Origin of the sequence: Anoxybacillus sp. ST70 (assembly GCF_019553625.1) — a bacterium.
In the GTDB taxonomy this organism is placed as follows: Bacteria; Bacillota; Bacilli; order Bacillales; family Anoxybacillaceae; genus Anoxybacillus; species Anoxybacillus gonensis.
Window position 1 is genome coordinate 1 of the sequence record NZ_JAHZOF010000010.1, and the last position, 53992, is coordinate 53992.

Annotated in this window: 67 protein-coding genes, 22 tRNA genes, 2 rRNA genes, 1 pseudogene and 1 riboswitch (1 of these 93 cut by a window edge); of the genes and pseudogenes, 67 read left to right on the forward strand and 25 right to left on the reverse strand. The window is 41.1% G+C overall.

The window, feature by feature from the left end; translation table 11 throughout:
* The 24 genes from K1I43_RS12355 to K1I43_RS12470 all read left to right on the forward strand — a co-directional run.
* Window positions 1-329, forward strand: a 23S ribosomal RNA gene (locus K1I43_RS12355); the annotation flags it as partial.
* 144 nt (window positions 330-473) lie between these two features.
* Window positions 474-590, forward strand: a 5S ribosomal RNA gene (gene rrf, locus K1I43_RS12360).
* Between the two features lie 12 nt (window positions 591-602).
* Window positions 603-678 (forward strand) — tRNA-Val (locus K1I43_RS12365).
* A 27-nt stretch (window positions 679-705) separates the two neighbouring features.
* Window positions 706-782 (forward strand) — tRNA-Met (locus tag K1I43_RS12370).
* Window positions 783-786: 4 nt separating this feature from the next.
* Window positions 787-862 (forward strand) — tRNA-Asp (locus tag K1I43_RS12375).
* A gap of 160 nt (window positions 863-1022) precedes the next feature.
* A tRNA-Phe gene (locus K1I43_RS12380) sits at window positions 1023-1098 on the forward strand.
* Window positions 1099-1109: 11 nt separating this feature from the next.
* Window positions 1110-1185 (forward strand) — tRNA-Thr (locus tag K1I43_RS12385).
* A gap of 11 nt (window positions 1186-1196) precedes the next feature.
* Window positions 1197-1272, forward strand: a tRNA-Lys gene (locus K1I43_RS12390).
* A 4-nt stretch (window positions 1273-1276) separates the two neighbouring features.
* Window positions 1277-1357 (forward strand) — tRNA-Leu (locus K1I43_RS12395).
* 4 nt (window positions 1358-1361) lie between these two features.
* Window positions 1362-1436, forward strand: a tRNA-Gly gene (locus tag K1I43_RS12400).
* A gap of 10 nt (window positions 1437-1446) precedes the next feature.
* Window positions 1447-1532, forward strand: a tRNA-Leu gene (locus K1I43_RS12405).
* A gap of 8 nt (window positions 1533-1540) precedes the next feature.
* Window positions 1541-1617, forward strand: a tRNA-Arg gene (locus K1I43_RS12410).
* Window positions 1618-1620: 3 nt separating this feature from the next.
* Window positions 1621-1697 (forward strand) — tRNA-Pro (locus tag K1I43_RS12415).
* A gap of 7 nt (window positions 1698-1704) precedes the next feature.
* Window positions 1705-1780 (forward strand) — tRNA-Ala (locus tag K1I43_RS12420).
* 16 nt (window positions 1781-1796) lie between these two features.
* Window positions 1797-1870, forward strand: a tRNA-Met gene (locus K1I43_RS12425).
* Window positions 1871-1878: 8 nt separating this feature from the next.
* Window positions 1879-1955 (forward strand) — tRNA-Ile (locus K1I43_RS12430).
* 14 nt (window positions 1956-1969) lie between these two features.
* A tRNA-Ser gene (locus tag K1I43_RS12435) sits at window positions 1970-2062 on the forward strand.
* A 167-nt stretch (window positions 2063-2229) separates the two neighbouring features.
* Window positions 2230-2302 (forward strand) — tRNA-Thr (locus K1I43_RS12440).
* A gap of 8 nt (window positions 2303-2310) precedes the next feature.
* Window positions 2311-2386: transfer RNA gene (locus tag K1I43_RS12445), tRNA-His, on the forward strand.
* 213 nt (window positions 2387-2599) lie between these two features.
* A tRNA-Gly gene (locus K1I43_RS12450) sits at window positions 2600-2670 on the forward strand.
* 5 nt (window positions 2671-2675) lie between these two features.
* Window positions 2676-2749: transfer RNA gene (locus tag K1I43_RS12455), tRNA-Ile, on the forward strand.
* A gap of 164 nt (window positions 2750-2913) precedes the next feature.
* Window positions 2914-2988: transfer RNA gene (locus K1I43_RS12460), tRNA-Asn, on the forward strand.
* A gap of 3 nt (window positions 2989-2991) precedes the next feature.
* Window positions 2992-3083: transfer RNA gene (locus tag K1I43_RS12465), tRNA-Ser, on the forward strand.
* Between the two features lie 11 nt (window positions 3084-3094).
* Window positions 3095-3166 (forward strand) — tRNA-Glu (locus K1I43_RS12470).
* Between the two features lie 41 nt (window positions 3167-3207).
* On the opposite strand, the gene K1I43_RS12475 is transcribed toward K1I43_RS12470, so the two are convergent.
* Window positions 3208-4164: a cation diffusion facilitator family transporter gene (locus K1I43_RS12475; protein ID WP_220382673.1), complete on the reverse strand. Its 957-nt coding sequence runs from the start codon at window positions 4162-4164 to the stop codon at window positions 3208-3210.
* 241 nt (window positions 4165-4405) lie between these two features.
* Between K1I43_RS12475 and glgB the strand changes: the two genes are divergently transcribed.
* The 5 genes from glgB to K1I43_RS12500 are packed head-to-tail and all read left to right on the forward strand — an operon-like array spanning window position 4406 to window position 12307.
* Window positions 4406-6352, forward strand: a complete 1947-nt coding sequence (gene glgB, locus K1I43_RS12480; RefSeq protein ID WP_035063427.1) for a 1,4-alpha-glucan branching enzyme — start codon at window positions 4406-4408, stop codon at window positions 6350-6352.
* Window positions 6300-7472: a glucose-1-phosphate adenylyltransferase gene (locus K1I43_RS12485; RefSeq protein WP_021095523.1), complete on the forward strand. Its 1173-nt coding sequence runs from the start codon at window positions 6300-6302 to the stop codon at window positions 7470-7472. Before glgB ends, K1I43_RS12485 begins: the two co-directional genes overlap by 53 nt.
* Window positions 7460-8482, forward strand: a complete 1023-nt coding sequence (locus K1I43_RS12490) for a GlgC family sugar phosphate nucleotidyltransferase (RefSeq protein WP_021095524.1) — start codon at window positions 7460-7462, stop codon at window positions 8480-8482. Before K1I43_RS12485 ends, K1I43_RS12490 begins: the two co-directional genes overlap by 13 nt.
* Window positions 8479-9933: a glycogen synthase GlgA gene (gene glgA, locus K1I43_RS12495; protein ID WP_021095525.1), complete on the forward strand. Its 1455-nt coding sequence runs from the start codon at window positions 8479-8481 to the stop codon at window positions 9931-9933. Before K1I43_RS12490 ends, glgA begins: the two co-directional genes overlap by 4 nt.
* On the forward strand, window positions 9920-12307 hold the full coding sequence (locus K1I43_RS12500; protein WP_220382674.1) for a glycogen/starch/alpha-glucan phosphorylase: 2388 nt from the start codon (window positions 9920-9922) through the stop codon (window positions 12305-12307). Before glgA ends, K1I43_RS12500 begins: the two co-directional genes overlap by 14 nt.
* A gap of 39 nt (window positions 12308-12346) precedes the next feature.
* Here K1I43_RS12500 and K1I43_RS12505 read toward each other — a convergent pair whose 3' ends face one another.
* Both K1I43_RS12505 and K1I43_RS12510 read right to left on the reverse strand, forming a co-directional pair.
* Window positions 12347-13069: a yteA family sporulation protein gene (locus tag K1I43_RS12505; RefSeq protein WP_009361647.1), complete on the reverse strand. Its 723-nt coding sequence runs from the start codon at window positions 13067-13069 to the stop codon at window positions 12347-12349.
* An 85-nt stretch (window positions 13070-13154) separates the two neighbouring features.
* Window positions 13155-14090 (reverse strand): 1,4-dihydroxy-2-naphthoate polyprenyltransferase, encoded by a 936-nt coding sequence (locus tag K1I43_RS12510; RefSeq protein WP_009361646.1) that lies wholly within the window; start codon window positions 14088-14090, stop codon window positions 13155-13157.
* Between the two features lie 157 nt (window positions 14091-14247).
* Between K1I43_RS12510 and K1I43_RS12515 the strand changes: the two genes are divergently transcribed.
* Genes K1I43_RS12515 through K1I43_RS12535 form a run of 5 tightly spaced genes read left to right on the forward strand, consistent with a single transcriptional unit; the run spans window position 14248 to window position 20455 of the window.
* Window positions 14248-15603, forward strand: a complete 1356-nt coding sequence (locus K1I43_RS12515; RefSeq protein WP_019417289.1) for an isochorismate synthase — start codon at window positions 14248-14250, stop codon at window positions 15601-15603.
* Window positions 15600-17333, forward strand: coding sequence for a 2-succinyl-5-enolpyruvyl-6-hydroxy-3-cyclohexene-1-carboxylic-acid synthase (gene menD / locus K1I43_RS12520; RefSeq protein WP_019417290.1), 1734 nt, complete (start codon window positions 15600-15602; stop codon window positions 17331-17333). The genes K1I43_RS12515 and menD overlap by 4 nt, the downstream gene beginning before the upstream one ends.
* A gap of 2 nt (window positions 17334-17335) precedes the next feature.
* Complete coding sequence (menH, locus tag K1I43_RS12525; RefSeq protein WP_019417291.1) at window positions 17336-18163, forward strand: 2-succinyl-6-hydroxy-2,4-cyclohexadiene-1-carboxylate synthase; 828 nt, start codon at window positions 17336-17338, stop codon at window positions 18161-18163.
* Window positions 18153-18971: a 1,4-dihydroxy-2-naphthoyl-CoA synthase gene (gene menB / locus K1I43_RS12530; RefSeq protein ID WP_009361642.1), complete on the forward strand. Its 819-nt coding sequence runs from the start codon at window positions 18153-18155 to the stop codon at window positions 18969-18971. Before menH ends, menB begins: the two co-directional genes overlap by 11 nt.
* A 56-nt stretch (window positions 18972-19027) precedes the next feature.
* The gene (locus tag K1I43_RS12535) at window positions 19028-20455 is read left to right on the forward strand and encodes an o-succinylbenzoate--CoA ligase (protein ID WP_033383328.1); all 1428 of its coding nucleotides are present in this window, start codon (window positions 19028-19030) and stop codon (window positions 20453-20455) included.
* A gap of 23 nt (window positions 20456-20478) precedes the next feature.
* Here the strand turns inward: K1I43_RS12535 and cydB are convergent, their stop codons facing one another.
* The 3 genes from cydB to K1I43_RS12550 form a co-directional block, all read right to left on the reverse strand.
* Entirely contained in the window at window positions 20479-21507 is a 1029-nt protein-coding gene (gene cydB / locus K1I43_RS12540) for a cytochrome d ubiquinol oxidase subunit II (protein WP_019417293.1), read from the reverse strand.
* Window positions 21497-22846, reverse strand: a complete 1350-nt coding sequence (locus tag K1I43_RS12545; protein WP_026011600.1) for a cytochrome ubiquinol oxidase subunit I — start codon at window positions 22844-22846, stop codon at window positions 21497-21499. Before K1I43_RS12545 ends, cydB begins: the two co-directional genes overlap by 11 nt.
* A gap of 177 nt (window positions 22847-23023) precedes the next feature.
* The gene (locus K1I43_RS12550) at window positions 23024-23179 is read right to left on the reverse strand and encodes a DUF1540 domain-containing protein (protein ID WP_009361637.1); all 156 of its coding nucleotides are present in this window, start codon (window positions 23177-23179) and stop codon (window positions 23024-23026) included.
* A gap of 175 nt (window positions 23180-23354) precedes the next feature.
* Here K1I43_RS12550 and K1I43_RS12555 point away from each other — a divergent pair, with 175 nt between their 5' ends.
* Window positions 23355-23654: a DUF2325 domain-containing protein gene (locus K1I43_RS12555; RefSeq protein WP_006320652.1), complete on the forward strand. Its 300-nt coding sequence runs from the start codon at window positions 23355-23357 to the stop codon at window positions 23652-23654.
* Window positions 23655-23667: 13 nt separating this feature from the next.
* Window positions 23668-24108: a hypothetical protein gene (locus K1I43_RS12560; RefSeq protein WP_019417294.1), complete on the forward strand. Its 441-nt coding sequence runs from the start codon at window positions 23668-23670 to the stop codon at window positions 24106-24108.
* Between the two features lie 32 nt (window positions 24109-24140).
* Here the strand turns inward: K1I43_RS12560 and K1I43_RS12565 are convergent, their stop codons facing one another.
* The 8 genes from K1I43_RS12565 to yidD form a co-directional block, all read right to left on the reverse strand.
* A complete protein-coding gene (locus tag K1I43_RS12565) occupies window positions 24141-25178 on the reverse strand; it encodes a ribonucleotide-diphosphate reductase subunit beta (RefSeq protein WP_009361633.1) in 1038 nt (345 codons plus the stop codon).
* Window positions 25132-25623 carry a flavodoxin domain-containing protein gene (locus tag K1I43_RS12570; protein WP_019417295.1) on the reverse strand — a complete coding sequence of 164 codons (492 nt, stop codon included), beginning with the start codon at window positions 25621-25623 and terminating at the stop codon, window positions 25132-25134. Before K1I43_RS12570 ends, K1I43_RS12565 begins: the two co-directional genes overlap by 47 nt.
* A gap of 11 nt (window positions 25624-25634) precedes the next feature.
* Window positions 25635-27914 carry a ribonucleoside-diphosphate reductase subunit alpha gene (locus tag K1I43_RS12575; RefSeq protein WP_019417296.1) on the reverse strand — a complete coding sequence of 760 codons (2280 nt, stop codon included), beginning with the start codon at window positions 27912-27914 and terminating at the stop codon, window positions 25635-25637.
* Between the two features lie 110 nt (window positions 27915-28024).
* Window positions 28025-28225: riboswitch (cobalamin riboswitch) on the reverse strand.
* Between the two features lie 94 nt (window positions 28226-28319).
* Window positions 28320-29357: a cytochrome d ubiquinol oxidase subunit II gene (locus K1I43_RS12580; protein WP_033383332.1), complete on the reverse strand. Its 1038-nt coding sequence runs from the start codon at window positions 29355-29357 to the stop codon at window positions 28320-28322.
* 14 nt (window positions 29358-29371) lie between these two features.
* Window positions 29372-30724, reverse strand: a complete 1353-nt coding sequence (locus tag K1I43_RS12585) for a cytochrome ubiquinol oxidase subunit I (protein WP_019417298.1) — start codon at window positions 30722-30724, stop codon at window positions 29372-29374.
* 71 nt (window positions 30725-30795) lie between these two features.
* The gene (locus tag K1I43_RS12590) at window positions 30796-31779 is read right to left on the reverse strand and encodes a metal ABC transporter substrate-binding protein (protein WP_019417299.1); all 984 of its coding nucleotides are present in this window, start codon (window positions 31777-31779) and stop codon (window positions 30796-30798) included.
* Window positions 31780-31832: 53 nt separating this feature from the next.
* A complete protein-coding gene (locus K1I43_RS12595; protein WP_019417300.1) occupies window positions 31833-33050 on the reverse strand; it encodes a GTP-binding protein in 1218 nt (405 codons plus the stop codon).
* Between the two features lie 77 nt (window positions 33051-33127).
* Window positions 33128-33352 (reverse strand): membrane protein insertion efficiency factor YidD, encoded by a 225-nt coding sequence (gene yidD / locus K1I43_RS12600; RefSeq protein ID WP_009361626.1) that lies wholly within the window; start codon window positions 33350-33352, stop codon window positions 33128-33130.
* A gap of 128 nt (window positions 33353-33480) precedes the next feature.
* On the opposite strand from yidD, the gene K1I43_RS12605 reads away from it, so the two are divergent.
* Window positions 33481-33954, forward strand: coding sequence for an S-ribosylhomocysteine lyase (locus K1I43_RS12605; RefSeq protein WP_009361625.1), 474 nt, complete (start codon window positions 33481-33483; stop codon window positions 33952-33954).
* Between the two features lie 18 nt (window positions 33955-33972).
* Here K1I43_RS12605 and ytzI read toward each other — a convergent pair whose 3' ends face one another.
* Window positions 33973-34113: a YtzI protein gene (ytzI, locus tag K1I43_RS12610; protein ID WP_081957620.1), complete on the reverse strand. Its 141-nt coding sequence runs from the start codon at window positions 34111-34113 to the stop codon at window positions 33973-33975.
* Window positions 34114-34222: 109 nt separating this feature from the next.
* Here ytzI and K1I43_RS12615 point away from each other — a divergent pair, with 109 nt between their 5' ends.
* From K1I43_RS12615 to ytkD, 3 genes are all read left to right on the forward strand, one after another.
* Entirely contained in the window at window positions 34223-34660 is a 438-nt protein-coding gene (locus K1I43_RS12615; RefSeq protein ID WP_009361623.1) for a Dps family protein, read from the forward strand.
* 130 nt (window positions 34661-34790) lie between these two features.
* The gene (locus K1I43_RS12620; RefSeq protein WP_009361622.1) at window positions 34791-35099 is read left to right on the forward strand and encodes a hypothetical protein; all 309 of its coding nucleotides are present in this window, start codon (window positions 34791-34793) and stop codon (window positions 35097-35099) included.
* A gap of 63 nt (window positions 35100-35162) precedes the next feature.
* Complete coding sequence (gene ytkD, locus K1I43_RS12625; protein WP_019417302.1) at window positions 35163-35636, forward strand: RNA deprotection pyrophosphohydrolase; 474 nt, start codon at window positions 35163-35165, stop codon at window positions 35634-35636.
* Between the two features lie 29 nt (window positions 35637-35665).
* Here ytkD and K1I43_RS12630 read toward each other — a convergent pair whose 3' ends face one another.
* The 5 genes and pseudogenes from K1I43_RS12630 to lexA all read right to left on the reverse strand — a co-directional run bounded on the left by K1I43_RS12630 (window position 35666) and on the right by lexA (window position 40059).
* Window positions 35666-36472, reverse strand: coding sequence for an ABC transporter permease (locus K1I43_RS12630; RefSeq protein ID WP_019417303.1), 807 nt, complete (start codon window positions 36470-36472; stop codon window positions 35666-35668).
* The gene (locus tag K1I43_RS12635) at window positions 36459-37229 is read right to left on the reverse strand and encodes an ABC transporter ATP-binding protein (RefSeq protein ID WP_009361619.1); all 771 of its coding nucleotides are present in this window, start codon (window positions 37227-37229) and stop codon (window positions 36459-36461) included. The genes K1I43_RS12630 and K1I43_RS12635 overlap by 14 nt, the downstream gene beginning before the upstream one ends.
* Window positions 37230-37234: 5 nt before the next feature.
* Window positions 37235-37921: pseudogene (locus tag K1I43_RS12640) on the reverse strand (ABC transporter substrate-binding protein); the annotation flags it as partial.
* A 17-nt stretch (window positions 37922-37938) separates the two neighbouring features.
* Window positions 37939-39330, reverse strand: coding sequence for a recombinase family protein (locus tag K1I43_RS12645; protein ID WP_136260299.1), 1392 nt, complete (start codon window positions 39328-39330; stop codon window positions 37939-37941).
* 108 nt (window positions 39331-39438) lie between these two features.
* A complete protein-coding gene (gene lexA / locus K1I43_RS12650; RefSeq protein ID WP_240688424.1) occupies window positions 39439-40059 on the reverse strand; it encodes a transcriptional repressor LexA in 621 nt (206 codons plus the stop codon).
* A 142-nt stretch (window positions 40060-40201) separates the two neighbouring features.
* On the opposite strand from lexA, the gene K1I43_RS12655 reads away from it, so the two are divergent.
* The 3 genes from K1I43_RS12655 to K1I43_RS12665 are packed head-to-tail and all read left to right on the forward strand — an operon-like array spanning window position 40202 to window position 41377.
* A complete protein-coding gene (locus K1I43_RS12655) occupies window positions 40202-40420 on the forward strand; it encodes a helix-turn-helix transcriptional regulator (RefSeq protein ID WP_136260300.1) in 219 nt (72 codons plus the stop codon).
* Window positions 40421-40432: 12 nt separating this feature from the next.
* Window positions 40433-41188 carry a phage antirepressor KilAC domain-containing protein gene (locus K1I43_RS12660; RefSeq protein WP_136260301.1) on the forward strand — a complete coding sequence of 252 codons (756 nt, stop codon included), beginning with the start codon at window positions 40433-40435 and terminating at the stop codon, window positions 41186-41188.
* Between the two features lie 12 nt (window positions 41189-41200).
* The gene (locus K1I43_RS12665; protein WP_168707724.1) at window positions 41201-41377 is read left to right on the forward strand and encodes a hypothetical protein; all 177 of its coding nucleotides are present in this window, start codon (window positions 41201-41203) and stop codon (window positions 41375-41377) included.
* Here K1I43_RS12665 and K1I43_RS12670 read toward each other — a convergent pair.
* The gene (locus K1I43_RS12670) at window positions 41352-41591 is read right to left on the reverse strand and encodes a hypothetical protein (RefSeq protein ID WP_019417309.1); all 240 of its coding nucleotides are present in this window, start codon (window positions 41589-41591) and stop codon (window positions 41352-41354) included. The two genes, K1I43_RS12665 and K1I43_RS12670, sit on opposite strands and share 26 nt — an antisense overlap.
* Window positions 41592-41667: 76 nt before the next feature.
* On the opposite strand from K1I43_RS12670, the gene K1I43_RS12675 reads away from it, so the two are divergent.
* Window positions 41668-42453 (forward strand): phage antirepressor KilAC domain-containing protein, encoded by a 786-nt coding sequence (locus K1I43_RS12675; protein ID WP_019417310.1) that lies wholly within the window; start codon window positions 41668-41670, stop codon window positions 42451-42453.
* Window positions 42454-42475: 22 nt separating this feature from the next.
* Window positions 42476-42676, forward strand: coding sequence for a hypothetical protein (locus tag K1I43_RS12680; RefSeq protein WP_083842722.1), 201 nt, complete (start codon window positions 42476-42478; stop codon window positions 42674-42676).
* A 392-nt stretch (window positions 42677-43068) separates the two neighbouring features.
* On the opposite strand, the gene K1I43_RS12685 is transcribed toward K1I43_RS12680, so the two are convergent.
* Window positions 43069-43539: a hypothetical protein gene (locus tag K1I43_RS12685; protein WP_019417312.1), complete on the reverse strand. Its 471-nt coding sequence runs from the start codon at window positions 43537-43539 to the stop codon at window positions 43069-43071.
* A 77-nt stretch (window positions 43540-43616) separates the two neighbouring features.
* On the opposite strand from K1I43_RS12685, the gene K1I43_RS12690 reads away from it, so the two are divergent.
* From K1I43_RS12690 to K1I43_RS12710, 5 genes are all read left to right on the forward strand, one after another.
* On the forward strand, window positions 43617-43754 hold the full coding sequence (locus K1I43_RS12690; protein ID WP_019417313.1) for a hypothetical protein: 138 nt from the start codon (window positions 43617-43619) through the stop codon (window positions 43752-43754).
* 474 nt (window positions 43755-44228) lie between these two features.
* Window positions 44229-44486, forward strand: a complete 258-nt coding sequence (locus tag K1I43_RS12695) for a hypothetical protein (protein WP_019417316.1) — start codon at window positions 44229-44231, stop codon at window positions 44484-44486.
* Window positions 44473-44745, forward strand: coding sequence for a hypothetical protein (locus K1I43_RS12700; protein ID WP_019417317.1), 273 nt, complete (start codon window positions 44473-44475; stop codon window positions 44743-44745). Before K1I43_RS12695 ends, K1I43_RS12700 begins: the two co-directional genes overlap by 14 nt.
* A complete protein-coding gene (locus tag K1I43_RS12705; protein WP_136260302.1) occupies window positions 44742-45008 on the forward strand; it encodes a hypothetical protein in 267 nt (88 codons plus the stop codon). Before K1I43_RS12700 ends, K1I43_RS12705 begins: the two co-directional genes overlap by 4 nt.
* 30 nt (window positions 45009-45038) lie before the next feature.
* Window positions 45039-45245: a hypothetical protein gene (locus K1I43_RS12710; RefSeq protein WP_136260303.1), complete on the forward strand. Its 207-nt coding sequence runs from the start codon at window positions 45039-45041 to the stop codon at window positions 45243-45245.
* A gap of 2 nt (window positions 45246-45247) precedes the next feature.
* On the opposite strand, the gene K1I43_RS12715 is transcribed toward K1I43_RS12710, so the two are convergent.
* Window positions 45248-45484, reverse strand: a complete 237-nt coding sequence (locus K1I43_RS12715; protein ID WP_136260304.1) for a hypothetical protein — start codon at window positions 45482-45484, stop codon at window positions 45248-45250.
* A gap of 87 nt (window positions 45485-45571) precedes the next feature.
* Between K1I43_RS12715 and K1I43_RS15715 the strand changes: the two genes are divergently transcribed.
* Window positions 45572-45700, forward strand: a complete 129-nt coding sequence (locus K1I43_RS15715) for a hypothetical protein (RefSeq protein ID WP_255572234.1) — start codon at window positions 45572-45574, stop codon at window positions 45698-45700.
* On the opposite strand, the gene K1I43_RS12720 is transcribed toward K1I43_RS15715, so the two are convergent.
* The gene (locus K1I43_RS12720; protein ID WP_136260305.1) at window positions 45693-45920 is read right to left on the reverse strand and encodes a hypothetical protein; all 228 of its coding nucleotides are present in this window, start codon (window positions 45918-45920) and stop codon (window positions 45693-45695) included. The two genes, K1I43_RS15715 and K1I43_RS12720, sit on opposite strands and share 8 nt — an antisense overlap.
* A gap of 70 nt (window positions 45921-45990) precedes the next feature.
* Here K1I43_RS12720 and K1I43_RS15720 point away from each other — a divergent pair, with 70 nt between their 5' ends.
* Window positions 45991-46125, forward strand: a complete 135-nt coding sequence (locus K1I43_RS15720) for a hypothetical protein (RefSeq protein ID WP_255572235.1) — start codon at window positions 45991-45993, stop codon at window positions 46123-46125.
* On the opposite strand, the gene K1I43_RS12725 is transcribed toward K1I43_RS15720, so the two are convergent.
* The gene (locus tag K1I43_RS12725; protein WP_220382675.1) at window positions 46122-46355 is read right to left on the reverse strand and encodes a hypothetical protein; all 234 of its coding nucleotides are present in this window, start codon (window positions 46353-46355) and stop codon (window positions 46122-46124) included. The genes K1I43_RS15720 and K1I43_RS12725 overlap by 4 nt on opposite strands.
* A 72-nt stretch (window positions 46356-46427) precedes the next feature.
* On the opposite strand from K1I43_RS12725, the gene K1I43_RS12730 reads away from it, so the two are divergent.
* From K1I43_RS12730 to K1I43_RS12800, 15 genes are all read left to right on the forward strand, one after another.
* Window positions 46428-46643, forward strand: a complete 216-nt coding sequence (locus K1I43_RS12730) for a YqaI family protein (RefSeq protein ID WP_136260307.1) — start codon at window positions 46428-46430, stop codon at window positions 46641-46643.
* A 101-nt stretch (window positions 46644-46744) separates the two neighbouring features.
* On the forward strand, window positions 46745-47698 hold the full coding sequence (locus K1I43_RS12735; RefSeq protein WP_370628357.1) for a YqaJ viral recombinase family nuclease: 954 nt from the start codon (window positions 46745-46747) through the stop codon (window positions 47696-47698).
* A gap of 1 nt (window position 47699) precedes the next feature.
* The gene (locus K1I43_RS12740; protein ID WP_019417329.1) at window positions 47700-48323 is read left to right on the forward strand and encodes an NUMOD4 domain-containing protein; all 624 of its coding nucleotides are present in this window, start codon (window positions 47700-47702) and stop codon (window positions 48321-48323) included.
* Window positions 48271-49092: a recombinase RecT gene (locus K1I43_RS12745; protein ID WP_019417330.1), complete on the forward strand. Its 822-nt coding sequence runs from the start codon at window positions 48271-48273 to the stop codon at window positions 49090-49092. Before K1I43_RS12740 ends, K1I43_RS12745 begins: the two co-directional genes overlap by 53 nt.
* On the forward strand, window positions 49082-49252 hold the full coding sequence (locus tag K1I43_RS12750; protein WP_019417331.1) for a hypothetical protein: 171 nt from the start codon (window positions 49082-49084) through the stop codon (window positions 49250-49252). The genes K1I43_RS12745 and K1I43_RS12750 overlap by 11 nt, the downstream gene beginning before the upstream one ends.
* 4 nt (window positions 49253-49256) lie before the next feature.
* Window positions 49257-50048, forward strand: coding sequence for a DnaD domain protein (locus tag K1I43_RS12755; protein WP_136260309.1), 792 nt, complete (start codon window positions 49257-49259; stop codon window positions 50046-50048).
* The gene (locus K1I43_RS12760; RefSeq protein WP_136260316.1) at window positions 49996-50811 is read left to right on the forward strand and encodes an ATP-binding protein; all 816 of its coding nucleotides are present in this window, start codon (window positions 49996-49998) and stop codon (window positions 50809-50811) included. The genes K1I43_RS12755 and K1I43_RS12760 overlap by 53 nt, the downstream gene beginning before the upstream one ends.
* A 6-nt stretch (window positions 50812-50817) precedes the next feature.
* Window positions 50818-51003, forward strand: coding sequence for a hypothetical protein (locus tag K1I43_RS12765; protein ID WP_136260310.1), 186 nt, complete (start codon window positions 50818-50820; stop codon window positions 51001-51003).
* Window positions 51000-51164: a hypothetical protein gene (locus K1I43_RS12770; protein WP_220382676.1), complete on the forward strand. Its 165-nt coding sequence runs from the start codon at window positions 51000-51002 to the stop codon at window positions 51162-51164. Before K1I43_RS12765 ends, K1I43_RS12770 begins: the two co-directional genes overlap by 4 nt.
* Window positions 51165-51355: 191 nt before the next feature.
* Window positions 51356-51556 carry a hypothetical protein gene (locus K1I43_RS12775; RefSeq protein WP_136260311.1) on the forward strand — a complete coding sequence of 67 codons (201 nt, stop codon included), beginning with the start codon at window positions 51356-51358 and terminating at the stop codon, window positions 51554-51556.
* Complete coding sequence (locus tag K1I43_RS12780; RefSeq protein WP_240688425.1) at window positions 51519-51842, forward strand: dUTPase; 324 nt, start codon at window positions 51519-51521, stop codon at window positions 51840-51842. The genes K1I43_RS12775 and K1I43_RS12780 overlap by 38 nt, the downstream gene beginning before the upstream one ends.
* 5 nt (window positions 51843-51847) lie before the next feature.
* Window positions 51848-52255 carry a DUF1064 domain-containing protein gene (locus K1I43_RS12785; RefSeq protein ID WP_240688428.1) on the forward strand — a complete coding sequence of 136 codons (408 nt, stop codon included), beginning with the start codon at window positions 51848-51850 and terminating at the stop codon, window positions 52253-52255.
* Window positions 52252-53007, forward strand: a complete 756-nt coding sequence (locus tag K1I43_RS12790) for a hypothetical protein (protein ID WP_240688426.1) — start codon at window positions 52252-52254, stop codon at window positions 53005-53007. The genes K1I43_RS12785 and K1I43_RS12790 overlap by 4 nt, the downstream gene beginning before the upstream one ends.
* A gap of 582 nt (window positions 53008-53589) precedes the next feature.
* Window positions 53590-53790, forward strand: a complete 201-nt coding sequence (locus K1I43_RS12795; protein WP_026011606.1) for an XtrA/YqaO family protein — start codon at window positions 53590-53592, stop codon at window positions 53788-53790.
* Window positions 53791-53901: 111 nt separating this feature from the next.
* A protein-coding gene (locus K1I43_RS12800; RefSeq protein WP_019417341.1) for a spr1630 family ClpXP-sensitive toxin crosses the window boundary here: on the forward strand, window positions 53902-53992 show its beginning. It continues 671 nt past the right edge of the window; only the first 91 of its 762 coding nucleotides appear in the window; it begins with the start codon at window positions 53902-53904; its stop codon lies beyond the right edge, outside the window.

A 53992-nucleotide genomic window follows, 5' to 3' on the forward strand; every position in this document is an offset into this window, starting at 1 on the left:
ACGCGAGCTGGGTTCAGAACGTCGTGAGACAGTTCGGTCCCTATCCGTCGCGGGCGTAGGAAATTTGAGAGGAGCTGTCCTTAGTACGAGAGGACCGGGATGGACGCACCGCTGGTGTACCAGTTGTTCCGCCAGGAGCACAGCTGGGTAGCTATGTGCGGAAGGGATAAGCGCTGAAAGCATCTAAGCGTGAAGCCCCCCTCAAGATGAGATTTCCCATCGCGTCAAGCGAGTAAGATCCCTTGAAGATGACAAGTTTGATAGGTCCGAGGTGGAAGCGTGGCGACACGTGCAGCTGACGGATACTAATCGATCGAGGACTTAACTAAGCACACAAGAAAAGCGAGAACGTTAGTTCGAAGCTAGTCATCAAGAAAAGCGTAGGCTAACCTGTTATCTAGTTTTGAAGGAATAAAAAAAGCTTGACAATAGAAAATATTCCGTTATAATAACATTTGTCTAAAGCATTATTGCTCGGTGGCGATGGCGGAGAGGTCACACCCGTTCCCATCCCGAACACGGAAGTTAAGCTCTCCAGCGCCGATGGTAGTTGGCGGGACACCGCCTGCGAGAGTAGGACGTTGCCGGGCGAGATTAGTGATGGAGGATTAGCTCAGCTGGGAGAGCACTTGCCTTACAAGCAAGGGGTCGGCGGTTCGATCCCGTCATCCTCCACCATAGATGAATTTGTGTGTATTTTATCATCGCGGGGTGGAGCAGCCAGGTAGCTCGTCGGGCTCATAACCCGAAGGTCGCAGGTTCAAATCCTGCCCCCGCAACCAAAATGGTCCCGTAGTGTAGTGGTTAACATGCCTGCCTGTCACGCAGGAGATCGCGGGTTCGAGTCCCGTCGGGACCGCCACTATATGACTCGGTAGCTCAGTCGGTAGAGCACGACCGAGTAAGCTTCTTTGGGAAACTGCAGCGTCCGCTCGAGCCTCTGCTTGATTAATCATACTGAGAGCGGGACGAAGGACGTGTTGTTTCAAACTCATTAATAAAGGTAAGGGAATTACTTAAACGGCTCGGTAGCTCAGTCGGTAGAGCAAAGGACTGAAAATCCTTGTGTCGGCGGTTCGATTCCGTCCCGAGCCACCATGTTAAATGATGCCGGCTTAGCTCAATTGGTAGAGCAACTGACTTGTAATCAGTAGGTTGCGGGTTCAAGTCCTGCAGCCGGCACCAGCTTGTGTGAAGAGCCATTAGCTCAGCAGGTAGAGCATCTGACTTTTAATCAGAGGGTCGGAGGTTCGAGTCCTCCATGGCTCACCATTATGCGGGTGTGGCGGAATTGGCAGACGCACCAGACTTAGGATCTGGCGCCTCTGGCGTGGGGGTTCAAGTCCCTCCACCCGCATTGTGCGGAAGTAGTTCAGTGGTAGAACACCACCTTGCCAAGGTGGGGGTCGCGGGTTCGAGTCCCGTCTTCCGCTCCAATATGCCTATGCCGGGGTGGCGGAATTGGCAGACGCACAGGACTTAAAATCCTGCGGTAGGTGACTACCGTGCCGGTTCGAGTCCGGCCCTCGGCACTTTACATGCGCCCGTAGCTCAATTGGATAGAGCATCTGACTACGGATCAGAAGGTTAGGGGTTCGAATCCTCTCGGGCGCGCCATGTCGGGAAGTAGCTCAGCTTGGTAGAGCACATGGTTTGGGACCATGGGGTCGCAGGTTCGAATCCTGTCTTCCCGACCAGTAGTAAGGGGCCTTAGCTCAGCTGGGAGAGCGCCTGCTTTGCACGCAGGAGGTCATCGGTTCGATCCCGATAGGCTCCACCATCTATGTTACGATAATGGCGGCGTAGCTCAGCTGGCTAGAGCGTACGGTTCATACCCGTAAGGTCGGGGGTTCGATTCCCTCCGCCGCTACTAGCTTAGGACCTTTAGCTCAGCTGGTTAGAGCAGACGGCTCATAACCGTCCGGTCGTAGGTTCGAGTCCTACAAGGTCCACCATGTTTATATTACACGGAGGAGTACCCAAGTCTGGCTGAAGGGGTCGGTCTTGAAAACCGAGAGGCGTCGAAAGGCGCGCGGGGGTTCGAATCCCTCCTCCTCCGCCATAAAGTGATTTTCTTCTTGTGCCGGCTTAGCTCAATTGGTAGAGACGAGCAAAGCTTCAGCGAATAAGCTACGAGTTGCCTCGACGCATCCATCATCATTGAATGCGCTAGTAGAGGAAGAGGCACAACTGACAAACGATCTAAAAGTTTGATGCACTTCATATTGTGCCGGCTTAGCTCAATTGGTAGAGCAACTGACTTGTAATCAGTAGGTTGCGGGTTCAAGTCCTGCAGCCGGCATCATTGTGGCGGCTATGGCGAAGTGGTTAACGCACCAGATTGTGGCTCTGGCATTCGTGGGTTCGATTCCCACTAGTCGCCCCATAAATTGTATGATAAAGCGTACAAGTAAAAAATAGCTGTGTAATTAATTTATCGTGCGGGTGTAGTTTAGTGGTAAAACCTCAGCCACGAGCGACACATCGTCGAGTAATCGGCGAGTTGCCTCGACGCATCTATCATCATTGAATAAGCGAGTAGAGGAAGAGGCATGACAAAGCGTAGAAGTAAAAAATAGTTATGTGAGTAATTTATTGCGCGGGTGTAGTTTAGTGGTAAAACCTCAGCCTTCCAAGCTGATGTCGTGGGTTCGATTCCCATCACCCGCTTACGTGGGCCTATAGCTCAGCTGGTTAGAGCGCACGCCTGATAAGCGTGAGGTCGGTGGTTCAAGTCCACTTAGGCCCATTATAATCTTTATTCCGCAGTAGCTCAGTGACGAGCAATGCATCATTGAATAAACTGCGAGTTGCCTCGACGCATTTATCATCATTGAGTATGCTAGTAGAGGAAGAGGCAGTAAAGTTAAACTATAATATTGGTTAGGCAGTATGAATCACTTTTATGATTATTCCGCAGTAGCTCAGTGGTAGAGCACTCGGCTGTTAACCGAGCGGTCGTAGGTTCGAATCCTACCTGCGGAGCCATTTGGAGAAGTACCCAAGTGGCTGAAGGGGACGGTTTGCTAAACCGTTAGGTCGCGTTTTGCGGCGCGCGGGTTCAAATCCCGCCTTCTCCGCCATTGCCACACACGGCCCGTTGGTCAAGTGGTTAAGACACCGCCCTTTCACGGCGGTAACACGGGTTCGAATCCCGTACGGGTCACTAGTAAAAAAGGACATCTCATTTATATGAGATGTCCTTTTTTATATTTCTCTCAAATCTACATGCATGTTCTTTTTCTTCTCTAAAAATTTCTTTCCATATTCCCCATGTTGATGAATAGAAGGATGTTCAACTTGAACGGTGACATGGGAGAGGTTGTATCGTTCTTTTAACATTTCATTAATAGCTAAAATAACACAAAATGGTTGAATATGCTCGTGAATAAGAACGTGTGCTGTTAAGGAATAATGATTTGTTGAAATGGACCAAATGTGTAACTCATGTACATCTTCTACCCCTTCAATAGAAAGGATATCAGCACGAATACGCTCGATGTCAAATTCATGTGGCACTGCATCCATTAAAATAAAATACGATTCTCTCACAATTTTTAAGCCGCCTACAAAAATAATGGCACCGATGATGATGCTAATGAGTGGATCAAACATATATAGCCCTGTAAAGTAAATTAAAATCGCTGAGATGATGACACCAATCGAGCTGAGTAAGTCACCAATAAAGTGCCATAAGGCGCTTTTTACATTTAAATTTTCTTCTTCTTTTATGCTGCGACTTAGAACGATTGTTAACACAAGATTAACGACAAATCCGATCGTTGCGATAGTTAGCATGAAGGAAAATTGGATGCTTTCAGGATGAATAAACCGACGAATTCCTTCAATAAAAATTCCAATGGAAATGATGACAAGCGCAAGCCCATTTAAAAATGAAGCGATAATTTCAAACCGTAAATAGCCAAATGTAAATGTTTTATTTGGTGGGCGAGAAGCTAAATAAATGGCAACCATACTTAAGCTTAATGCAATGACGTCAGAGGCCATATGTGCTGAGTCTGACAATAGAGCAAGCGAATTAGACAAAATGCCTCCTACAATTTCAACAATGGTGAAAAAAGTCGTTAATAACAGTGTTATCCAAAGCGCTTTCTTTGATGTTGCTTGTACTTTCATATGCGGTAAATGATGAAAATCATACATATGCATTCCCCTTTATTTAAAATTAATATTAAAAAAAATAAATAATAATTACTATAAACTATTTTATATAATTATCATTTGTTACTCAAGCGACAAATTTATGGACGTTCGTATTGATTTTCATTTAACATGTGATTTGTTGAACATTGTCGAAAAATATCTTAATTTTCTTACAGGAATTTTATATGACTTTGTGTAATATATTCAGTACGGAATTGTTTCCGCACCCATTGAAGAAAGGATGGATGAACATTTGTTGACAATGAGTCCAACCGATTTGCAGATGCATTTATTTCACGAAGGAACGTTTTATCAAAGTTATCACTTGTTTGGCGCACATCTTGTAAAACAAAACGGAATGATCGGAACGCGTTTTTGTGTATGGGCACCAAATGCAAAAGAAGTTCGTCTTGTTGGAACGTTTAATGATTGGAACGGAGAAAAGCACAAGTTAACAAAAATAAACGAACAAGGAGTATGGATGATTGTCGTCCCTGAAAATTTAGAAGGACATTTATACAAATACGAAATAATGACAAGAGATGGACATATCGTTCTGAAAGCAGATCCATATGCTTTTTACGCAGAAGAACGCCCCAATACGGCCTCTATTGTATATGATTTAAAAGGATATAAATGGAATGATCAAGCGTGGCAAAGAAAAAAGAAGCGAAAACCTATTTATGAGCAACCGATGTTTATTTATGAAGTTCATTTTGGTACATGGAAAAAGAAAGACGATGGGAAATTTTATACATATAAGGAAATGGCGGATGAGTTAATTCCTTATGTTGTCGAACATGGATTTACTCACATTGAACTTTTGCCGCTTATTGAGCACCCGCTCGATCGTTCCTGGGGATATCAAGGAACAGGTTATTATGCTGCAACAAGCCGTTATGGAACGCCTCATGATTTAATGTATTTCATTGATCGTTGTCATCAGGAAGGAATTGGAGTCATTTTAGATTGGGTACCGGGACATTTTTGTAAAGATGCACATGGGTTATATATGTTTGATGGTGAGCCGACGTATGAATATATGAATATGCAAGATCGCGAAAATATTGTGTGGGGAACAGCAAATTTCGATTTAGGAAAACCAGAAGTGCATAGCTTTTTAATTTCGAATGCTTTGTTTTGGTTAGAGCATTATCATATTGACGGTTTTCGTGTTGATGCGGTTGCAAATATGCTTTATTGGCCGAATAGCGATGTACTGCATCCAAATCCATATGCCATTTCATTTTTAAAGAAATTAAATGAAGTTGTATTTGCTTTTGATCCGAATGTATTAATGATTGCAGAAGATTCAACAGATTGGCCGAAAGTGACGGCACCTACGTACGATGGTGGGTTAGGATTTAACTACAAATGGAACATGGGATGGATGAACGATGTATTAAGTTATATGGAAACGAGCATGCATGATCGAAAATATATGCATCATAAAATGACATTTTCTTTGTTGTATGCTTACACGGAAAATTTTATTTTACCTTTATCCCATGACGAAGTGGTGCATGGAAAAAAATCGTTATTAAATAAAATGCCAGGCGATTATTGGGATAAATTTGCTCAACTTCGCCTGCTTTATGGATATTTTATGACGCATCCCGGAAAAAAACTGTTGTTTATGGGTGGAGAGTTTGGACAGTTTGATGAATGGAAAGATTTAGAACAACTCGATTGGGTGTTGTTTGATTTTGATATGCATCGAAAAATGGATGACTACGTGAAATCTCTCACTCATTTTTATAAAAAGCAAAGAGCATTATATGAATGTGATCATGATCCAAATGGGTTCGAATGGATTGATGTGAACAACGCTGAACAAAGTATTTTTTCTTTTATTCGACGAGGAAAAAAAGAAGAAGATGCGTTAATTGTCGTTTGCAATTTTACTAATATCGTGTATGAAGATTACAAAATTGGTGTGCCATTGCTTACATCGTATCGAGAAGTATTTAATAGCGATGATGTGATGTACGGTGGTGCGGGACACATAAACAAAAAACCGCTTGTGGCACACGAAGAGCCGTATCACGGAAAGCCGTATCATATTCGAATGACGATTCCGCCGTATGCTATAACAATTTTACGACCAACAAGAAAAAGAGAAGGGAAGGAAAGCCATGGTACGAAAAAAGTGCGTCGCTATGCTACTCGCAGGGGGACAAGGGAGTAGATTAAGTTCGCTAACAAAAAATTTAGCTAAACCAGCTGTTCCGTTTGGAGGAAAATACCGCATTATTGATTTTACATTAAGCAATTGTGCTAATTCTGGCATTGATACTGTTGGGGTGCTCACCCAATATCAGCCGTTAGAGTTAAATACGTATATTGGAATTGGAAGTGCATGGGATTTAGATCGAAAAAATGGGGGGGTAACCGTTCTCCCTCCGTATGCTGAATCATCAGAAATGAAATGGTACAAGGGAACAGCGAATGCCATTTATCAAAATCTAAACTATTTGAAGCAATATGATCCGGAGTATGTCCTCATTCTTTCCGGCGACCATATTTATAAAATGAATTATGCGGATATGCTACAATACCATATCGAAAAAAAGGCGGATGTTACAATTTCTGTTATTGAAGTACCATGGGAAGAAGCGAGCCGTTTTGGAATTATGAACACAAATGACGAGATGGAAATCGTAGAGTTTGAGGAGAAACCAGCTCATCCGAAAAACAATTTAGCGTCTATGGGCATTTATATTTTTAAATGGTCTATTTTGAAAGAGTATTTAGAAATGGACAATCGAAATGACCGTTCAAGCCATGACTTTGGTAAAGATATTATTCCTTTACTGATCGAAGAAAAAAAGCGGCTCATTGCCTATCCATTTAAAGGATATTGGAAAGATGTTGGGACGGTAAAAAGTTTATGGGAAGCAAATATGGATTTACTAGAAGATACCCCAGCATTAAATTTATTTGACCATACATGGCGTATTTATTCTGTGAACCCGAATGAACCACCGCAATATATTGCTCCATACGCACAAGTGAAAGAATCTTTAGTGAATGAAGGATGCATCGTTGAAGGGAATGTGGAGCATTCTGTTTTGTTTCAAGGGGTGTACGTTTCACAAGGTGCGAAAGTAAAAGATTGTGTTGTTATGCCTAATGCAGTGATTGGGAAAAATGTATACATTGAAAAAGCGATTGTTCCTCCGAATGTGGCAATTCCTGATGGAACGTTTATTTGTGCGGATCAATATGAAGGGGAAGTCATTCTTGTGACAGAGGAGATTTTGGGACATTTTTCTGAGAGAGAGGATGAGAAAACGTGGGAAAATTAATGCTTGGGGTCATTGATGCGACGACATATACACCGGAAATGAGTGATTTGACATTTCAGCGTTCTATCGCAGCCGTTCCGTTTGCTGGTCGCTATCGGCTAATTGATTTTGTTTTATCAAATATGGTGAACTCAGGTATTGAAAGTGTCGCCATTTTCCCAAAGTATCAATATCGTTCGTTAATGGACCACCTTGGTTCAGGAAAGAATTGGGATTTGAATCGGAAACGTGATGGATTGTTCTTCTTCCCTTCGCCTGATCTCCCGATTTCTCATATCGGTTCGTTTCAACATTTTCAACAACATATTGACTATTTTTTGCGAAGCACACAAAAGTACGCTCTTATTTGCAACAGTTATACGGTGTGCAATATTGATTATGAGGAAGTATTGCGACGTCATATGGCTAACGGGTGCGATATAACCCGTATACGTTATCGTGGAAAGTCGCTTGATATGTTTATTTTAGAAACATCGTTGTTGCTTGATTTAATCGCCAACCAACAACGAAATCAATATCGAAGTATTGTTGATGTTGTGAATGATGAAGGAAATGGTTTAACCGTATGTGATTATGAATATAACGGGTATGTCGCAGTTATTGATAGCGTCGAACGTTATTTTCACCATAGCTTAGAACTTCTTAAACCAGAAGTGTGGAAGCAGTTGTTTTTAAAAGGAAGACCGATTTATACGAAAGTAAAAGATGAGCCACCGACGAAATATACATCATATGCTTGCGTGCGTAATGCGATGATTGCGAATGGATGTATCATTGAAGGAGAAATTGAACATAGTATTATTTCTAGAGCAGTAAAAATAGGAAAAGGAACTGTTGTCCGCAACAGTATTATTATGCAAAAAAGTCAAATTGGGGATAATTGTCATCTTGAATATGTGATCGTTGATAAAGATGCTCGCATTGGTGATGGAGTGAAATTAATTGGAACACCGAATCAGCCAATCGTCATTCGAAAAGGGACAATACAAGGAGCGCTGATGAAATCGTGAAAGTATTATTTGTCGTATCAGAGTGTGTACCGTTTGTGAAAACAGGTGGTTTAGCTGATGTTGCTGGCGCATTGCCGAAAGAGTTGAAAAAGCTTGGGACGGATGTGCGTGTGATGCTTCCTAAATATGGGGTCATTCCGCAACATATGCGCCGAAAAATGAATAAAATTGCTGAGCTTGTCGTTCGTGTTGGTTGGAGAAGACAATATTGTGGAATTGAACAATTAGAATACGAAGGAATGACATACTATTTCGTCGACAACGAATATTACTTTAAGCGAGATTCGTTATACGGGCATTACGATGACGGTGAGCGTTTTTCATATTTTTGTCGAGCGGTTCTCGATTCTCTGCCTGTCATCGGCTTTCAACCAAATGTCATTCATTGTCATGATTGGCACACAGGGATGATTCCATTTTTGTTGCGTGAAGAATATGCGAAAAATTCATTTTACGCGCAAATGAAAACGGTATTTACCATCCATAATTTGCAGTTTCAAGGCATTTTTCCACGCGAGATTTTAGGGGATTTGCTAAATTTAAGCGACCGTTATTTTTCGATTGAACATTTAGAGTTTTACGGGCATGTTAGTTTCATGAAAGGGGCTCTCGTCTCCGCACATATGATTACGACAGTTAGCCCAACGTATAAAGAAGAAATTCAAACTCCATATTATGGTGAACGGCTTGACGGATTATTGCGCGCGAGAAGTTCGCACTTAGTTGGAATTTTAAATGGAATTGATGATGACATATATAACCCGAAAAAAGATCCGTATATTGCAGTGCCATACGATGTGACGACAATTGCACGAAAAAGTATTAATAAGCGAGCGTTACAACAACATTTTTCATTGCCGTCAGAAGAAGATGTCCCAGTCATTGCCATCGTTTCACGGTTAACGAAACAAAAAGGATTAGATTTAGTAAAATGCGTATTTCACGAAATGATTGCTGAAAATGTGCAAATGATCATCCTTGGAACAGGAGAATGGGAGTTTGAACATTTCTTTCATGAGATGGCGCTGACATATCCAGAACGTGTGCGTGTATATATTGGGTTTTCAGAACAGCTTGCACATCAAATTTATGCTGGAGCAGATATGTTTTTAATGCCGTCTAAATTTGAACCGTGTGGTCTTGGCCAAATGATTGCGATGCGCTATGGAGCTGTACCGATCGTGCGAGAAACGGGTGGATTAAACGATACAGTGCAGTCGTTTAACGAATTTACAAAAGAAGGAACCGGATTTACGTTTAAAAACTTTAATGCACACGACATGTTATATACGATTCAACGTGCCCGTTCATTTTATGAACAAAAAGAAGTATGGGAAATGATAATGAAGCAGGCAATGAGTCGGGATTACAGTTGGGCAAAGTCAGCATTTAAATATAACCAACTATACGACGAACTAATGACTGGGAGTGGCATCTATGTTCACGAATAAGGAAGAGTTTAAACAAACGTTTTTGAAGCGACTAGAAATGATGTACGGAAAACGTTTTTGGGAATCGACTGTTCTCGATCAGTACAATACGTTAGGCCATATGATTCGCGAGTATATTAGTAAACATTGGATTCAGACGAATGAACGATATCGTGCCCAACATAAAAAGCAAGTATATTATTTGTCGATTGAGTTTTTATTAGGACGTTTGCTAGGGAACAATTTAATGAATCTTGGCATACGTGATGTCGTGGAAGAAGGATTGAAAGAGCTAGGCATTGAGTTAGCTCATATTGAAGAAGTGGAAATTGATGCAGGTCTAGGGAATGGGGGGCTTGGGCGTCTCGCTGCTTGTTTTTTAGACTCTCTCGCTTCTCTTGACCTTCCTGGACATGGACAAGGTATCCGTTATAAACACGGTTTGTTTGATCAAAAAATAGTGAATGGTTATCAAGTGGAACTCCCGGAACAATGGTTACGTCATGGTAATGTTTGGGAAGTAAAAAAAGAAGATTTAGCGGTAGAAGTGAATTTTTGGGGGAAAGTAGAATGCTACGAACAAGATGGTCGGTTAGCGTTTCGACATTATGATGTCGAAAAGGTAATGGCTGTTCCTTATGATATGCCTGTCATTGGATATGATACGACGACTGTAAATACGTTACGATTATGGAGTGCCGAGCCTGCAAAATTTCCGCTTCATAAACATGTCATGCAGTATAAGCGAGAAACGGAAGCGATTTCTGAATTTTTATACCCAGACGACACACATGACGAAGGAAAAATTTTAAGACTAAAGCAACAGTATTTTCTCGTTGCTGCAAGCATTGGGAGCATCGTACGCGATTATCGGCAACGGTACGGGCATTTGCAACATTTTCACCGCCACGTGGCCATTCACGTGAATGATACCCACCCTGTGTTAGCCATTCCAGAGCTTATGCGTATTTTGTTAGATGAGGAAGGAATGGGATGGGACGAAGCGTGGCATATTACGACAAACACAATTTCTTATACAAACCATACAACGTTGTCGGAAGCGTTGGAAAAATGGCCAATTTACATTTTTCAACCGCTATTGCCACGAATTTATATGATTGTGCAAGAAATTAATGAACGTTTTTGTCGCGATTTATGGAATCGATATCCTGGTGACTGGAAAAGGATCGAGGAGATGGCCATTATTGCTCACGGGCTTGTTAAAATGGCTCATTTAGCGATTGTAGGAAGCTATAGTGTGAATGGTGTAGCAAAAATACATTCTGAAATTTTAAAGCATCGTGAAATGAAGCTGTTTTATGAATACTTTCCTGAAAAGTTTAATAATAAAACGAATGGCATTACACATCGTCGTTGGTTGTTGAAAGCCAATCCACAGCTTTCTTCTCTTATTACGGAGGCGATCGGAACGGATTGGATAAAACAACCGGAACAGCTGATTCAACTAAAAAAGTATGCAACGGATCGTTCATTTCAAGATGAATTAGCGAAAGTAAAGCATTACCATAAACAACAGTTGGCGACATATATTTATGAAAAAACAGGTGTTGCGGTGGACGATTCATCTATTTTTGATGTACAAGTAAAAAGGTTACATGCGTATAAAAGACAGTTGTTAAATGTGCTGCACATTATGCATTTATATAACCGATTAAAAGAAGATGAGTATTTCGACATGCATCCACGCACGTTTATTTTTGGTGCAAAGGCATCACCGGGATATCATTATGCGAAACGAATCATTAAGCTAATTAATTCGGTTGCACAAAAAGTGAATAGCGATGAGCAAATTAAAGGACGATTAAAAGTCATTTTCCTAGAAAATTATCGTGTTTCATTGGCGGAAAAAATTTTCCCAGCTGCTGATGTAAGTGAACAAATTTCGACTGCTAGTAAAGAGGCATCTGGAACTGGGAATATGAAATTTATGATGAACGGAGCTGTGACGATCGGAACGCTAGATGGAGCAAATATTGAAATTTTAGAGCGGGTTGGTCATGAAAATATGTTTATTTTTGGGCTAAAGGCAGAAGAAGTGTTGCACTATTACGCGAATGGCGGATACCATTCGTACGAATATTATCATCACGATCAACGCATTCATCAAGTTGTTAATCAACTAGTCAATGGCTTTTTTCCTGATGCGTACGATCATTTTGAACCGATTTATGATTCATTGCTCGCTCATAATGATCAATACTTTGTTTTACGCGATTTTGCATCGTATGCTGATGCGCAACAACGAGTTGGCGCAACGTATGAAGATCGAAGAAAATGGTTGGAAATGAGCGTTGTGAACATTGCCTGTTCAGGATATTTTTCAAGCGACCGAACGATTGAAGAGTACGCTCATGATATTTGGCATATTCGTTAATAAAAAAGTCCTGTAAGCAGAGATGCTCACAGGACTTTTTTAAGAAGTATAAGGATCTTTTTCATATGCTGGAAGATCACCGAGCGGAGACATCAGTTGCTCGTCGTCAAGCACTTGTTCATATTGTTCATGTACAATGTTTGGATAAATCGTAATACCTGTTCCGTAAAGGTCTGTGGCTGCAAATGTTTCAAACGGCTCGACATAACCGATTTGTTCTCCGGCATCGATATACATTCGATCATAATGTACAGTATCTTCTTGGACATCTGAAGGTGTTTCGGATGTACCGAAGCGCGCAACTTTTTGCCAACTATCTTCGGCATCAAATGTTTCTGCTTCTTTATGAACGACAAATTCACCAAATGGAGGAGACAAGACGCTTTCTTCGATCGGGCGTTGTTGCGAAACAACTTGGTCAGGGCTATGTTCTTTACAAAATGTTGTCGTTGGGATGGCTTCAAGACGTTCGACTGGGATAGCCTTTCCACATACTTCACAAATTCCGTACGTTCCATCTTCCATTGCTTGAAGCGCCCGTTCAATATCGTGAAGTTCTCGTTTCGTATGTTCGTTTAAGGCGATATCTTTTTCTCGCTCATATAGTTCTGTTCCGCTGTCGGCAGGATGATTGTCATAATTCGATAGTTCCCCAACCGAGTCATGAGCAGATGCTCGTATGAGACCGAAATGATCATTTTGTTTCAACCGTTGTACAATTTGTTGTTTTTCTTGTAATAAGCGTTCACGCAAAGTTTGCATATCATCCCTCCTCGAATTAGACTACACATAGTATGAACGAAAAAGAAAAAACCATAGCGAAAAGGCTATGGTTTTTTCTGGACAATTATTGTAGCCAATAATGAATAAACAGACCAACGACAAGTAAAAATCCAAATTGTGTATTTGTCTGAGCGGTCGCTTTCATTGCTGGCATCATGTCTATTGGTTTTGTCTTTCCAATAAATCCTTTTGTTGCTTTCCATGCTTTCGGAACGCTAAACAATACGAGCAAGGTCCATGGCGAAATCGTTTTTGTGAAAACAAGCAATACAATCCATAAAAATGATGTAACAAACATGCCACCTAATAGCCAAATCGCTTTTTTTCTTCCAAGTAAAATGGCTAACGTTTTTCGACCGCTTCTTTTATCTCCGTCTAAGTCACGAATGTTATTCGCTAATAAAATGGCTCCAACTAAAATGGAAATGGGAACAGAGACAAGAATAGGTGTTGTTGTTATTGTGCCTGTTTGAATAAAAAATGAAATTAAAATAATGGTGAGCCCCATGAAAAAACCTGCTGCCAATTCACCAAATGGGGTATAAGCGATCGGAATGGGGCCACCTGTGTAAAAATATCCTGCTGCCATGCAAATTGTGCCGATAACGGCTAACCACCAACTGCTATTGACGCAAATATAAATACCAAGTAGCATAGCAATAGCAAAAAAAGACCAAGCAAGCAATAAAACAGTTTTCGGGGAAATGCCGTCGCGGACGATTGCTCCACCGATTCCGACAGATTCAGGTGTATCGAGCCCACGTTTATAGTCGTAATATTCGTTAAACATATTTGTTGCTGCTTGGATAAATAGTGAAGCTACGAGCATGGCAAAAAATAAAGGAAAGTGAATTGGTGCTTCTTCTACTGCAAGCACAGTACCAATAGAAACGGGAACGAACGCTGCAGTGAGCGTGTGTGGTCGCAATAAGCGCCACCAAACGCGCCAGTCTCGTTTATAGTGAACAGTTTGAGCATTTGAACGTACTGGTGTTGGCATGCCATTCTTCTCCTTTAATTAAAATGTCGTTCACAATAAGTTTAGGGAAGCGGGGAAAATGTGTCAATGTCTTGACAATATAAATTGTTTCCTATCTCTAAAGAACAATATTATAATGGAAAAGGGACAAAAAGATTAAGTATAGGCGTGATACAAAGTGGTTACTTTATATCAAAACAAAGTTATTGACCAATTGCGTGATGCATTAAAGAAAAAAGAGCATATGGTTAGTGTCACTGTAAGAGTGGGGCAAATCGATCCTCTTTCCTTTTTTGTCGCTGGTGAAACGTTATTTCATGGCCAGCGCTTTTATTGGTCAGACTGTTTCCATGAACAAACGTTTGTTGGGCTTGGATATGCGCAAGTTATAAAAAGCGAAGAAAAGACGAAAAAGCGGTTTCGAGAAGTGGAGAAAGCTTGGCAACAAATTGTAGAAGGCGCTTTCATCGAAGGGGAAGGGCCGTTGATGTTCGGGGGATTCGCTTTTGATCCGCTGAAACGCTCTGCTGAACATTGGGATCATTTTCCTTCCGCTCAGTTTGTTATCCCGAAATTTTTGTTAACAAAGCGCGGAGAGGAAACATGGCTCACAGTTAATGTTGTTCATGAATCGTTTGCGGAACTTGAGAAAATGATCGATTCGCTATTTGTCATACATGATGAAAGCGATAACTATGATGTTGACGTTGTCGAAAAAGAGGAAGTCGCTCGCGATCGCTGGCTTTATGCTGTTCGTCATGCAACCGATCTCATTCAAGACGGAGAAATTGAAAAAGTTGTTTTAGCGCGCGAGTTATTTCTTTCTTTCTCTCAGCGGATTGATTGCTCGCACGTGCTGCGCTCTTTGCGTGAACAACAACCAATGAGCTACATTTTTGCGTTTGAAAACGGCTCATCTTGTTTTATCGGTGCTTCTCCGGAGCAACTTGTGAAAAAGAACGGGCACATGTGTGAAACGGCTTGTCTCGCTGGTTCCATTCGTCGTGGGCATACGATGAAAGAGGATGAGGAGCTCGGACAATGGCTGCTAAAAGACGAAAAAAATCGTCGCGAACATGCATTCGTTGTAGACATGATTGAACAAGCGATGCATGAAGTATGCAAAGAGGTGATTGTTCCAAATGAGCCGACTTTGTTAAAAATGCGACATATCCAACATTTGTACACACCTGTTCGTGCGAAAATAAAGGAAGGAGTTTCGATTTTTTCGCTCGTTGAACGACTTCACCCGACGCCAGCGCTTGGGGGATTCCCGAAAGAAAAGGCGGTACAAACGATTCGGGACATTGAGCCGCTTGATCGTGGATGGTATGCCGCTCCGATCGGTTGGGTGGATGCCAACGGAAACGGGGAATTTGCAGTAGCCATTCGCTCCGCGTTGATTGAAGACAATGAGGCGCATTTATTTGCGGGGTGTGGGATTGTCGCTCATTCTAATCCGCTTAGTGAGTATGAGGAAACGAATGTAAAGTTTAAGCCGATGTTACTAGCGTTAGAGGGGGGAAGAAAATGAATGAAATGACTGCATATGTTGCCGCTTTTGTTGAGCAATTAGTTCATATGGGGATACAGCAAGCGGTGATTAGTCCAGGATCTCGTTCCACTCCTCTTGCGATGGTCATGGCTGAACATCCTCAGTTAAATATTCATGTTCATATTGATGAACGTTCTGCCGCTTTTTTTGCGTTAGGCATGGCGAAAGCTTCTGGAAAACCGGTTGCTCTTGTTTGTACATCAGGTACTGCGGTAGCGAATTATTATCCAGCTATCGTTGAAGCATATTATGCACGCGTTCCGCTCGTTGTCATTACAGCTGATCGACCTCATGAATTGCGTGATGTCGGAGCACCGCAAGCGATCGATCAACTGCATATGTACGGCTCATATGTAAAATGGTTTGTTGATATGGCACTTCCAGAAGGAAATGAGCAAATGCTTCGTTATGCAGAAATGGTAGCTGCTCGTGCGGTATGTGTTGCAACATCTGTTCCTGTAGGACCGGTTCATATTAACGTGCCGTTACGTGAACCGCTTGTTCCAATGCTCAATGAGTCGCTATTTTCCACACCATCAGCGACTCGCACTGTGTATAGAGGGAATAAACACCTTTCGCCAGAGATGATAGATGCATTATATGAACAACTACGCCATGTCGAAAAAGGGGTCATTGTATGTGGAGATTTGCACGTGGAAGGGTTTGCTGATGCGGTGGTCGAGCTAGCAGAAGCGTTGCAATATCCTATTTTAGCCGATCCGCTTTCTTCACTGCGAACAGGTACACATAGAAAACAGCTTATTATTGAATCGTATGATGCGATGTTAAAATGCGAAACGTTTGCAGATGCGTTCATCCCTGATGTCGTTATTCGTTTTGGAGCAATGCCTGTATCCAAATCACTTTATCTTTGGTTGCAACGGCATAAACAAGTAAAACAAATGATTGTTGATGAAGCTGGGCAATGGCGCGATCCGACTTTATCGCTTCACGTGTTTATTGAAGCAAACGAGGTGCAATTTTGTCATGAGTTAGCTCAGCGTGCTTCTACTACATCTCGGTCGTCGCAATGGATCAGCCAATGGCAAAAAATGAACGAACGAGCGAAGCAAATGTTATTACAGGCAAAAGAAGAAGAAAATATGTTTGAAGGAAAAATATTTATTGAACTTGCTCAGTTATTACCAGATGAAGCAACTCTTTTCGTTGGAAATAGTATGCCTATTCGCGATGCGGATACGTTTTTCATGTCATCACATAAGCGAATTCGTTTATTGGCGAATCGTGGGGCAAACGGCATTGATGGAGTTGTATCGAGCGCTCTTGGAGCGAGTTGTGTTGCGCAACCACTTGTACTAGTTATTGGCGACTTGTCATTTTATCATGACTTAAATGGCTTACTTGCAGCTAAATTGCAACAGCTACATGCGACAATCATTGTTTTAAACAACAATGGGGGAGGTATTTTCTCCTTTTTGCCGCAGGCGAATGAACCGAAACATTTTGAACGGTTATTCGGCACACCGACACATTTATCGTTTCATCATGTTGTAAACATGTATGATGGACATTATGAAAAAGTAGAGACGTGGGACGATTTTCGTCGTGCGGTGGTAGATGCGCTCTCACGCCCAACGTTAAATGTAATTGAAGTTCCTTCATCTCGTGAATATAATGTCGGAGTTCATCGGAAATTGTGGAAAGATGTTTCCCAGGAAATGTCCAACTTGTTGAACAAAGGGGAATGAGCATGAAGTTTGTCGTTCGAGGGCAAACGTATTATGTAGAAAGGCACGGAAATGGACAGCCTATTTTGTTGCTGCACGGATTTACAGGTAGTTGTCAAACGTGGCATCCGCTTGTTTCGATGTGGGAACAACATATGCAATGCATAGCAATGGACATTCTCGGTCATGGACAAACGGATGCCCCTTCTTCTGTACAACGATATCATATCGATATGGTTGCCCAAGATGTCGCTATGCTTTTAGAACATTTAGGGATAAAAAAAGCCCATGTGCTAGGGTATTCGATGGGTGGTCGGCTTGCGTTAACATTTGCAGTTCTTTATCCTCAGTATGTGCAAACGTTAATATTAGAAAGTAGCTCTCCGGGGCTAAAGACGGAAGAAGAGCGCATGAAGCGTCGGGAAGAAGATGAACGATTAGCACAGTTTATTGAACAACATGGGGTTGCTTCGTTTGTTGAGCGGTGGGAGAACATCCCGTTATTTTCTTCTTTAAAGCGATTGCCCGAAGATGTACAACAACGGATAAGAGAAGAACGATTACAGCATACAGCGATTGGATTAGCTAACAGTTTGCGTGGCATGGGAACAGGAGCGCAACCTTCTTGGTGGGAAGCGTTGCCTCAATTGATGATTCCGACATTGTTGATTTGTGGTGAAGATGATGAAAAGTTTTGTCGAATTGCGTCAGAAATGGTACAATTATTACCAAACGGGACGCTCATCACCGTTCCGAATGCGGGGCACGTTGTGCATCTAGAGCAGCGTGAACGATTTTGTACACTTGTTCAACAATTTGTGTTAAGAGGAGGTTTATTGCATGGCGATTGAATGGGTAAAAGAAAGAGAATATGAAGATATTTTGTATGAAACGTATAATGGCATTGCAAAAATTACAATTAACCGTCCAGAAGTACATAATGCGTTCCGCCCAAAAACAGTGATGGAGTTAATTGATGCGTTTGCGTATGCTCGTGACGATGCAAATATTGGAGTCATTATTTTAACAGGAGCAGGAGGCAAAGCGTTTTGCTCGGGTGGCGACCAAAAAGTGCGTGGGCATGGTGGATATGTAGGTGACGACCAAATTCCACGTTTAAACGTATTAGACTTACAACGCTTAATTCGCGTCATTCCAAAACCGGTTATTGCGATGGTTGCAGGTTATGCGATCGGCGGTGGCCATGTGCTACATGTTGTTTGTGATTTAACTATCGCAGCAGACAATGCGATTTTCGGTCAAACAGGCCCGAAAGTTGGCAGCTTTGATGGAGGATATGGTGCTGGTTACTTAGCGCGTATTGTTGGACATAAAAAAGCCCGCGAAATTTGGTATTTATGTCGTCAATACAACGCTCAAGAGGCGTTAGAAATGGGATTAGTGAACAAAGTTGTTCCACTTGAACAATTAGAAGAAGAAACGGTGAAATGGGCGGAAGAAATTTTAGAAAAAAGTCCGACAGCTATTCGTTTCTTAAAAGCTGCGTTTAATGCAGATACAGATGGACTTGCAGGCATCCAACAACTTGCAGGGGATGCAACGCTTCTTTATTACACAACAGACGAAGCGAAAGAAGGACGCGATGCATTTAAAGAAAAACGGAAACCGAACTTTAAACAATTCCCGCGTTTTCCGTAAAATGAAGACAGCTTGATGTATGCACATCAAGCTGTTTTTTTGAAGGTGGTGTGAAGATGATTCCAAACTGGTTGCTTCAACGTGCGTATTTAACGCCAAATCGTATAGCGATATATGATGAAACAGAAGCGATTTCATTTGCTGAACTTCATGAACGAACGGCAAAACGAGCAAGACAACTTGTTTTTCTCGGTGTAAAAAAAGGGGATGTTGTAGCTATCTTAATGAAAAATAGTGTACATATGGTTGAGCTTATTCACGCCCTCCATTATATTGGTGCGATTGTTTTATTACAAAATGTACGTTTATCCGTAGATGAAGTAAAGTGGCAATTAGAACATAGTGGGGCGCGATTTGTCATTTGTGATGAGCCTTTTCCAGATGAGCGAGCGATTGAATGGAGCGAGGTTACCCAACTTGGTGAAAGAGATGAAAAATGGCAAACGATGTACAATTTAGACGATGTCGCAACAATTATGTACACATCGGGAACGACAGGGAAGCCAAAAGGGGTTATGCAAACGTACGGAAATCATTGGTGGAGTGCAATTGGTTCCGCTTTGAATCTTGGATTGCGTGAAGATGATTGTTGGCTTGCCGCTGTTCCTTTTTTTCATGTTAGCGGTTTGTCGATTTTAATGCGGAGCGTCATTTACGGAATTGGTGTGTATGTGATGTCGTCATTTGATGCGAAACGCATCAATGAGCTCATTTTTCAACAAAACATTACGATGATGTCGGCTGTCAGCACAATGGTGCAACAAATGATTCAAGAGTTAAAAGCTCCGTATCCTTCATCGTTTCGTTGCATGCTTGTTGGCGGTGGTCCTGTGCCACTTCCTTTGTTGCAATCATGTGCTTATTGGAATATACCGGTGTATCAAACGTACGGTATGACAGAAACCGCTTCGCAAGTGGCCACATTATCTCCAGATGCTCGTCATAAACAAGGTTCAGCAGGAAAGCCGCTTTTTCATATGAACGTTCGTATTGAAAAAGAGGGGAAACAACTGAATGCGAATGAAGTGGGGGAAATTGTTGTAAAAGGCCCGAGCGTTATGAAAGGATATTGGAGAAATGAGGAAGGAACAGCGGCTGTGTTAAAAGATGGTTGGCTACATACTGGGGATATCGGATATATGGATGACGAAGGATTTTTATATGTGCTTGACCGCCGTTCAGACTTAATTATTTCTGGTGGAGAAAACGTATATCCGGCTGAAATTGAATCCGTGCTTTTGCAACATGAGGCAGTAAAAGAAGCAGGCGTAGTCGGAGTGACTGATGAAACATGGGGACAAGTGCCATGCGCGTTTGTCGTATTGCATGATGTAACAGCAACAGAAGAGCAATTAAAGCAGTTTTGTATGAATAAGCTGGCGAAATATAAAGTGCCGAAACGAATTTACATCGTTGATCATTTACCGCGTAATGCGGCTAACAAACTGATGCGCCATAAGTTAAAAAAGTGGATCAATGAATAAAAGGAGGCGGAAGATGCCTCCTTTTATTGATATCCTTTCGCTGTTTCTTTTGTAATTTTTTCTTTAAACAGTTTATAACTCCAAAGCTGATAGCCCACTACGATCGGCACCATGACGATGGCGACACCGAGCATAATTTTTAAGTTCAATTCACTTCCTGCCGCCTCAAAAAGCGTTGTACTATATTCATTATCGATGCGCGAAGGGAGCATGTTTGGGAACATGCCGATAAAACCGGTGGTCATGAGCGTGAAAATAGTTAAGCAAATGTTTGTGAACGCAAGTCCAATTCGTTTTTGCCAGACGAACAATAGCATGAGCAATGCACATACGAAAGCTAGTGCGGGTACGATCCAAAGAATGGGTGCTTTCGTAAAGTTGTTAAATAGCGGCGTACGATTGCTTGTTGCGACGAAGAAAAGAGATAATACGACCGTTGCAACAACGGAAGCGGGACGGGCCACTTTATAGGCACGTTCTGCTACATCTCCAACTGTTTTTAGCATGACCCACAAGGCACCAGAGACTGCAAATAAGCTAATAAATAATAAACCACCTAAAAGACCGTACGGATGAAGCAAAGTGAACAACGTTCCTTCATATCCAGATGGACCAATTTTTAAACCGTAAAACAAATTAGCAAAGGCAACACCAAACAGAAGCGCTAAAGCAAAACTGCTAATAGTGAATGCCCATTTCCAGCCTTTTTGCCAAAGTGGTGCATCATCTTTATGCATAAATTCTAATCCAGCTGCACGGAAAAAGAGCGCGAATAAAATGAGCATCATCGGTGTATATAAGAAGCTGAATAAATCTGCGTAAACAGCTGGAAACGCAGCAAACGTTGCCCCTCCAGCTGTAATTAACCAGACTTCATTTCCGCCCCAAAACGGTCCAACCGCTTCTTGCAACTGATTTCGCTCTTGACGGTTTCTCGCTAAAAACGGAAACAACATGCCTGTGCCGAGCGTATATCCATCTAACACAAAGTATATCGTCCAAATGAGTCCCCATAGTCCGAACCAAATGATCGCAACTGTTTCATGAGACATGTTGAATTTCCCCACCTTTCGTAGCCGTCGATGTGTACGGTCCTTTTTTCGCATATTTCAACATTAAGTACACGTCTGCGATAAGCAAAATGGTGTAAAACAAAACTAAGCTGACGAGTGAGAAAACAATTTGTGAAAGAGAAATAGGTGATACGGCTTCAGCTGTGCGCATTAATCCGTATACCGTCCACGGTTGACGCCCGACTTCCGCAACGACCCAGCCAGCGTTGATAGCGACATACGGAAGCAATACAGAATACATCACAAGTTTTAAGAAACGTCGTGATTCAACTAATTTATTTTTACGATATAAGTAAAATCCGTACCAAAATAGAGCGACGAAGTATAGACCGAGTGCTACCATTAAACGAAATGAATAAAAGACGATATTGACATTCGGACGTTCATCTTTCGGAATTTGATCGAATCCGACAACTTTCCCATCAAACGAGTGCGTATAAAAGTAGCTTCCGAGCTTTGGGATCGTTAAAAATTCAATGATGTTACGCTCATTTTCTGGGTCAGGAATTTGAATAATGTGAAATGGTAAACTTTCTTTTGTTTCCCACACGGCTTCAAGAGCTGCCCCTTTGGCAGGTTGCATTTTTGCCGCAAATGATGCGGATTTATGCCCGATAAACGGTGTAGCTGTTGCTGCGATTAATCCTAAAATGAGTCCGTATTTAAACGATTTTTTGAAAAACTCGATATGTTGTTTGCGTAATAAATGCCAAGCACTAACCGCCATCACAAAAAATGCCCCAACGATATAACAGCTAACAACTGTATGAACGAACATATGCCATGCATATGGATTTGTCACAACTTCCCAAAAGTTTTGAAGTTCGATGCGGCCGTTTCTTTCAATATATCCGACCGGATTTTGCATAAAGCCGTTTGCTGTGATAATCCAAAGCGCTGAAATGTTTGTGCCAAGCGCCACCATCCAGATCGAGAAGGCACGAAGTTTTGGTGAAATTTTATCCTTCCCAAATAGCCAAATGCCCATAAATGTTGACTCTAAAAAGAAAGCAACGAGCGCTTCAATGGCGAGCGGAGAGCCGAAAATATCCCCCATATATTTCGAATACTCCGACCAGTTTGTCCCAAACTGAAATTCCATTGTAATTCCTGTCACAACACCGAGGACGAAGTTGATCGCAAACAATTTTCCCCAAAAGTCTGCCATTTGCCGATAGAGCGGATTTTTTGTTCGTACGTGTTGTGTTTCCATCCATGCAATTAAAACAATAAGACCAATCGTTAACGGGACGAATAAAAAATGATAAAAAACCGTAATGGCAAATTGAAAACGGCTAAGCAAAAGCACGTCGCTCATGTATCCCCCTCCGATATGCTAAATATTTTTCATATGTATAAGAGTAACCTCGATACGTGAAGAAGAGATGAGAGAAATGTTGCAAAACTGTGGCGATAATTTTAAAAAAATGTGTCTATTCACGATTATTAACATGAAAAAAGAGAAAACCCCCTGCACTGAGCAAGGGGGATGCTGTTATTCGTTCGGTTGGAACGTTTTACAGTCTGTTTCTGTTGAACTTGTTGCCGTTGCACCGGCATGGCTTACGACATAGATTGCGTCTGCACTACATCGATTACCTTGTGACCAAAACTGACAATTTTGCACTTCACAAAGCACATCTTTTGCCATGATTATTCCCTCCTTTCTTTATGCTGATGTTAGTGTAGACAAAACGTTGGCAAGACATAACATGAAAAAATGAGCAAAAATAGTGAGAATTTTTATCATTATATGTTGACATAGATAATCATTCTCAATTAGAATGAAATTGTGCAATATAAGACAAAAAGTAGGAGGGAGTTATATGTCATCGTTATTAGTTGTTGGTGCGGATCATTTAGGAAACATTACCGATAAATTAAAAAACTCAGGATTTAAGGAAATTATTCATTTAGATGGTCGAAAAGTGAATATGGTGAAACGTCAAATACCAGAGCACGTCGATATCGTATTTGTGATGACGGATTATATTAACCATAATTTAGCGAAAGTCATTAAACAAAAAGCAAAAGATCAACACAAGCCGATTTACTTTGTAAAGCGTTCATGGAGTTCCATTCAATCTGTCATTGAGCAAATGGGGGAGCTAAAACGAGTGAACTAAGGAGGAGAGGACATTGTGGCAATCGTTTCTGAATGAAGTGTTAACTTATCATTACAGCATATCTCCACCTCATCGTTCATCGCTTACGTTGCTAAAAGGAATTGAACGGGCAACATCATCGTTTCCGATCGCTTCTTGTGACTCTCCCGTTACATACTATAAAATGATTGCAAAAATGACGGATTACTTGCTTCGCTTTGTCGCCAATGATCGGTCATTTGTTCACATATTAGACGAGCACGATGCGTTAATTACTGCATCATATACGTCTGACACATGCGTTGTCCCATCATGTATGAACGTTTTTGTTGTTGAACGCATCCCTTTATTGCATGCAATACAACAATTTGAAAATTTATTTGATCAAAAGCCGAAAATCGTACGAATATATCATGTGATGAAAAATCGTTTGTCCTATGTTACGCCAACAAGTGGAATGTATTGTACACATTGATTGTAAAAAAACCGGGTGATCTTCCCGGTTTTTTACAATTCATCAAATCCATTAATATCGGTTGTTTTTGTGTATGAACGTGGACGGGCTTCAAAAAAGTCAGTTTTGCCTAAGTTTACGTTTTCATCGCTAAAGACGCGAATCCAAGGCATCGCGTTTTCATCCGCCTCGTAGCGGTCGTCTAAGCCAAGCATGCGCAGCCGCTTGTTTCCGAGATATTCGATATATTTCTCCATTTCAATGACATCAATGCCATCGATGTCGCGCAATACAAAACGCGACCATTCCGTTTCATAACGGATCGCTTCATCGATGTAATCATATATCCACGCTGAAAATGATCCGTCTTCGTCCAGATGAGGATTTTCCCATAATACAGCGCGTACGAGTTGGGAAATGAAGTAGCTATGGCATAGTTCGTCTTTATTAATATAGCTAATCATTGTAGATGTTTTCAGCATTTTTTGGTTTCGCGCTAAGTTGTAAAAAAAGGCGAACCCGGAATAAAAATTAATTCCTTCTAAGACGAGCGAAGCGACAAGGGCACGGCAAAACGTTTCAACCGTTGGCCGTTCACGAAACGCTTCATATACGCGAATGACGTGTTCATTTCTCTTATAAATGTGCGGATTCGTGCGCGCCATTTCAAAGGCCCGGTTTTGTTCGGATAGTTTCTCAATAGACGCAAGCACATACGAGTACGACTGATTATGGACGACTTCTTGTTGTTCGATAATCGAAAAAATCGCTTTGACGCTCGGATCGGTAATGTATTCTTTCATCGCTCCGATAAAGTTCGGTTGCACAGAGTCTAAAATCGACAGCAACCCGATAATGTGTAAAAATGCATCACGTTCCCGCTCGCTTAAATGATGCCATTGTTTAATATCATCCGACATGTTAATTTCAAACGGCGTCCAAAAGTTGCCGAGCAACATTTTGTATATATCATAAAAATGGCTATATTTAATATCGTTCCAGTTTAAAATGCCGCTTGCTTTTCCGTTAATAATGCTTGTTGCTTTATTTGGATGCGACGGCTCGAGCAATTTTACTTTCGTCAATAACAAAACGCTCAACCTCCTTGAGTAGTTGATGGACGAAAACAGCCGGTAAATGTTGTTGATGGCCGCGTGGGGATTGTTCAATTTTTAACGTGCCGAGCACCGTCGTCACTTTTCGTAAATGGTACGCCATTTCATCGACAGCGCGGCAATAGTATGGCCACATTTGATCTCCTGTGCCAAACAGCGCAACAGGAGGCAAAGAAAGATTTCGCTCTTTAATAAGAAAACGAAGTAGCTTCCTCATTTCGTCCGGAAGTTGTCCATTTCCCCACGTATATGAACCGAATAAAAGAAGTTGTGTGTCATGAATGAGCGATTCGATCGCAAACATATGTTCAACATTGATCGTTTTCACCGCATGTCCGTATGAGCAAAAAGCTTCTTCTATTAACAGCGCCACTTCTTTTGTGTTCCCTGTTTTCGATGTATAACAAATAAGAACGTTCATTTTTTATCCCCCTACGATGAACAAACGTCGCATTCTTCAATCGTTACTGCAGTACTACGAACGTAATACGTCGATTTTAACCGCTCTTTCCATGCGGTGAGATGCAAGTCCAACAAGTCTTTTGCTTTAATCGTGTTATACACATATAGATTAAAACTTAACGACTGATCGACATGTTTTTGTCTTGCAGCATTTTGACGAATGCTCATCTTTTGATCCACTTCATAGGCGTTATCGTAAAACCAAAACGTTTTTGCGTTTAAATCAGGGACGGTCACAGGAATTTTATAATTTTTCTTTTCTTCAAAATATAAACGGTTAAAGACAGGGTCGCACGATGCTGTTCCGTTTGCTAAAACGGATGTGGAAGCGTTTGGCGCAGGCGCCATTAAATAGCCATTTCTCATCCCATATGCCATCACTTGTTGTTTTAAATGATCCCAATCTAACTCATCATGGGAATAATACCCACGAAGTTCAAAGTATTTTCCTGTGTGCCAATCGGAGCCTTCAAACGCTGGATATGCTCCTTTTTCTTTGGCAAGCTCCATGCTCGCTTGAATCGTTAAATAAGCAATTTTCTCGAATAACTGATCAGCAAGCTGTACGCTTTCTTCGCTGTTCCATTTGATTCCTTTTAGCGCTAATAAATGATGCCAAGAAAATGCCCCTAACCCGATGGCGCGATATTTTTTATTGGTGAGGACAGCTTGCAACACTTCAATTCGCTTTTCGTTTAAGTCAATGACGTTATCGAGCATGCGCACTTGAATCGGGATTAATCGTTCTAACACATCATCTTGTACGGCACGCGCTAAATGAATGCTCGATAAGTTGCAAACGACAAAATCGCCCGGCTTTTTATGAACGATAATCTCCCCATCTTCTGTATACTCTTTTGTGACGATCGTTGGGCTCATGTTTTGCATAATTTCTGTACATAAATTGCTAGAATAAATCATGCCTGCGTGTTTGTTCGGATTCATCCGATTTGCTTCATCGCGATAAAACATATAAGGCGTTCCTGTTTCTAACTGTGACTTTAATATCCGTTTCATGATTTCAATCGCAGGAACGCGCTCTTTACTTAACTCTGGATGATTGATACATTCCTCATACTTTTCACGGAACGAGCCATTTCCTCGTTCTTCATCATAAAAGTCTTCTAGCCCTAATGGATTGCCGTGTTTATCTTTCCAGCCCATCACTTTTTTCACTTCATGTGGGTCAAATAAATACCAATCGCCGCGCTTTTCGACTTGTTCCATAAATAAATCAGGGATGCATACGCCATAAAATAAATCATGGCATTTTTGCCGTTCATCGCCGTTGTTTAGCTTCGCGTCTAAAAACGAGAAAATGTCTTTATGCCAAACGTCTAAATATACGGCAATACTTCCTTGCCGCGTACCGAGCTGGTCAACCGATACGGCGGTATTGTTTAATTGGCGCATCCATGGAATGACGCCAGATGAAACTCCCTTAAATCCCTTGATGTCAGAATTTCGTGCGCGAATTTTTCCTAAATATACGCCAATTCCTCCACCGCCTTTTGATAAACGAGCGATGTCGGTATTCGACTCATAAATGCCAATTAAACTATCGTCTACCGTATCAATAAAACAACTCGACAATTGACCATACGACTTTCCAGCGTTTGCGTAAGTTGGCGTAGCAACGGTCATGTATTGGTTAGATAACGCCCAATATGCTTCTTTCGCTAGTGCCATTCGTTTTGTCGGATGTTCATATGCCATTAATGTTAAAGCAATCGTTAAAAAGCGCTCTTGCGGCAGTTCGTAAATTTCGCCGCCATACCCTTTCGCTAAATAGCGATCAACGAGCGTTTTTAACCCGATGTATGTAAATAGCTCGTCCTTTTTTGCGTCAATCCATGTGCTCGCTTCTTGCAGTTCTTCTTTCGTATATCGTTCCAGTAAAAACGAGTCGTAAATGCCGAGATCGACGAGCATTATTTGCAATTCATAAAAGTAGCGATATGTGTCGGATACATCATAGCCGCGATTGTTAGCTGCCTCGTCGTATAGCTGTTGCAAATAGAGACGAGCCGCAACAAACGTCCAATCCGGCTGTTCTACGGTGATTTCATCAAGCGCATTTAAAATAAGTTTATTCATCATGTCGTTGTACCGCTGCGTATGAGCAAGCGCCCGTACAGTCCGTTCAATGTATCGCTCACTCGCTAAGTGTGGAAAGTCTTTGAAAATAGGAAACAATAATGTGCGGATCGTTTCTTCATTTCCTTCTGTTTGTTGTTTTATGTACACCATATAACATCCCTTCCCCTAAAAAATAAAAACATCCGCTCTCATTGAGCGGATGAAACGATGGAAAAAGGCATGCTTTCACCATCGTTTCATCTTCTCAATCCCCGAAGAATATGAAACGATACAAGGAAGGCAGGTCTCCTGACTCGCGCTTCTTCCTACTTTGGATTCCTTCCCATATATGCGCCTGAAAAGCTGACATATACAGTGGTGTTGTTTCCATTTCGTCTGCGCACACAGTTGCGGGGACAGTTCTGGATTCGCACCAGATTCCCTATTAAGTCCGCTCGGACACCTTCACTTGTCGGTTTCAATATATAGTTATTATTTCTTGCAATCATCACAATATATTGTACGAAAAAGGTTTACGTTTAAAACTATAGCGAAAAATCTCAACATTTGCAATCATTATTTTTCATCATTTGCTACATAGCGCCGGTCTTTCATAAACAGCCGCCAAAAATAAATGAATCCTGGAAATAAAATAGCAAAGCCGACGATATACGTCACAAAAAGGGCACGAAACGTATTCGGATGCGTAAATCCGGATTCGATTGTTACATTCGGATAAATCATATATGGTAAATGAGCTTTTCCGTATGCGTAACTTGCACAAAAATATTGTAAGACGATGGCTACAACCGCAAGACGTGGCATTCCGCGTCCGTTTTTTCTTTTCCATGAAGGAAGAAAAAGCGCCCCGCCAGCTAAGAGAAATAATACGACAGAAGCGACAAGCCACGGCCAACGTGCAATCATTCCGTCATATAGCCAGCGCGCTTCGTTTCGCATCGTGACCATAATGAGAATAGAGGAGAGAAGAGCAAACGGCCCGATGATGAGTGCATCGCGGCGATAAATCGTATATGCTTCTATTTCATTTGCTTCGTTTGAGTAGTCTGCTAATAAAAGCGACGAAAGAAAGAGTGTACTTGTAATCGCAAAGGCGATAAATGCATATTCATGTGGGCTTGTAAATAAGCGATCAAGCCGTAGACGACTGACTCCATTCATTGTTTCAACAAAAGAACCATGCGTAATTGGCAAGACGCTAATTAAAAAGGCTGGAATAAGTAAGCTGCTTATACCAGAAATGTAAACAAGCACTTTTTCATATTTAGGAGCAACGTGTGAAAAAACGAGGAACGCACTACGTACAGTAAGCAAAAGTAAAATGATGCTTCCGGGTATAAGTAAAATGGTTCCAAGCATAAATGTCGCTCCGGGAAAAAAGCTGACGATCGCCACGACGATCGCAACGATAAAGACGTTTGTCACTTCCCATGTCGGTGATAAATATCGGTTTGCGATTTTCGTTGCTTTCGTTTGCGGGCGGTTTATATATACCATCGACCAAAACCCTGCTCCAAAGTCCATCGTCGCCATGACGGCGTAAATAAAAATAAATCCCCATAAAATTGAAATAGCAATTAATTCATCTGTCATCATCTTGCTCCTTTCTACATGTGCGTAGATAAGTGTTGTTCAATCGGATGGCGGCGGAAATAAGAACGCAAGACGAGCACGACTGCGACGAGTAAAAATACGTAAATGGACGTAAATAAAAGAAAGAGTGTTCCTAAATTTGTTGACTGTGTTACAGCTTCTGCCGTTGTCATCATGCGATAAATGACCCAAGGCTGTCTCCCTGTACAGGCAAAAATCCAGCCAAATTCAATGCCGAGAAGAGCGAGCGGCCCAGCAGTAACAACAGTCCACATAAACCAGTTCGGAAATATGTGTTGTTTTCTTATGCGATGCCAAACGAATCCGACAATGGAAAGAAGGAGAAGAAACATGCCGATTCCGACCATTGCATTAAAAAGGGTATGGACAAACAACGGTGGCCACCATTCTTCTGGAAAGTCATTCAATCCGACAACGACGGTATCGAAACGATTGCCCGCTAAAAAGCTAAGTAACCACGGAATTTCAATTCCCCATTTGACCGTTTGTGTTTCACGGTCCGTAAAACCGCCGATGACGAGCGGGGCGTGCGACTGTGTTTCAAACAATCCTTCAGCAGCAGCTAATTTTTCAGGTTGATATTCATGAAGAAGTTGGGCTGATTCATGTCCGTTTATTGCTGTTAGTAAAGAAAATACGCCGCCAACTGTTAAACCGAGCATGAGCGCTTTTTTATAAAAAAGTTGGATGCGTTCATGGCGTCTATTTTTCAACATGTGATATGCCGCGATTGAAGCGATCGTAAACGCACCTGTCATATACGCTGATAAAACGACGTGTGTTGCTGTGACGGCAAAGCTTGGATTAAAAAACGCCTCCCACGGATTGACGTCAACAATTTGCCCGTTTTCGATACGAAAGCCAGTCGGTGTACCTTCAAAGGCGTGAACGTTCGTGATTAAAATGGCAGAAGCGGCTGCTCCGATGGCAACAAGCGTCAAGCTTACGATGCGCATTGCTGGAGAGATACGGTCTGCTGCGTATACGTAAATAGATAAAAATAACGCTTCGACGAAAAACGCATAAATTTCAATTTGAAACGGAAGCGCCATCACTTTGCCGACCACTTCCATAAAACCTGGCCATAAAAGTGAAAGTTGTACTCCTGCGATAGTACCAGACGGAATCGCTACGCCAAGCAAAATGGCGAGCGCTTTTGTCCAACGATTAGCCATGAGAGCGTAGTCATTGTCTTTCGTTTTTTGATATAGTAGCTCGGCCAATAAAATCATGAGCGGAATACCAACTCCAAGCGTCGCAAAAATAATATGAAACGCCATGGTTGTACCAAATAACGTTCTTGCTGTTAGTACGTGATCCATACCGAGATGTTCATCCCTTTCCATACATTGTCGTTTCCTAGTTTGATTTGAAAAGGGAAAAAATATGCAAAAAAATAAGCGACCGTAACGATCGCTTATTGTAACGCTTTTTTTAATGCGGATATATTGTCATTCATGATCGCAAAGTAATCTTTATTGTTTGCGATATCATCGTTTGTGCGCGCTTCTAAGTTGTGAAGAATGAGTACATCCGCCCCAATTTCATTTTTTACGACTTCAGCAATTTTTGATGTAACATTTTGTTCAAAAAAGATATATTGTATGTTGTGCTCTTTTGCTTGTTTAATGATGGAAGTAAGCTGTTTTTGTGACGGTTCATTTGTTGGTGATAGTCCAGTCACGCTTATTTGTTTTAAGCCGTATCGTTTCTCCCAATAGCCGTATGCGGCATGAGCAACAAGAATATCTTTTCTTTTCGCCTCTTTCATCAGTTGTTGAAATTGTTGATCGAGTTGTTCAAGTTGCTGTTTTAATGAAGCGAAGTTTTGTTCAAAATCATCTTTCGCTTCAGGTTTAAGTTCTACTAATGTTTGTTTAATCGTTTCGGCCATTTCAATGGAATAAATCGGATCTAACCAGACGTGAGGATCGACATCTCCGTGAGCATGTTCATCTTCATTTTCATGAGCATGTTCATCTTCATTTTCATGAGCATGTTCGTCTCCATGAGTATCATTAGCTGAAAGTAATTCCATGTTTTCCGTTGCTGCGACGAATTTGACGCGCTCATGTTCTAGCGTTTTCGTGATGCGATCGACAAATCCTTCCATTCCTTGACCAATGTAAATGAACGCATCAGCCTCAGCAATTTGTTGCATCGTTTTTGCTGTTGGCTCATATGTGTGCACATCGACGCCTGGAGGGTATACACTTTCGACTTGCACATGTTTTCCACCAATTTTTTCGGTAAAGTCTTGAAGTGGATATACGGTTGTATAAATGATAAGTGGATTGTCTTTTCCCTCGCTAGTGGTTGGAGCGTTTTCATCTTGTTTATTGCATCCAAATAGTGTAAGTGTGCTTGCAAGTATAATAGTTAACATTGCACGTAATTTCATATTTTTTCCTCCTCTCAAAAAAGAAGGATGTTTATGAAAACATCCTTTTTCTCCTAGTTTATTATATCGTAATCGTTACGATTTGAAAAGTATGAAGTAGTAACAAATGGTGGAAGCGGATCAACAAAAGTTGACCAGTCTTGTTTCATTTCTTCATCTGTTAATAAACATGCATCCAGGGAAGAAGAAATCGCATGTTCGTCCATACCAATGCCAATCAATACGAGTTCTGTCATGCGATCGCCATACGTATCGTCCCATTTTGCACGCAATTCATGTTCTTCTCGCAAAATTTGTTCCTGTTCATGCGGAGGATATGTGGCAATCCATTCGCCAGCCCCTTGAATCATAATGGACGGCCCAGCTTGTGAAAGAAGTCCGCACATATTGTTGCGGGAAGCGAGCCAGAAAAAGCCTTTGGCGCGAACGATTTCAACTGGCCATTGTTCGAGCCAATGCATCAGCCGTTCGGGATGAAACGGGCGACGGCGACGATATACGAAAGAAGAAATGCCGTATTCTTCTGTTTCTGGTGTATGCTCTTCATTTAGTTCTTTTATCCATCCAGCTGATTGACTCGCTTTTTCGAAATCAAATAAACGAGTGTTTAAAATGTCATGAAGTGCCACTTTTCCGTATGTTGTCCGGATGATTTTTGCTTCTGGATTTAATTTACGAAGGAGTGCTTCTAGCTCGTCTGCATCTTCTTGAGAAATGCAGTCGATTTTATTTAAAATAAGCACGTTTGCAAATTCAATTTGATCAATTAGTAAATCGACAACTTCACGCGTATCTGTTTCATCGACTGCTTGTTTACGATCTAATAACGTTTCACCGGAGGCAAAATCATGCCAAAAACGATTGGCATCTACAACGGTGACCATCGTATCTAACCGACATGTTGACGTTAAATCAATGCCAAATTCCTCATCGATATACGTAAATGTTTGAGCGACAGGAATCGGTTCGCTAATGCCGGATGACTCGATGACAATGTAATCAATGTTTCCAGCCTCAACGAGTTTTTGAACTTCTTTCATTAAATCTTCTCGCAACGTACAACAAATACAGCCGTTTTGAATTTGTACAAGCTTTTCTTCTGTACGTGAAAATCCACCTTGTTTAATGAGCTCAGCATCGATATTCACCTCGCTCATGTCGTTGACGATAACAGCAATTTTTAATCCTTCACGATTGTTTAAAATATGATTAAGCAATGTCGTTTTTCCTGAACCTAAATATCCGCTTAATACGGTAACAGGTACTTTCATATAGGTTTCTCCTTTCCCAAAACGTAATTATTACGATTTACAACGTTTATCATATCGAAAAAAAAGAGAAAGAACAACTATTTTTGCTCTTTCTCTGGAACAGGATCAAATCCACCGGGGTGAAACGGATGACATTTTAAAATGCGTTTTATTGTTAAATATCCGCCTTTGAGCGCGCCAAAACGGCGAATAGCTTCGAATCCGTAATGCGAACAAGTCGGATAAAAGCGACATGTCGGTGGTTTTAATGGGGAAATGACACGTTGATAAAAGCGAATAAGTAAAAGAAGTATATGTTTCATATCATACACCTACCCCTATTTTTTCTTATTGTAACATAGCTGGACGAAATGATACTAACAAAAAAAGATGAAAAAAGTCGGACTTTTGTGTATGATAAAGACGTAACAATTGAAAAGAGGTGAGAAGTATGCCTTCAGTAGAAAGCTTTGAGCTTGATCATTGTGCGGTCAAAGCACCGTACGTTCGCCATTGCGGCGTTCATAAAGTCGGCAGCGACGGTGTTGTGAATAAATTTGATATTCGTTTTTGTCAGCCTAATAAAGAAGCAATGCAGCCAGCAGCTATTCATACGCTCGAGCATTTGCTAGCGGTGCACATTCGTAAGCACGCCGAAAAATACGACCATTTTGATATTATTGATATTTCGCCAATGGGATGTCAAACAGGCTATTATTTAGTCGTTAGCGGCACGCCAACCGTTGAAGAAATTATTGACTTGCTAGAGGCAACGATGAATGAAGCGCTAACCGTCACAGAGGTGCCAGCCGCAACAGAAAAAGAGTGTGGTCAAGCGAAGTTGCATGATTTAGAAGGAGCAAAGCGACTCATGCGCTACTGGCTATCGCAACCAAAAGAAGAATTGAAAAAAGTGTTTGGCTAAACAACAAAGGTTCAGGCGTTACATGTCTGAACCTTTGCTTTTTTCATTTGGCAACTCATCAATGGTGTGTTTGTATTTGTATGCTTTTGAAATCGTTAAAACGCTTAAGATGAGCACGACAAATACAATGATGATAGAAATAATAAAAGTGAGCAACATATGTACCCCTCCACACTCTATCTTAATGCAAAACCGTATTATTTTCCAAAATTTTTTTTGTTTGCTACAATAGAGAAGGGGAAAGTTTATACTTGAGGAGGGAATGAAAATGAAGGAAAAATTAATTGACATTGTAAACAAACAAATTGCGAATTGGAACGTATTGTATGTGAAACTGCACAACTACCATTGGTATGTGAAAGGTCCGCAATTTTTTACGTTGCATACAAAATTTGAAGAATTGTACAATGAAGCTGCGCTACATATTGATGAATTAGCGGAGCGTTTATTGGCGCTAGGTGGAAAGCCGTTAGCGACGATGAAAGAGTATTTAGCGGTAGCATCTGTACAGGAAGCCAAAGGAAATGAAACAGCCGAGGAAATGGTGGCAGAAATCGTGCGCGATTTTGAAACGATGATTGAAGAGTTGAAAGATGGTATGAACTACGCAGGGGAAATTAATGATGAAACGACTGGGGATATGCTTTTAGGCATTCATCAAAGCTTAGAAAAACATGTGTGGATGTTAAAATCGTTTCTTGGATAAGGTGGGATTTCCCACCTTTTTTATATTATAGTACTTGAAGAAGCGTTAAAGGAGATCGTATGCTTTTTGTTGCATGAAAACAAATGGATCGACTCACACTAACCGTAACAAATGGAAAAGAGGTGGGGCGATGAAAAAAACGTACTATGTTTCAGTGGCTCGTGGCGAAATTTCGCAAGTGAAAACAGCATCACCTTGGGAATTTCGAATTGAGGCGACGGATGAAGAAATCATTCAATTACGAGAGTATTTTGATGAAATGTATTCATCCGATTGGCAATCGTTTTGGCGCGCACATGTGCCGTATGTGCAATACCATTACGATCGTCCAAATGATGGATATGATCAAGCGATAAAAAAAGTGTACGAACTTATTTATGAGCTTGGAGATGAAGAAGCGAAACAACAAATTGAAACGATGGGTGTCATACAGTTATAAAAGCTGTCGACAATTTCACTGTGTGGTACAATGAAGAAAACATACAGTTGAGGGTAGACGGCGATGATTGTATTTCAAGATTACTACGGATACAACGTTCGACTTTCTTTTTCTGACCATCCTTTTTCGCAACAACCGAAACATGTTCTTGTGATTTGTCGGTACAATGGTCGTTGGTTATTGACAAATCACGCTGTGCGTGGCTGGGAGTTTCCAGGTGGGAAAATAGAGGAAGGAGAAACGGCAGAACAAGCAGCAATTCGCGAAGTAAAGGAAGAAACGGGCGGAGTTGTTGAGAAGATCACGTACATTGGACAGTATGAAGTCAAACGTCCGAATGAAACGATTGTAAAAAATATTTATTTTGCTCATGTTGAATTTTTGGAACAAAGGGAGTCGTATTTTGAGACAAATGGTCCTGTGCTCATTGAGCATATGCCAGATGACATAGCGAAAGATGGACGATTTAGTTTTATTATGAAGGATGGCGTATGGGCATATACGAAACAACAGTTAGAGCGGTGGGGAATGATTTAAAACCCCACCGCTTTTTCTTACGTGTAGGGTTATGCACGTTTCATTAGTTTTTTTTCAAACCAACTGACAAGTTGGTACATGATGCTTGAAAGTAACGCAATCATAAGCAAACTTAATAAAACGAGCGTAAAGTTGAACACTTGGAACCCGTAAATAATCATATAACCGAGCCCTTGTTTCGAAACAAGAAATTCCCCGACAATGACACCGACCCAAGATAGACCGACGTTCACTTTTAACGTTGAAATCATTGTCGGAAAGGAAGCGGGTAAAATGGCTTCTGTGAACCATTGTCGTTTTGTTGCACCGAATGTTTGAAGCACTTTGATATAGTTGGCATCTACTTCTTTAAACGATGTGTAAACGACAATCGTTGTAATAATGATAGAAATGATTGCTCCCATCGCCACGATTGACGTCATATTTGGTCCGAGCGCTACAATGAGAATCGGTCCAAGTGCCACCTTTGGCATGGCATTTAAAATGACTAAATACGGATCAACAATTTTAGATACGCGTGGAAACCACCAAAGAAGCGCAGCGAAACAAATGCCTGCGATCGTACCAACAATAAAACCGAGCACGGTCTCTGTTAATGTGATGGTTGTATGTGAAAGCAACGTATGATCGCGCACTTTAGTGATAAACAAGTGCCAAATTGAAGACGGTGAGCTAAATAAAAGAGGATCAATCCAATGAAAACGGCTCGCCATCTCCCATAAGCTAAAGAAGGCAACGACGATGATCATTTGGAAAAAACGAACGATTCGTTTTTCGCGCTTTTCATATGCTATATATTGATCGTATATACGTTGCAACCATTCATGTTTGTTCAATGCTCTCTAACTCCTTCCAAATCATTTGAAAAATCGGTGAAAAATCTGGATGTTGGCGAGCTTGAAACGGTGTACATGCTTTTAATGAATCTGGAACGGAAACAATTCGCTTAATTTTTCCTGGTCTTGCGGTAAATAAAACGATACGGTCGCTCATTGCAATCGCTTCACCGATGTCGTGCGTGACGAGAAGTGCTGTTTTCCGATATTGCTTTAACGTCTCCCATACGAGATCTTCTAGTTTAAGTTTTGTTTGGTAATCAAGTGCTGAAAACGGTTCATCTAACAATAAAATTTTCGGGTCGGTTGCCAAGGTGCGAACGAGTGCAGCGCGCTGACGCATTCCTCCTGATAATTCATAAGGATAGCGATCATCGACGTCGCGTAGACCAATTTGATGTAAAAGGGCGAGCGTTTGTTTTCTCGTTTTCTCGCTATATTTGCCTGTTAGTTTTAATCCGAGTGTGACGTTTTGTTCAATCGTTTTCCACGGGAACAAATAATCATGTTGTAGCATATATCCAATCGTTTGGCGCATCGTTTTTACTTCTTTTCCTTCAATGAGTACACGGCCTTTTGTTGGTTCGATTAGTCCCGCGATAATGGAAAGAAGCGTCGTTTTTCCACAGCCGCTTGGGCCGAGAAAGGAGAGAAATTCTCCCCTCTCGACAGTTAGCGACAGATGATCAAGTGCCAAGACGGCAGATTGGTTTGTGACGTAGGCATGCATCACTTGATCAATCGTTAAAATGGGCATGGTGTTCACCTCTTTTGTGCGTTTTCGGCAAACGATGTATTCACTAAAATCGAGTGATCAATGTACGATGGCAATTCATTTGCTTCTTTCATGATGTTTTGAAGATGGTTCCATTCTTCTTCATCTAAAATAGGGTCAGTTGCGTAAGAGCCTTGGTTTTTATAGCGATCGACAACTTTTTCAATGAGAGCGATATCTGTATTTTCAAAGTACGGTTGAATGACTGTTGCGATTTCTTTAGCATCGTGTGTTTGCACCCATTGTTGTGCTTTATAAAGCGCGCGTGTAAATTTTTCAATGACATCTTTATTTTTCTCAATAAAACTTTGTTTTGCCATAAACGTTGTGTACGGGAGATGGCCGGATTCCGTTTCAAAGGAAGCAACAATATATCCTTTTCCTTCTTGTTCAAAAATGCTAGCAGTCGGTTCAAATAGTTGGACGAAATCGCCTGTTCCGCTTGCAAATGCATTGGCGATATTAGCAAACTCAATATTTTGAATGAGATTTAAGTCTTTATGTGGATCAATTCCATGCTGCTTTAGAACGTATTCTCCGACCATTTGCGGCATGCCGCCTTTTCTTTGACCTAAAAATGTACTTCCTTTCAATTGTTCCCATGTGAAGTTAGCGATCGGTTCACGCGAAACTAAAAATGTTCCATCTGTTTGTGTCAATTGCCCAACCTTAACTTTTAAACAGGTTCGGTTTACTTCAATGCATAGTCCAGCGTTAGTTTCTTCCCCTTTCCTTTTTCTCGATATATTACAATTCTTTCGAAAATGCTAAAGAGCAGTTCTTTTTTTGTGAAATCGTCTGCTTGTTCGAATTGTTGTTTAAAATCGGTCATCTTGCTTAATCGGTTGTACTTCTCCTCGAGCGATTCATTATCTTCCAATTCAAATTCGCTCAATATATCATAAATTTCTCTTTCCCTATCATTTAATTCGTTAATCTTTGCGAACAGCTCCTCTTTTGGTATCGGGTTCTCATCGTCCATATATAAATCATACCATTTTTCCTTTTGGCGTTTTATCTTTTCCAGCTCTTTGGTCAAAGCAGAAACGTCAATGGCTTTTGGTTCCGCGAACTGGTGAGAAAACTTCGACATGAAATATTCTTTCGACGTAATGAGGTGTTGAACCTCAGCGATCAGCGACGCGGTAATGTTTTTCTCGTTTGTAATCCGATTGCACTTGAGACAGCGATAGTATGTCTTTTGTTCGCGCTTATCGAAAAAACCTTGCATTTTATTCTCATTGCAATTGCCGCAATATAAGAGACCAGTAAAAATGAATTTCCCGACTCTTTTTCTGTCTACGCTTCTGTTCTCTTTTTCTTTTTGCACTTTTTTAAATAGCGTTTCGCTAATAATCGGCGGATGATTGTTTGGCACGACTTTATTTCCCCATCTGTATGTGCCGATGTAGATGTCATTCGTTAAAATATCGCGTATTGAATTGTGGTTCCACTCTTTCGCAATTCGAGGCTTAACCCCTAATTCGTTCAGCCGATCCGCGATGCTTCGGTAGCCGTATCCATCGCAATATAGTCGATAAATCATCCGAACGACTTCTGCCTCTTCTTCGATAATGGTGCAATGAAAGTCTTTATCAAACTTATATCCATACGGAGAATGTCCACCTGGTTTTTTTCCTTCGTCAATCATTTGCTCGATGCCGAATTTCACGCGTTCGGCAAGGTTTTCTCGCTCCCATTGCGCAAGGGCGGCGACAAGCGTAATAAATAGCCTTCCCATTGCCGTGGAAGTGTCATATACTTCGGTTGCTGAACGAAACGCCACGTTGTATTTTTCAAACGTCTGGAGCAGCAAATATAAGTCCAATACCGACCGTGTCAAGCGGTCTAATCGGTAAACCAACACAATGTCAATATTGCCTTTCTTTATATCTTTCAACAATTGTTTCATTTGCGGTCGCTCTAGGTCTTTAGCAGACCACCCTTCTTCGATATACTCCTGAACAATCTCCCAGCCTTGGCTTGTGCAAAACGCCCGCAGCCGTTCCCGTTGCGCCGGGATAGAAAATCCTTCTTTCGCTTGTTCGTCTGTACTGACTCGAACGTAAATGGCGACTTTCATTAGGTTGCCTCCTTGCGAAAAAATAATAGAAACTCTGAACGTAGTGGGAGTGGGATGTAAATAACTAAAAAGAGCAACCATTTGCGTTGCTCTTTTAAATTTCTGACGTCAAAAATTTAAAACCACTTTTTTTAATTTCCCTATGATGCGCACATCTTTCATATTATCTTTTTGCAGTACAATCGGCTGATATTTCGGATTTTCACTTTGCAAAATAATCGTTCCGTTTGTTTTATACACTCGCTTTAGAACGGCTTCTCCGTCAATAAGCACAGCTGCAATCTCCCCGTTTTCCACATCGTCTTGCCTACGAATAAGTAATAGGTCGCCGTCCATGATTCGAGCGTTTATCATGCTGTCGCCTTTGGCTCTAAGAAAGAAATATTCCCCACCATTCAGCCAGCTCGTTGGCACTTCTTCATACCCCTCAATCTCTTGATATGCCAACACGCCATTTCCGCAGCTGACCGCCCCCACGATCGGGAGTTTGGTGAAAACAATCGATTTTACCTCATTTTCTTTTTTGGAAGGAAAAAAATCGTCAATACTAACTTTAAATATTTCTGATAATTTAAAAAGAACATCTTGATTAGCTTTTCTTTCTCCGGTTTCATATCTACTTACTGTTTGTTTAGTCGTACCTAATAAGTCAGCCAGTTCTTCTTGGCTCATACCGCGCTTCAAACGAAATTCTTTTATTTTTTCACCTACATATCTTTGTAAACTCAAATCCACACCTCCTTTCTAATAATCTAATAGAATATTAGCACAAAAGTAACCGTTTCGGAACAAAAATATAAAAAAAATAACAAAAAACTCTTTACAAGTAACCAATTTGGTGATAGGATAACAATCAGAAGGAGGTGATAGGATGCAGGAAAAACTGATTATCCTTCGTAAAAAGCAAGGAGTAACACAAAAGCAACTCGCGGAATATCTAGGAATCAGTGAAAAAACATATGGTTTAAAAGAGCGCGGTGAATTTCAATTCACTTTAGAAGAAATGTTTAAACTACGAGATTTTTTTGGTAAAAGAATAGAAGATATTTTTTTGCCTCGTAGTAACCAAAATGGTGACAAAACCGCATAAAGGAGGACGGAAATGAACCAGCTACAAGTTTTCAATCATGAAATGTTTGGGGAAATTCGATTCGTTGAGATTAACAACAACCCTTACGCTGTGGGTAATGACGTTGCGAAAGCATTAGGGTACATGAGACCACATGAAGCAATTTCAACCCACTGCAAGGGGGCGGTAACTTACCGCATCCCTACTAACGGGGGAGAACAAACGGTGAGAGTGATTCCAGAAGGAGATATATACCGATTAATAATCAAGGCGGCTGATCAAAGTAAAAATTTAGAAATAAAAAAGAAGGCGGAAGAGTTTGAACGCTGGGTCTTCGATGAGATCCTCCCAACCATCCGCAAAACAGGTGGCTACGTTGCGAATGAGGACATGTTTATCAACACGTATCTTCCGTTTGCGGACGAGCAGACGAAAATGATGTTCCGTGGCGTGTTGGAAACGGTGCGTCGACAAAATGAACAGATCGCGGCAATGAAGCCGAAAGTGGAATATTTCGATGCCTTGGTCGATCGGAACTTGCTGACGAATTTCCGTGATACTGCGAAAGAGTTGCAGATTAAGGAACGATTCTTCATCGATTGGTTATTGAAGAACAAATTCATCTACCGCGATCAGAAAAAGAAGCTCAAACCTTATGCAGCATATGTCCCAGAGTTGTTTGAATTGAAGGAATGGGAACGAAACGGACGGGCTGATGTCCAAACGCTGATTACACCAAAAGGGCGAGAGACGTTTCGGTTGCTGTTGAAGAAAGAGCAAACCGCATAAAGGAGGACGGAGATGGATCGAGCTGTTAGCGCTCCAATGAGAAGGAAGCTTGTCGATCAGTTTGTCGAACACTTAGGATGGACCGTTGATGAAGCAGAAAACTTCATCGAACGGTCTGACAGAAGGGAATTAGCTTTTGTGATTGCGATGTTACAGCTACAAATCAAATATCAATGCCGTGTTCTTTGAGCTTTTTCGCAAGCTCTTCGTGATAAAGTTTCAAAGCTTCAATTGTAATGTGCAAACTAAATCCTTGCATTAATTTTACTGTTTTTGCTTCTTGTGCAAGCTCAAAATTATCGCGTTCGAGCTTTTGGTTTATGTGTTCTTTGTTAGCGATGACGTCAGCCATTTTAGAATTGGTTGTTATCAACGCTTGAAGTGAGATGTTATCGAAATCCAATCTTTCTCCCTCCTTTCTGCATTATCATTTCGCTAAAAAGGGAGAAAAACCTTCAATGAAACAAAGGAGGACGGAAATGAATCAGTTAGTTTTTATCGAAAGCAATCGGGTTGTCACAGACAGTTTGACGGTAGCTGAGGTTTTTGGAAAGGAACACAAACATGTGATACGTGATATTGAGGTGCAAATTCAAAAATTAGTTGAGGCTGGTGAAGGAGAATGGGGGGTGTCCAACTTTGGGCAGACCCACTACCAGCACCCACAAAACAAGCAGTGGTACAAAAAATACCTTCTCACTGAAGAAGCATTTACGTTGGTAGCGATGTCGTACACGACACCAGAAGCGATGAAGATGAAGGTGCGATTCATCGAGGAGTTTAAGCGCATGCGGGCGGAGCTGGAGAAACAGAAACAGCCGTTCAAGTTGCCGACGACGTACAAAGAGGCATTATTGCAATTAGTCGAGCAGGTGGAACGAAACGAACAGCTGCAACTGCAAAACGCCCAAAAAGACCAAATCATCAAAGAGTTACAGCCCAAAGCGACCTATTACGACTTGGTGTTACAAAATAAATCGCTCATTTCCATTAGCAAGATCGCGAAAGACTACGGCATGAGCGCGGTGAAAATGAACCAACTGTTGCATCAGCTTGGCATTCAGTATAAACAAGGCGATTGCTGGTTGCTTTACTCCAAGTATCAAGACAAAGGATACACGCAAAGCAAAACACACGCGATTGATTCAGAAACAAGCAAGATGCACACGTATTGGACGCAAAAAGGGAGACTGTTCATTTACGAAATGTTGAAAAACAAACTCGGTATTCTTCCTCTCATTGAGAGGGACGAACAAACTGCGTGAAAGGGGGTGAGGAAGAGTGACAATGGAACAGCTTGAGCAAGTACTTTGTTCAATCAAGCACGCTAAACAAGAATTACAAATTGCGTTGGGTAGAGACCGTTACGAAAAAGTCGTAGAGGAAATCAAAGAAGTGTTATTGCGTAACGATCTCAATAAATATCAAGCGTATGAGTTGTTTAATCATCTAAGCGATATTTATCGATTGGAACGTATACATGTTTGAAATCGACTTGGAACAAGTCGTGAGATCCGTCGCTGTGACGACTTCTAAGCTCTTTGTTTAATTCGTTTACTGTACCTAACGAATGTTTAAGCATTTCTGTGAATTTTTCATTAAAACTAGCAATGCAAAAAGGACAACGGATAGGCAAGTTCTTTTCCCAGTTGTTCCAGTAAACAGGGAAAGAATTTTCACAATTGTAGCATTTTACTTCGGCAAAAGTTATCAACTTATTCACCCCCTTTCCAGTGTCAACATTCGACAAATGGAAGGAGAATCCTGCAAAAGGAGGTGAGGGGAAATGAACCTCGAACAACGGTTAGCCGAATTGGAGCAACGCGTTGCGGAGTTAGAAAAGAAAGCCGCCGATAAGGCGACGGCTCCAAAGTCAGTGTCTATTCAACCACATGTACGTATTGCTCCTTCGGCTGATCTCCAAAAGATATGCCGAGAATTGCATCACCGTATAAAAGAAAGTAACCGAGTTTGTACGGAGTACTAGGACTAGCATAAGGCTTGACTGTTACATCTTTAAGCAATACGAAACTAGAATCGTTTGTCAATCTCTCGACACCTTTCTCTATATAGGATGAAAGTAGCGAGTTACGGGTTTTAAAAACGAGCTCATGAAGAAAATAAGTCGGATCAAATGCATCATTTTCTTCTGGTGGAATATACAGACTTCCTGATACTAAACCAAAGTTTGTAAAGAACCAAATCTCAGTATTCAGATCCACACTTATTTCTTCAGTCTTTCCGTTTCTTATATTTTCGACAACATTTACAAAAGTTTTAGCTGTTAACGCTTTTAAATCTATACGTTCTTTTAGCAAAATAGGAATTTCGTTATCTGGTTTTTTATCCATCGTTTTATCACCTCCTTCCCCTCGAGTTAATTCGACAAATGGAAGGAGAATCCTGCAAAAGTGGGAGGTGAGAAGGCGTGAAAGACATGATTAAACTCCCGAATGAAACGCTCACAAAAGCAAAAGAACTTTTGCAATTTGCATACGAAAAAGGATGGGACGAAGAAGACCTTTACGTGATCGCAAAGATCGTTCTCGCCCATTACGAAGAATGAGAGGGGGATACACGTGAATAACAAAAGAGAACAAGCATTCAACGAATTGGTAACATACATCTGCAAACAGTGTCAGGAACACGGTTTTACACTCAAGGAACTAGAGAAAATACCATCACTTGTCAAAAAGTTTTATTACGATAATGCAATTCCTTATAGAGATAAGAGGGATTAACCCCCTTATCCGATGTGGCACTCAAAACTGCAGTGCCAACAACCATCAAAGTTAGTTTTTCCGGTTTCTCGTTTCGCTCGCTCGATTGCAGATTTACAGTCGTTTTCGTACCCGATCATGATGCAATTGTTATGGTTAGGCAAATAAGAACAATCTTCACTGTGAACTTCGTGATTGCCATTTCGATCAACATTTTTGTTGTAGTAATAAAACTTAGCCATCTTTTATCACCTCCCTTCCTCTGCCATTATTCGACACGAAGGGAGGAAATTCCTACAAATTAACAGGAGGGAAATAAAATGTCGGAAATTCGTAATGTTGTACACGACGATTCGTTGCATACAACTCCTACAAAGGAGATGGTCAATGTGAAAAAACGAAAAAGAACGATGAAGCCGCCAGAGGTTGAGGTTCGGTGCGTGGGGGAACGGAAAGAGCCGTCAAAAGAAGCGTTAGATCGCTTTATCGAGATTTACGTAAGAATGGTCAAGGAAAACGAAAAGCGAAGAAAGCAAAAAGAGCAAGAAATGAAGGGAGATAACAATGAAAATATTTAAGGTGCCGACGGACGAATTGCCTATCGAATTACAAGAAATGTTGTCTGAAAAGCTAATTATATCGGCTCAACTCTTTGAATATGACACAACCGATCATGATGAATATGTTGTTAGCTTTATCGATTTGAAGAAAGACGAAATGGTTGAGCTGGTTTTTGAAAACGGAAAAGTGACACATGAAAAATCGATTCCTCTTCTACTCATCAAGAAAGCAATGGAACTACATCCAGTAGTGTTTGGAAAGGAGCTAAAGCAATGAACGTATTAGAAAAAGACAGAGAGTTGGCGGAAAAGCTGGTCAACTTCGGGGGATTATGCTTACTCCAAGCGCGGTTGGAATTAGTACACGATCACTTTGACGAAGCAGAGAAATGGGCGGAGGAATTCCTTCGCTGCAAGCGAGATTTGGACGAGCTTATCAAACGGAAACAACGACATGACGAGTTGGTAAAAATCGTTGAAATGATGAAAGCGCGCGGTGTGGATATTGCGCTTGTGGTTAGAAAGGGGAACGAACAATGAACGTACGTCTTTTCACTACTCGGTTTTGGAATGACAAAAGAGCAAATCGCGTCTTTAGTTGAGCAACTCCAAGGTCTTAAGAAATACGAGTGGGAAAGAATTGCGCAACAAGTCAATCTATATTTCGCATTAAAAGCCGCCAAGCTAGAACTTGACGACTCTGAAGAATTGAAAAGAAACCTTGAAGTTGAGTTTAACCTTCGACGTTATTCGGATGCCATTGCCAAAACTGAGTGATGTTATTCGCTAACAACCTGGATGAAAATAGGGCTGATTCGATAGTCTTTCCCTTTATAGTGAATGCTCACATAGTCCAATTGATACATGGTGTGTTCATCTTTTTTATTCGGACTCCAAATCTTAGCGTTTTCTTCCCACCAAACGGAAGGTTTGACCATATGTGGTCCCATTAAGCATGTATCATCGGACGAGAGATCGACCCATTCGCCAAGAAGATTGGCATATATCTTCTTCAAGGTTACTCCCCCCCTTTCCAGTGTCAACATTCGACAAAAGGAGGGGAAATCCTGCAAAAGCAAATCGTCTGAAAGGGGGTGAGAAGAATGGAAGTAAAAGTAAAACTATCTTGCTTAAACGTGGAAGAAGCAAAACAGATTGTAGAGAAACTACTCGAAATTGAAAAAGAGCACAGCCCACGCTGCACTCTTATCGTGGAAATTGAAATCAGTTAACTCGGAATAAAGATAAGTATTCAATATCGGACGATTCGAGACATACGATATGGTTTTTACCGACAAACGACAGTATCCCTTTAGATGGAAGTGTAAAGTTTTCAAAGTCAGTGTTTTTAGACACAGAGCTGTCAGATCGACTTACGCGATTGATTGATACTAAATCAGCAACAGCAACAACTTTTCCAGTTTTTAAAACAATTTCTGCATTCCAGTTCATTTGGACACCTCCTTCCCTCGAGTTAATTCGACAAAGGGAAGGAGAATCCTGCAAAAGGAGGTGAGGGGAAATGGATCTCGAACAACGGTTAGTCGAATTAGAGCAACGCGTTGCGGAGTTAGAAAAGAAATCCGTCGATAAGGCGACGGCTCAGCTAGATGTTGATGCAATTGCCAAGAAAATTTGTGAAATGTTTAAACATTAACGTTTAGTTAATTCATCCACAACCTTTTGTACTAATTCGATTGTAAAACGTTCAGAATGATTCTTTACACTTTGTTGAATGCCATGCAAAAGAAGAAACCATTTTTCGTCCTGATTATCGTTTTTATCAATTTCGCTTATGAGATTTTTAAAATCCTTTTGAAATGACTCATTCATTCTGGGGAGCAAGCTTTCTGCCAAGGTTTTTACATCAATACGGTTGTCCATCAATCTATCACCTCCCTTCCCCTGCCATTATTCGACAAGAAGGGAGGAAATTCCTACAAAAAGAGGTGAAAAGACGTGCACGACTTAGAACATCCAGCGATCACGAGAGCATTGCGGACAGGCTATCCGGAGCCGATCCAGTCAGAACACTGGGGGGTGGATGCTTGCGGCGACGAAATCTTCTATAACGATGTTATCTATGAATTCCCAGACGGGGAAGTCGTTCTTGAAGAAAACATTTGGCAGTACCTTATTGAAAATCTGGGTGTAGTACGAAAAATCGCAGAATGAAAAACGCCTCGATGGAGGCGAGGCGCTTTGAAAGGTGATTCACAGCTTAGAACAAGCTACCTACATAGTACAAGAATCACCTTCAAAAATCAAATGGAGGGATGAAAATGGCTGTTGTTTTTGCAAACACAAATGAAATGAGCCATGAGGAATGGCTGTCAGCGCGACGTAATGGGATCGGAGGCAGCGATGCTTCGATCATTCTCGGGTTGAACAAATACAAAACGCCATTTGAATTATGGCTCGAAAAAACTGGACAAGTAGATTTGCAATCTTCTACAAGTGATGCAGCTTATTTTGGAACGTTATTGGAAGATTTGGTGGCCAAAGAATTCGAGAAACGATCCGGAAAGAAGGTACGGAAACGGAACGTTATGTTTCAGCATCCGAATCACCATTTCCTTTTGGCTAACATTGACCGATTCATTGTTGGCGAGAAAGCCATCTTAGAGTGCAAAACAGCTTCCGCGTTCCTTGCAAAAGAATGGGAAGGCGATGACATTCCGGAGGCATATATCGTTCAAATGCAGCATTATCTTGGTGTTTTGGGACCGGAATACAAAAAGGGATATTTCGCAGTTCTCATAGGCGGTCAAAAGTTCATCTGGAAAGAAATCGAACGCGATGATGAACTTATCGAAATGATTTTTGCGGCAGAAATTGATTTTTGGAAAAATCACGTTGAAAAGAATGTTCCTCCTGCATTAGATGGATCGTCGGCAGCTGAAGAATATCTGAAAAAACGGTATTACAAAGTTGAAACCGGAAAGATCGTCGATTTGAAATATGAGTACAAAAACAAGATTGAGGAGCTACTTTCATTGAAAGAGACAATTCGTGAATTGGACGAAAGGGCAAGATTACTAGAAAACGAGATAAAGAACGAACTCAAAGACGCAGAAATAGGATTTATCCAAAATTATCAGGTTAATTGGAAAGTAGTTGAGTCCAATCGAGTAGATACAAAAAAACTGAAATCCATGTTCCCGCAAGTTTATGAACAAGTAACCAAAAAAAATAGCTACCGAAGATTTGAAATTAAGGAGATCGGTTGAAATGGAAGTTTGGAAACCGGTTAAGGGATATGAAGGTGTGTATAGTGTTAGCAATCTCGGTCGAGTCAGAAGGGAAAGTACGGGATATATTTTGAAACCGTCTGTTGCTAAAAACGGATACTTAATTGTGGCTCTGTGGTATCGAAACAAAGGGAAAAGTTGTTATATTCATCGGATCTTAGCAGAAGCTTTTCTGCCTAATCCAGATCCAAAAGTATTTAGAACCATCAATCACAAAGATGGTAATAAATTGAACAATGATCTTTCGAATTTGGAATGGTGCTCCTATTCATATAACAATTTACATGCCTATAAAACAGGTCTAAAAACCGTTAGTGAAAAAATGATACAAACAATCAAGAAAACGGCGTCACAAAGAAATAAGAATAACAAATTTCGAGCGATACCGGTTGTTGCTTACGATGTCAACGGGAATTTTATTGGAGAGTTTGAGAGTATTACAAAAGCATCAAAAGAATTGAATATTAACGCTCACACTATTTGCCGTTTTCTTAAAGGAATGGTTAAAAAACCAAAGATGTACGTTTTTGAGTATCAAGGAGGTAATTTAGATGGCCACAACTCAATCTCTAAAGAATCAAATTGCCAAAAAACAAAACTCTAATATTCAACAAGGAGTCACACTTAAACAGTTGTTGAATAGCGAAAGTATGAAAAAACGTTTTGAGGAAGTGCTGGGGAAAAGAGCGCAACAGTTCGCGACATCAATTCTGAACTTATACAACAGTGAAAAAATGCTTCAAAAATGTGAGCCAATGTCCATTATTAGTTCTGCTATGGTGGCAGCAAGTCTTGATTTACCAGTAGATAAAAATCTTGGTTATATGTACATTGTCCCTTATGGAACTACAGCCACTCCGATCATGGGTTACAGAGGTTACATCCAACTTGCTTTGAGAACTGGTCAATATAAGCACATTAACGTCATTGAAGTTTACGAAGGTGAATTACAAAAGTGGGATAGGTTGACAGAAGAATTCGAAATGGATTCTAAACAAAAGAAATCGGACGTTGTAGTTGGTTACGCAGCCTATTTCGAATTGATTAACGGCTTCCGTAAAACTGTTTACTGGACAAGAGAACAAATCGAGGCGCATCGCAAAAAATACTCAAAATCTGATTTTGGATGGAAAAACGATTTTGATGCCATGGCCAAGAAAACAGTTCTAAAATCATTGCTTTCTAAATGGGGTATCCTCTCGATCGAAATGCAAAACGCATTCAATGAAGATGAAAAAGAAGTGGATACGAAGGAAGTGAAAGACATCACAAGCGAGGTTCAGGAAGCTGAATACATCGAAGCAGAAGCGTTTGAGGTGCCAATTGAAACGGAAACGCCTCAACAAGAGGAGATCGTCTTCGATGCTCAATGAACAGCCAACATATAAAATCCTCCTCCCACGCTGGATTTGGGAGGAGGCAAAAGATAACGTCCATTTCAAACAGCTTGTATTGCAGTATATGCGAAGATATCCAGAATATGCAGTAAAAAGCGTGAAAGACGGATTTGCGATTTGTGTCAGAAAAGGGTGACAGCATGAGTATTTTCCGGGTTGAAAAGAAAGAAAATTACGTGGTGTTGGATAAGGGCTTTTTAAACGATAAACGGTTGTCTTGGCAAGCTAAAGGACTGTTAGCATATATGCTCTCAATGCCGAATGATTGGGTATTCCGAATTGACGATTTGAAAAATAGGAGCACAAACGGAAGAGACTCTACCAAAAGCATCATCAAAGAGTTGCAAGAGTATGGATACATCATTAAAGAACAGACGAGACAGCAAGGTAAATTCTCAAATAATCAATACATTGTGCTTGAACGCCCAAACTCACCGTTGACTGAAAAACCGTCGACGGAAAATCCGTTAACGGAAAAACCGTCGACGGAAAATCCGCCACTACTAAATAATAAAGAACTAAATAATAACTTACTAAGTAATAAAGAAAATAATGTAGTAGCAGTAGTAAGGAACGCCCATCAGTTCTATCAAGAAAACTTTGGTGTAGAAAGTCCTTTTGTATCAGAGTGCATCGATCAATGGATAGATGACGTTGGAGACGAGATTGTCATCGAGGCTATGAAACGAGCACTTAAACAACAGAAGAAATGGAATTACGCAGAGGGGATACTTCGTGAGTGGGTACAAAACAATCTACGCACGATAGAAGATATTGAAGCCTACGAGCGAGAGTTTTATAGAAAGCGAGAAGGAGTGAACGATCGTGAGGTTCACAAGCATCGCAGAGGTGTTAGCCGATCTGCAAAAGAAAAGTCTTATGAGCAAATCCTCCGAGAAGCCGAAGCAGCCCGAAAAGCATGGGGAGGGTGAATATGAGTGTCCGATTTGCAAAGATACCGAGTTGATTTTCAAGCGCGATGAACGAGGTTACGAGATCGCTAGTTTTTGTGATTGCAGGGAACGGAAAGCGTGGAGACGCAGATTCAAGCAGGCGCTCATTCCAGACGAGTTTGTGCATGCAAATTTTGAGAACTTCAAGCGAGTGACGCAGTATCAGCAATCCATGTACGATATGACACTTGAATATATGAACGAGTTCAAGAAGAATGACAGGATCGCGAAGCACAACCTTGGTTTTATCGCAGTTGTTGGTGAACAGCGATTGCGAGAACTTCCGCCTCATGAACGTGCACCAATGAAACAAAAGCACAACAATTTCGGCGTAGGCAAAACTCATTTGCAAATTGCGTTAGCCAAACGGCTCATTAAGGACGGATTCAATGTACTCGTCGTTTCAGATGTCACATTCATGGACGAGTTGATTCAAGCCAAGATGATGAATGACGAGGGCGAAACGCTCAACAAGATTTTGCATAGTGCTATTCATGCGGATGTGCTCGTCTGGGATGATATCGGAAAAGCCAAATGGAGCGAGGCAAAAGAGGCACTCTATTATCAGATTATCAACGAGAGATACAGAAAGCAAAAACCGATTGTCTTTAATAGCAACGAAGATCGTGGAACATTGAGCGAAAAAATTGGGTATGCTGCGGCAAGTAGATTGATAGGACAATGCGGTTCATATCTCCTCGAAGTTGAGGGCGAAGACTTCCGATTACAGAAAAGTGGGTGATAAAAGATGTGTCAAAAGTGTTTTGGAAAGGGGTATTCAGTCAAAGAAGTGATACCAGGAGCATTTTCTTTTACTCCTTGTGATTGTGAATATGCGGAGATCGCCAGACAACAAGCCGAAGAGAAAACGATTGAGTTTAGAAAAAGACTTCGTGAAGCGAAAGAACGATTGAAGATGGAGGTGAGTGGGTGATGGGTATTCTCTATGAGAAAATCACCTTCACGCAAGAACTGAAAAAACAAATCATGATTCGTCAACTACTCGACGCGGGAGTGAGGGAACACGACGGCAAGCACGTGTCAGAACTCGACTACTACACATTGCAGTGGTTACTTACGACTATGAAACCATGATATACGCTCATTTTTAGCCCACACGACGTTTTTCTTGCAGGGGGTAATAGGTAAGTATCCCAGAAGGAGAAAAACGCCTCACAGAGCAAAATAAAGCGTCTAGCGAGGTGATAACACTTGGGACTTGTTCTATAGCTAAATCAACAACTAACTATAACTAACTATAACTAACGGAGAGGAGATATGTAAAAATGACGAAACAAACGGTGTTAGAGCATTTTGAAAAAACAGTTTCAAACGCAAAGGAACGTCTTACAAAACTAATTGAGAGTGCAGAGAAATATGGGCTTGATGGTTTCATGGCAGGTTTAGCAACTGCTGTTGAAGTACTCGAGGATGAGGAGATTGAAAAACTTGAAACGATGTTCCAAATGCAAAAAAGAATTAGATGAGCGTATCATCGCTGAGCGTAACATCGACAAGACGCTAGACGATTGGGTAATCGCAATCACGATAGCCATGGAAAGCGAAATCGATGAGATTCGCCGTGAAGTGAACTGGAAATGGTGGAAACAAGAAAAAGAGGTTGACATAGATCGATTGCAAGAAGAAGTCATTGACCTTTGGCATTTCCTGTTGTCTTTGTCCCGAATGGTCGACCTAACACCAGAAACGATTTTTGAAAAATACATGGCAAAGAATAAAATCAATCACCAGCGCCAAGAACAAGGATACTGAGGTGTATCATGGCAACAAAGTACGGTTCAAAAAAGACAGAAATAGATGGACACACATTCGATTCGCAGGCAGAGGCACGCTACTACGAGCAACTGAAGTGGTTGCTTGCGAACAAACAAATCAAATCATTCCGACTCCAGCCGCGGTATACGCTATTGGAGTCATTCAGGAAAAATGGCAAGACGTTCAGGAAGACAGAGTACATCGCCGACTTTGAAATCACACATTTGGACGGTTCGATTGAAGTTGTTGACGTGAAAGGGTACGAAACGCCCGTTTTCGCACTCAAGAGAAAATTGTTCGAAAAAGCGTATCCGCACAAACTTAGCATCGTTACATACAGCAAGAAATGCGGCGGATGGATTGAATTGGACAAGCTCAAAAAGTTGAGAAGGAAGGTGAAAAAGGAGTGAGCAGATTCACGAGTGTATCACCGTATCAAAAATGGGATGTTCGTTTCGGTAACAGACCTCATGGAATTGACACAACGGTGCGAAAGTATCAGCTGACGCCCGACCAGCTGGAGCGATTGCGGAACGGAGAAAGCCTCGACGATATTTTGAAAGATTGCGAAAGTGTGAAGGGGGAGAAAGATGTGTCAAACAAAAAAATCGATTTGACGGTTGAGGAATATGTTGAAATGCACAAGAAAGGTATGGGTGATTCAGAGATCGCAAAGGTGAAAGGAATCACCAATCAACAGTTATATTCGTGGAAATATTTCAGAAAGGGGCATATTAAAAGAGCGCTTGAACAAGAAGCACAACAAGAAATCGCGTCTACGCTTGAAGAATCGGAAACACAAGCAATGTTGCAAGAGTCAATCGCCACAGAAGAAACGCAGTCAGACAGCATAGAAGAGGATGACGAAGGCATTGAGTGGCTCAAACGTGAGGCGATTCACGCACACAAGATGCTGACCGAGAAAGAGAAGGAAGTTGAACACTGGAAAGAGCTTTTCGAAACAGCGATGGCGGACAAGGAACGGCTGCATAAAGAAAATCTCTTTCTTGAAAATCATGTTCAAAGATTGAAAGAGTCTATTTCTGAGTTAACAGAACGAAATGAGCGCTATTTCGCCTCGCTGACGCGTCTTGAACAAGAGGTTAAGGGGTTAAGACTATATGCTTTGCAAAAGCTCCATATGGACGTTTACGGGGCTTAAAACAGGTGTTGTACATGAAGAAGCAAAAAAGAAAACGAAAGGGGTATCTGTTGTTTCGGATTGAGGATGGACAAAAAGTGTGGTTGTATGAGGAACTACAAAAATGTGAACTGAATAGCCGTATCAGAAAGGGCTGGAAGGTGATTCGATGAAGAAGTCGACAGGAGAGGTAGTCACGTACTACCTCTCGCAAGAAGAACTTGAGCAGATCAAACAGCGACCGAGCAAGCGATAATAAAGCGAACGAAGTAAAAAAAGGGTGATTTTGTTGAAATGCAATTTGAAAGAGTGTTATTGGAATATGTGGAGTCCCAAACACAAAATGTTCAACAATGATTCTTCTATGGTTTGTGTTAGTGAAAGTTTAAGTGAGCATTACGATGAATCGAATGATTTTAGGCTGTTGCCAAATGATAAACAATGTCCATCGTATAAGCCATTTATTGGCTTTTGTGGGGTAAACAAAGAAGATTGATTATTAATACACATTACGAAGATAATGCGCAACAATTTCATAATATAAAAAAGCCAGGACTTCTCCCGGCGCTCGCTACATTCATTATAACACGGGAGGGACTTCTGATGAGATTAAAAGAGCTAAAAATAAATCCTTCTACTCGTAAACTAGAAATTGATATAATGGAACAAAAAGGGAGTTTTGCCATCGTTGTTTGTGATGGGAAGGCGAAAATCACCGAGTTGCCATCGTACGGGGAAACAAAGATTATCACGCATCAAGGAAAAGTGAAACGTATCCGATTTGATGAGGGGGAAGAGTTTTAATTTTTAATTAGAGAGAGAAACTAAAAAAACTTTAATAAAATCATATACAAATCATATTTTCTTTAATAAAATTTAAATGATATTGTTCAAAGAATGTGGGGGATTCGATAAATGAAGGAGTATGCTTTATCAAGAGGGTTGAATCAGAAAATTGTAGATGGGATTTTTGAAGGTTATCGAGATTATTTAGAGGTTCGACGCG

Bases quoted from the DNA above. Each gene is read 5' to 3' on its own strand.
- K1I43_RS12535 (WP_033383328.1), top strand. From the start codon at position 19,028: ATGATTCCAAACTGGTTGCTTCAACGTGCGTATTTAACGCCAAATCGT.
- ytkD (WP_019417302.1), top strand. From the start codon at position 35,163: ATGATTGTATTTCAAGATTACTACGGATACAACGTTCGACTTTCTTTT.
- K1I43_RS12555 (WP_006320652.1), top strand. From the start codon at position 23,355: ATGTCATCGTTATTAGTTGTTGGTGCGGATCATTTAGGAAACATTACC.
- cydB (WP_019417293.1), bottom strand. From the start codon at position 21,507: ATGTCTCATGAAACAGTTGCGATCATTTGGTTCGGACTATGGGGACTC.
- K1I43_RS12745 (WP_019417330.1), top strand. From the start codon at position 48,271: ATGGCCACAACTCAATCTCTAAAGAATCAAATTGCCAAAAAACAAAAC.
- K1I43_RS12705 (WP_136260302.1), top strand. From the start codon at position 44,742: ATGAACGTATTAGAAAAAGACAGAGAGTTGGCGGAAAAGCTGGTCAAC.
- K1I43_RS12760 (WP_136260316.1), top strand. From the start codon at position 49,996: ATGAGCAAATCCTCCGAGAAGCCGAAGCAGCCCGAAAAGCATGGGGAG.
- K1I43_RS12605 (WP_009361625.1), top strand. From the start codon at position 33,481: ATGCCTTCAGTAGAAAGCTTTGAGCTTGATCATTGTGCGGTCAAAGCA.
- K1I43_RS12615 (WP_009361623.1), top strand. From the start codon at position 34,223: ATGAAGGAAAAATTAATTGACATTGTAAACAAACAAATTGCGAATTGG.
- K1I43_RS12655 (WP_136260300.1), top strand. From the start codon at position 40,202: ATGCAGGAAAAACTGATTATCCTTCGTAAAAAGCAAGGAGTAACACAA.
- K1I43_RS12500 (WP_220382674.1), top strand. From the start codon at position 9,920: ATGTTCACGAATAAGGAAGAGTTTAAACAAACGTTTTTGAAGCGACTA.
- K1I43_RS12545 (WP_026011600.1), bottom strand. From the start codon at position 22,846: ATGAGCGACGTGCTTTTGCTTAGCCGTTTTCAATTTGCCATTACGGTT.
- K1I43_RS12675 (WP_019417310.1), top strand. From the start codon at position 41,668: ATGAATCAGTTAGTTTTTATCGAAAGCAATCGGGTTGTCACAGACAGT.
- K1I43_RS12550 (WP_009361637.1), bottom strand. From the start codon at position 23,179: ATGGCAAAAGATGTGCTTTGTGAAGTGCAAAATTGTCAGTTTTGGTCA.
- menD (WP_019417290.1), top strand. From the start codon at position 15,600: ATGAATGAAATGACTGCATATGTTGCCGCTTTTGTTGAGCAATTAGTT.
- K1I43_RS12620 (WP_009361622.1), top strand. From the start codon at position 34,791: ATGAAAAAAACGTACTATGTTTCAGTGGCTCGTGGCGAAATTTCGCAA.
- yidD (WP_009361626.1), bottom strand. From the start codon at position 33,352: ATGAAACATATACTTCTTTTACTTATTCGCTTTTATCAACGTGTCATT.
- K1I43_RS12660 (WP_136260301.1), top strand. From the start codon at position 40,433: ATGAACCAGCTACAAGTTTTCAATCATGAAATGTTTGGGGAAATTCGA.
- K1I43_RS12575 (WP_019417296.1), bottom strand. From the start codon at position 27,914: ATGGTGTACATAAAACAACAAACAGAAGGAAATGAAGAAACGATCCGC.
- K1I43_RS12700 (WP_019417317.1), top strand. From the start codon at position 44,473: ATGAAAATATTTAAGGTGCCGACGGACGAATTGCCTATCGAATTACAA.
- K1I43_RS12485 (WP_021095523.1), top strand. From the start codon at position 6,300: ATGGTACGAAAAAAGTGCGTCGCTATGCTACTCGCAGGGGGACAAGGG.
- K1I43_RS12735 (WP_370628357.1), top strand. From the start codon at position 46,745: ATGAAAATGGCTGTTGTTTTTGCAAACACAAATGAAATGAGCCATGAG.
- K1I43_RS12795 (WP_026011606.1), top strand. From the start codon at position 53,590: ATGAGATTAAAAGAGCTAAAAATAAATCCTTCTACTCGTAAACTAGAA.
- K1I43_RS12720 (WP_136260305.1), bottom strand. From the start codon at position 45,920: ATGAACTGGAATGCAGAAATTGTTTTAAAAACTGGAAAAGTTGTTGCT.
- ytzI (WP_081957620.1), bottom strand. From the start codon at position 34,113: ATGTTGCTCACTTTTATTATTTCTATCATCATTGTATTTGTCGTGCTC.
- K1I43_RS12755 (WP_136260309.1), top strand. From the start codon at position 49,257: ATGAGTATTTTCCGGGTTGAAAAGAAAGAAAATTACGTGGTGTTGGAT.
- K1I43_RS12665 (WP_168707724.1), top strand. From the start codon at position 41,201: ATGGATCGAGCTGTTAGCGCTCCAATGAGAAGGAAGCTTGTCGATCAG.
- menB (WP_009361642.1), top strand. From the start codon at position 18,153: ATGGCGATTGAATGGGTAAAAGAAAGAGAATATGAAGATATTTTGTAT.
- K1I43_RS12475 (WP_220382673.1), bottom strand. From the start codon at position 4,164: ATGTATGATTTTCATCATTTACCGCATATGAAAGTACAAGCAACATCA.
- K1I43_RS12505 (WP_009361647.1), bottom strand. From the start codon at position 13,069: ATGCAAACTTTGCGTGAACGCTTATTACAAGAAAAACAACAAATTGTA.
- K1I43_RS12510 (WP_009361646.1), bottom strand. From the start codon at position 14,090: ATGCCAACACCAGTACGTTCAAATGCTCAAACTGTTCACTATAAACGA.
- K1I43_RS12635 (WP_009361619.1), bottom strand. From the start codon at position 37,229: ATGCCCATTTTAACGATTGATCAAGTGATGCATGCCTACGTCACAAAC.
- K1I43_RS12590 (WP_019417299.1), bottom strand. From the start codon at position 31,779: ATGAAATTACGTGCAATGTTAACTATTATACTTGCAAGCACACTTACA.
- K1I43_RS12645 (WP_136260299.1), bottom strand. From the start codon at position 39,330: ATGAAAGTCGCCATTTACGTTCGAGTCAGTACAGACGAACAAGCGAAA.
- K1I43_RS12765 (WP_136260310.1), top strand. From the start codon at position 50,818: ATGTGTCAAAAGTGTTTTGGAAAGGGGTATTCAGTCAAAGAAGTGATA.
- glgB (WP_035063427.1), top strand. From the start codon at position 4,406: ATGGATGAACATTTGTTGACAATGAGTCCAACCGATTTGCAGATGCAT.
- K1I43_RS12580 (WP_033383332.1), bottom strand. From the start codon at position 29,357: ATGACAGATGAATTAATTGCTATTTCAATTTTATGGGGATTTATTTTT.
- K1I43_RS12740 (WP_019417329.1), top strand. From the start codon at position 47,700: ATGGAAGTTTGGAAACCGGTTAAGGGATATGAAGGTGTGTATAGTGTT.
- K1I43_RS12595 (WP_019417300.1), bottom strand. From the start codon at position 33,050: ATGAAAGTACCTGTTACCGTATTAAGCGGATATTTAGGTTCAGGAAAA.
- K1I43_RS12695 (WP_019417316.1), top strand. From the start codon at position 44,229: ATGTCGGAAATTCGTAATGTTGTACACGACGATTCGTTGCATACAACT.
- menH (WP_019417291.1), top strand. From the start codon at position 17,336: ATGAAGTTTGTCGTTCGAGGGCAAACGTATTATGTAGAAAGGCACGGA.
- K1I43_RS12775 (WP_136260311.1), top strand. From the start codon at position 51,356: ATGACGAAACAAACGGTGTTAGAGCATTTTGAAAAAACAGTTTCAAAC.
- K1I43_RS12750 (WP_019417331.1), top strand. From the start codon at position 49,082: ATGCTCAATGAACAGCCAACATATAAAATCCTCCTCCCACGCTGGATT.
- K1I43_RS12685 (WP_019417312.1), bottom strand. From the start codon at position 43,539: ATGGATAAAAAACCAGATAACGAAATTCCTATTTTGCTAAAAGAACGT.
- K1I43_RS15720 (WP_255572235.1), top strand. From the start codon at position 45,991: ATGGATCTCGAACAACGGTTAGTCGAATTAGAGCAACGCGTTGCGGAG.
- K1I43_RS12680 (WP_083842722.1), top strand. From the start codon at position 42,476: ATGGAACAGCTTGAGCAAGTACTTTGTTCAATCAAGCACGCTAAACAA.
- K1I43_RS12710 (WP_136260303.1), top strand. From the start codon at position 45,039: ATGACAAAAGAGCAAATCGCGTCTTTAGTTGAGCAACTCCAAGGTCTT.
- K1I43_RS12570 (WP_019417295.1), bottom strand. From the start codon at position 25,623: ATGAACGTTCTTATTTGTTATACATCGAAAACAGGGAACACAAAAGAA.
- K1I43_RS15715 (WP_255572234.1), top strand. From the start codon at position 45,572: ATGGAAGTAAAAGTAAAACTATCTTGCTTAAACGTGGAAGAAGCAAAA.
- K1I43_RS12585 (WP_019417298.1), bottom strand. From the start codon at position 30,724: ATGGAAAGGGATGAACATCTCGGTATGGATCACGTACTAACAGCAAGA.